The sequence below is a fragment of the Actinoallomurus bryophytorum genome (assembly GCF_006716425.1).
Taxonomy (GTDB): Bacteria; Actinomycetota; Actinomycetes; order Streptosporangiales; family Streptosporangiaceae; genus Actinoallomurus; species Actinoallomurus bryophytorum.
Genome location: NZ_VFOZ01000001.1, coordinates 1,993,759 through 2,051,429, shown reverse-complemented (window position 1 = coordinate 2,051,429; position 57,671 = coordinate 1,993,759). Strand labels below are relative to the sequence as shown.

At 70.6% G+C, this 57,671-nt stretch carries 37 protein-coding genes (2 of these 37 only partly in view); 15 read left to right on the top strand and 22 right to left on the bottom strand.

What is annotated here, in order from left to right; genetic code table 11:
- The 3 genes from FB559_RS09590 to eccCa form a co-directional block, all read right to left on the bottom strand.
- Positions 1-2,269 carry the 5' portion of an ATP-binding protein gene (locus FB559_RS09590; RefSeq protein ID WP_185792119.1) on the bottom strand. Its footprint begins 635 nt before the window's first position, so the window shows 2,269 of its 2,904 coding nt (coding positions 1-2,269); the start codon lies at positions 2,267-2,269; its stop codon lies off the left edge, out of view.
- A 368-nt stretch (positions 2,270-2,637) separates the two neighbouring features.
- Positions 2,638-3,864: a S8 family serine peptidase gene (locus FB559_RS09585; protein WP_141955282.1), complete on the bottom strand. Its 1,227-nt coding sequence runs from the start codon at positions 3,862-3,864 to the stop codon at positions 2,638-2,640.
- The gene (eccCa, locus tag FB559_RS09580; protein ID WP_221639934.1) at positions 3,861-7,856 is read right to left on the bottom strand and encodes a type VII secretion protein EccCa; all 3,996 of its coding nucleotides are present in this window, start codon (positions 7,854-7,856) and stop codon (positions 3,861-3,863) included. Before eccCa ends, FB559_RS09585 begins: the two co-directional genes overlap by 4 nt.
- Before the next feature lie 134 nt (positions 7,857-7,990).
- On the opposite strand from eccCa, the gene eccD reads away from it, so the two are divergent.
- The 11 genes from eccD (at position 7,991) to FB559_RS09525 (ending at position 34,408) form a co-directional block, all read left to right on the top strand.
- Positions 7,991-9,400 carry a type VII secretion integral membrane protein EccD gene (gene eccD / locus FB559_RS09575; protein WP_221639933.1) on the top strand — a complete coding sequence of 470 codons (1,410 nt, stop codon included), beginning with the start codon at positions 7,991-7,993 and terminating at the stop codon, positions 9,398-9,400.
- A 33-nt stretch (positions 9,401-9,433) separates the two neighbouring features.
- A complete protein-coding gene (eccB, locus tag FB559_RS09570; protein WP_141955280.1) occupies positions 9,434-10,855 on the top strand; it encodes a type VII secretion protein EccB in 1,422 nt (473 codons plus the stop codon).
- Between the two features lie 52 nt (positions 10,856-10,907).
- Entirely contained in the window at positions 10,908-11,225 is a 318-nt protein-coding gene (locus FB559_RS09565) for a hypothetical protein (RefSeq protein ID WP_141955279.1), read from the top strand.
- A gap of 33 nt (positions 11,226-11,258) precedes the next feature.
- Positions 11,259-11,549, top strand: coding sequence for a hypothetical protein (locus FB559_RS09560; RefSeq protein WP_141955278.1), 291 nt, complete (start codon positions 11,259-11,261; stop codon positions 11,547-11,549).
- A 128-nt stretch (positions 11,550-11,677) separates the two neighbouring features.
- Positions 11,678-12,067 (top strand): hypothetical protein, encoded by a 390-nt coding sequence (locus FB559_RS09555; protein WP_141955277.1) that lies wholly within the window; start codon positions 11,678-11,680, stop codon positions 12,065-12,067.
- 50 nt (positions 12,068-12,117) lie between these two features.
- Positions 12,118-14,211 (top strand): hypothetical protein, encoded by a 2,094-nt coding sequence (locus tag FB559_RS09550; protein WP_141955276.1) that lies wholly within the window; start codon positions 12,118-12,120, stop codon positions 14,209-14,211.
- Between the two features lie 38 nt (positions 14,212-14,249).
- Complete coding sequence (locus FB559_RS09545; RefSeq protein WP_141955275.1) at positions 14,250-14,669, top strand: YbaB/EbfC family nucleoid-associated protein; 420 nt, start codon at positions 14,250-14,252, stop codon at positions 14,667-14,669.
- On the top strand, positions 14,662-14,994 hold the full coding sequence (locus FB559_RS09540; RefSeq protein ID WP_141955274.1) for a hypothetical protein: 333 nt from the start codon (positions 14,662-14,664) through the stop codon (positions 14,992-14,994). The genes FB559_RS09545 and FB559_RS09540 overlap by 8 nt, the downstream gene beginning before the upstream one ends.
- A 4-nt stretch (positions 14,995-14,998) precedes the next feature.
- Positions 14,999-30,661: a toxin glutamine deamidase domain-containing protein gene (locus tag FB559_RS09535; RefSeq protein ID WP_141955273.1), complete on the top strand. Its 15,663-nt coding sequence runs from the start codon at positions 14,999-15,001 to the stop codon at positions 30,659-30,661.
- A 288-nt stretch (positions 30,662-30,949) separates the two neighbouring features.
- Positions 30,950-31,849 (top strand): RICIN domain-containing protein, encoded by a 900-nt coding sequence (locus tag FB559_RS09530; protein WP_221639932.1) that lies wholly within the window; start codon positions 30,950-30,952, stop codon positions 31,847-31,849.
- A gap of 96 nt (positions 31,850-31,945) precedes the next feature.
- Entirely contained in the window at positions 31,946-34,408 is a 2,463-nt protein-coding gene (locus tag FB559_RS09525; protein ID WP_141955271.1) for a thioesterase domain-containing protein, read from the top strand.
- 118 nt (positions 34,409-34,526) lie between these two features.
- On the opposite strand, the gene FB559_RS45360 is transcribed toward FB559_RS09525, so the two are convergent.
- From FB559_RS45360 to FB559_RS43745, 3 genes are all read right to left on the bottom strand, one after another.
- Positions 34,527-36,035 carry an MFS transporter gene (locus tag FB559_RS45360; RefSeq protein ID WP_141955270.1) on the bottom strand — a complete coding sequence of 503 codons (1,509 nt, stop codon included), beginning with the start codon at positions 36,033-36,035 and terminating at the stop codon, positions 34,527-34,529.
- A gap of 48 nt (positions 36,036-36,083) precedes the next feature.
- On the bottom strand, positions 36,084-36,563 hold the full coding sequence (locus tag FB559_RS09515; RefSeq protein ID WP_141955269.1) for an RrF2 family transcriptional regulator: 480 nt from the start codon (positions 36,561-36,563) through the stop codon (positions 36,084-36,086).
- Positions 36,564-36,656: 93 nt separating this feature from the next.
- Positions 36,657-36,932, bottom strand: coding sequence for a TetR-like C-terminal domain-containing protein (locus tag FB559_RS43745; protein WP_185792118.1), 276 nt, complete (start codon positions 36,930-36,932; stop codon positions 36,657-36,659).
- 120 nt (positions 36,933-37,052) lie between these two features.
- Between FB559_RS43745 and FB559_RS09505 the strand changes: the two genes are divergently transcribed.
- The 3 genes from FB559_RS09505 (at position 37,053) to FB559_RS09495 (ending at position 39,909) form a co-directional block, all read left to right on the top strand.
- Complete coding sequence (locus tag FB559_RS09505) at positions 37,053-38,126, top strand: sulfite oxidase (RefSeq protein ID WP_221639931.1); 1,074 nt, start codon at positions 37,053-37,055, stop codon at positions 38,124-38,126.
- Between the two features lie 84 nt (positions 38,127-38,210).
- Entirely contained in the window at positions 38,211-38,585 is a 375-nt protein-coding gene (locus FB559_RS09500) for an anti-sigma factor antagonist (RefSeq protein ID WP_141955266.1), read from the top strand.
- 88 nt (positions 38,586-38,673) lie between these two features.
- Entirely contained in the window at positions 38,674-39,909 is a 1,236-nt protein-coding gene (locus tag FB559_RS09495; RefSeq protein WP_141955265.1) for a cytochrome P450, read from the top strand.
- 150 nt (positions 39,910-40,059) lie between these two features.
- Here FB559_RS09495 and FB559_RS09490 read toward each other — a convergent pair whose 3' ends face one another.
- The 8 genes from FB559_RS09490 to FB559_RS09455 form a co-directional block, all read right to left on the bottom strand.
- Positions 40,060-40,491, bottom strand: a complete 432-nt coding sequence (locus FB559_RS09490; protein ID WP_141955264.1) for a hypothetical protein — start codon at positions 40,489-40,491, stop codon at positions 40,060-40,062.
- Positions 40,492-40,846: 355 nt separating this feature from the next.
- On the bottom strand, positions 40,847-41,329 hold the full coding sequence (locus tag FB559_RS09485; RefSeq protein ID WP_141955263.1) for a hypothetical protein: 483 nt from the start codon (positions 41,327-41,329) through the stop codon (positions 40,847-40,849).
- Between the two features lie 264 nt (positions 41,330-41,593).
- On the bottom strand, positions 41,594-41,896 hold the full coding sequence (locus FB559_RS09480) for a hypothetical protein (protein WP_141955262.1): 303 nt from the start codon (positions 41,894-41,896) through the stop codon (positions 41,594-41,596).
- A gap of 293 nt (positions 41,897-42,189) precedes the next feature.
- Positions 42,190-42,504, bottom strand: coding sequence for a hypothetical protein (locus tag FB559_RS09475; protein WP_141955261.1), 315 nt, complete (start codon positions 42,502-42,504; stop codon positions 42,190-42,192).
- A 284-nt stretch (positions 42,505-42,788) separates the two neighbouring features.
- The gene (locus tag FB559_RS09470; RefSeq protein ID WP_141955260.1) at positions 42,789-43,052 is read right to left on the bottom strand and encodes a hypothetical protein; all 264 of its coding nucleotides are present in this window, start codon (positions 43,050-43,052) and stop codon (positions 42,789-42,791) included.
- Between the two features lie 278 nt (positions 43,053-43,330).
- On the bottom strand, positions 43,331-43,612 hold the full coding sequence (locus tag FB559_RS09465) for a hypothetical protein (protein WP_141955259.1): 282 nt from the start codon (positions 43,610-43,612) through the stop codon (positions 43,331-43,333).
- A gap of 299 nt (positions 43,613-43,911) precedes the next feature.
- Positions 43,912-44,328: a hypothetical protein gene (locus FB559_RS09460; RefSeq protein WP_141955258.1), complete on the bottom strand. Its 417-nt coding sequence runs from the start codon at positions 44,326-44,328 to the stop codon at positions 43,912-43,914.
- Positions 44,329-44,522: 194 nt separating this feature from the next.
- Entirely contained in the window at positions 44,523-44,828 is a 306-nt protein-coding gene (locus tag FB559_RS09455) for a hypothetical protein (RefSeq protein WP_141955257.1), read from the bottom strand.
- A 1,060-nt stretch (positions 44,829-45,888) separates the two neighbouring features.
- Here FB559_RS09455 and FB559_RS09450 point away from each other — a divergent pair.
- Complete coding sequence (locus tag FB559_RS09450) at positions 45,889-47,436, top strand: acetolactate synthase large subunit (protein ID WP_141955256.1); 1,548 nt, start codon at positions 45,889-45,891, stop codon at positions 47,434-47,436.
- 5 nt (positions 47,437-47,441) lie between these two features.
- Here the strand turns inward: FB559_RS09450 and FB559_RS09445 are convergent, their stop codons facing one another.
- The 8 genes from FB559_RS09445 to FB559_RS09410 all read right to left on the bottom strand — a co-directional run.
- Positions 47,442-47,834 (bottom strand): hypothetical protein, encoded by a 393-nt coding sequence (locus tag FB559_RS09445; protein ID WP_141955255.1) that lies wholly within the window; start codon positions 47,832-47,834, stop codon positions 47,442-47,444.
- Positions 47,834-51,250, bottom strand: coding sequence for a lipopolysaccharide biosynthesis protein (locus FB559_RS09440; RefSeq protein ID WP_141955254.1), 3,417 nt, complete (start codon positions 51,248-51,250; stop codon positions 47,834-47,836). Before FB559_RS09440 ends, FB559_RS09445 begins: the two co-directional genes overlap by 1 nt.
- A 50-nt stretch (positions 51,251-51,300) precedes the next feature.
- The gene (locus FB559_RS09435; RefSeq protein ID WP_246121474.1) at positions 51,301-52,101 is read right to left on the bottom strand and encodes a polysaccharide deacetylase family protein; all 801 of its coding nucleotides are present in this window, start codon (positions 52,099-52,101) and stop codon (positions 51,301-51,303) included.
- Positions 52,098-53,060 (bottom strand): glycosyltransferase family 2 protein, encoded by a 963-nt coding sequence (locus tag FB559_RS09430; RefSeq protein ID WP_141955253.1) that lies wholly within the window; start codon positions 53,058-53,060, stop codon positions 52,098-52,100. The genes FB559_RS09435 and FB559_RS09430 overlap by 4 nt, the downstream gene beginning before the upstream one ends.
- Positions 53,057-54,136 (bottom strand): GNAT family N-acetyltransferase, encoded by a 1,080-nt coding sequence (locus tag FB559_RS09425; protein WP_141955252.1) that lies wholly within the window; start codon positions 54,134-54,136, stop codon positions 53,057-53,059. The genes FB559_RS09430 and FB559_RS09425 overlap by 4 nt, the downstream gene beginning before the upstream one ends.
- Positions 54,136-54,942: a glycosyltransferase family 2 protein gene (locus FB559_RS09420; RefSeq protein WP_246121472.1), complete on the bottom strand. Its 807-nt coding sequence runs from the start codon at positions 54,940-54,942 to the stop codon at positions 54,136-54,138. The genes FB559_RS09425 and FB559_RS09420 overlap by 1 nt, the downstream gene beginning before the upstream one ends.
- A 316-nt stretch (positions 54,943-55,258) precedes the next feature.
- Positions 55,259-56,365 carry a chitinase gene (locus FB559_RS09415; RefSeq protein ID WP_185792117.1) on the bottom strand — a complete coding sequence of 369 codons (1,107 nt, stop codon included), beginning with the start codon at positions 56,363-56,365 and terminating at the stop codon, positions 55,259-55,261.
- Positions 56,366-56,495: 130 nt separating this feature from the next.
- On the bottom strand, positions 56,496-57,671 hold the 3' portion of the coding sequence (locus tag FB559_RS09410; RefSeq protein WP_141955251.1) for a HAMP domain-containing sensor histidine kinase. The gene runs 111 nt beyond the window's last position; only the last 1,176 of its 1,287 coding nucleotides appear in the window; the start codon falls outside the window, past its right edge — the gene reads right to left on this strand; the stop codon is at positions 56,496-56,498.

Here is a 57,671-nt window from a genome sequence, read left to right as displayed (position 1 = left end):
TGGGCAGCCAGATGTGCCGGTGGTAGGCCGGACGGGTGCCCGTACGGTCGAGCAGCCGGGTCAGGATGGCGAGCGCTTCTTCGGTCAGGTCGCGTCGCTCGGCCAGCAGCGCGCGGGCCAGCGGTACGTACTGCGCGCCGGCGTGGCCCGCGCCTGTGGCCGGGACGGCGCCGAGGTGTGCCTCGGCGGACGCCTGGTCGTCGCGGTGAACCGCGATCACCGCGGCCAGGCCGTGCAGCCAACGCCGGTCGGCGGCCGGGATCAGGTCGTCCGCCCCGGCCGCGGCGTCGAGCTGGGCGATTGCCTCGTTCCATCGGCCCGCGTGGTAGTGAACCTCGGCGGCGAGGATCCGGCTGCAGGCGAGCCGCGATGGGGACGCGTCGCGCTCGGCCTCGGCGAGCAGTTCGCGTGCCGCCAGGTCGGCGTCGGCGTGGCGCTCCTGCACGAGCAGGACGTACGCGCGGCTCTGCCGGAGCCGCAGCCGCAGGTCGTGGGTCTCCGGGTCGTCGCACTGCTCGGCGATGGCCAGCGCGCGGCCGAGCCGGTCCGTCGCGGCGTCCAGGTCGCCGCGGTGGACCTGGACGATGCCCGCGGCGTACAGCGCCGCGGCGGCGGCGGGCCGGTCCCCCGACCGGTCGGCCTCGGCCAGCGCGCGTCGTGTGGCGGCGTCGGCCTGGGCGAGGTCGCCATCGGCGACGGCGGAGCGGGCCAGCATCGCGCGCAGGCGCGCGGCCCACACGTCGTCCAGGCCGGGGGCGCGCAGCGCCCGGCTGAGCGTGCGCCGCGCCGCCTCGTGGTGGTGGCCGTCGGTCATCGCCCAGCCGGCGGTCCAGCTCATCTCCGCGGCCCGCGCCGGGTCGCCGGTGGCCGCGAGCACCTTCTCGGCGAGCCTCACGGCCTCGTCGCGGTGGCCGAGCAGCACGAGCGCCGGGGCCAGGATCACCTCGAGCGACTCACGGCGCGGATCGTCCGAGGGCAGGTAGGCGACGGCCAGCCGCAGGAGTTCGGCGGCGTCCTCGGGCGCGCGGGACACCAGTCGCCGGCCCGCCCTGAGCAGCCAGTCGACGGTCCAGCCGTCCACGACCGGTACGGCGCCGGGGCCGCGCAGGGCCGCGAGCAGCTGCTCGGCCACCCGCTCGACGGCGAGCCCGGCGTCGGCGAGCGCGCGTGCGGCCTGGAGGTGCAGCGCCAGCCGCAGCCCGGCCGGCGGCCGCTCGTACAGGGCCTGGCGGATCAGGGGGTGCCGGAACGCCAGCAGCACGTCCGACTCGGTCAGCACCCCGGCCGCGGTGGCCTCCTCCAGGGCCGCGGTCAGCTCCAGCGCGGACCGGCCGACGATCGCACCGAGATCGGTGACGGAGAAGGCCGGGCCCAGAAGCGCCGCCGAGCGCAGCAGGCCGGTCGTGCCCGTGGACAGGAAGCCGAGCCGGTCGGAGATCGCGTCGGTCAGCGTACGGGGAAGGCCGCCTCCGGTCTCCCCGTCGAGCTCCGCGGTGTCCTCCTGCCGCCGCACCTTGTCCTCGCGGACCAGCGCGTCCACCATCTCCCGCAGGTAGGCCGGGTTGCCGCCCGCGAGTTCGGCGGCGCGGCCGAGCCGGTCGCCGAGCAGGCCGGCGCCGGTGAGCTCGGAGGTGAGTTCGGCGGCCAGCCGTGTGACGGCGGCAGGCGGCAGCGACGCGAGGGTGATCACCTCGGCGCCGGAGGACGTCAGGCCGCGCTTCAACGTCACCAGGTCCGGCCGGCACGGCACCGGGCGGCACGCGCCGACGACCAGGAGCGGGCTGCGCTGGGCGAGCCGGCTCAGCCGGTGCAGCAGCAGGATGCTGGACTCATCGGCCCACTGCAGGTCATCGACGGCGACGACCAGGGGCCGGCCCGCGCTGAGGCGGTCGACCAGGCCGAGCAGCCGTTCCGTCGCGGCCGCCACCGGGTCGGCCGGCCGTCCGGCGGGCGCTCCGCACGAGAGCAGGTCCGCGATCTCCCGGAGTTCCGGATCCTTCGCACCCGGCTCGGCGCCGAGACAGTCGAGCATCACGTGCAACGGGATCCGGCGGCCGAACTCCTCCGCGGCGCCGGCACGGATGTGACAGCCGAGGCTCGCCGCCTCGGTCAGGAACGAGTTCAGCAACGCCGACTTGCCGATCCCCGGTTCGCCCTCGATCCACACCGAACGACCCGCACCGTCCATCGCGTCGTGCAGCAGATGGCGCAGCCGGTCCAGTTCGTCGTCTCGGCCGATCGGTGAGCCGGACGGAGGGGAGACAGTCACCTGACGCTCCGTTCGATGTGGTTTTACCAATATTTCGTACCGAACTCCAACACAGCGTACGGGTGGGCGTCGGTGAGTCAAGGGATGTCGTGCGACAAAGTTTTCTCGGTCGTAACGAGTAGGTAGCACGAAACGCCGTCCCGGCCCGCCGGGCGCATGGTGTCGACGCCTGGTACGGCCGAGGCCGGACGGTCGGTTCATCCGGATCAGGGGACGGTCGCGAGCGCGTCATCTCCGCCATGACGTGCGGAAGCCGCCGGCGTCCGTACGGGCGTCGTCGCGCCCGGCCGGGAAGAGAAGGGGGCCGGCCCCCCGCCGATCGCGGGGAGTCCGGCCCGGCTCAAATTGGAGAAGATCCCCGCGCTTCGCTACCGGGATCCAATCCCTGAATAGGGCGAGTCCATATCTCCGCGTCGGTCGGCGTCCTCGGTGCCACCGGGCCGCCAGCCGCGCTGCCGTCCGCGCCGGAGCGCCGCGACGACCAGGGCGCCGAGCGCCGCGCAGCCGGTCACCGCGGCCGAGGTGATGAGCGCGAGGTGTTCGGCGCTGTGGTCCTCCGGCGCCGGCAGGACGATCCGCACCGGCCTGGCCTGCGGCTTCGGCGCGACCTCGCCGGACTCTTCCGGCAGCGCGGTCGTCACGGCCGCGACCGGGTCGACCATCCCGTAGCCGAGCAGTGGGTCGGGGAGCGGTCCCGTCGGATGGTCGGCCGTGGCCTCCAGGCGGTGCCGTACCTCGTCGGCCTTGAGCGTGGGCCGGTAGTCGCGCACCAGCGCCGCCGCACCGGCGACGAACGCGACCGCCACGCCGCTGGCGGACGCGGTGACATTTCCGTTCCCCTGGGGGGCGACGCTCAGTAGACCGGCGCCCGGCGCGGCGAGCGCCGGCCGGCCCCCCGACCCGGCGGTCGAGACCGGCCGCCCGTCCGACTGGATCGACGCGACCGCCAGCACGCCGGGCAGACCGGCCGGGTACGCCGGTCCACTGGAGGAGGCCGCCCCGGTCGTGTCCGTCGAGGCGACGACGACCACGTCGTGGGCGTTCGCGTAGGTGACCGCGGCGCGCAGGGCGGGTGGCGCGGTCGGTGAGCCGAGCGCCACCGCGATCACTCGGGCACCCCCGTCCACGGCGGTCCGGATCCCCGTCGCGAGCTTGCCGGGGTCGACGCCCTGCTGCTCGTCGGCGGCGACCCGTATCGGCAGCACGCGCACACCGGGTGCGATCCCGACCAGGCCGTGTCCCGCCATCGGCCGCGCGGCAAGGAGACCGGCGACGAACGTGCCGTGCCCCCGGCAGTCGGTGTCCGCGGCGCGGTTCGTGCTCACGTCGCGGCCGGGCAGCACGGCCCCGGCCAGCGCCGGCGATGCCCCGCTCACACCCGTGTCGACCACGCCCACGACGAGGCCGCCACCGCGGGTGAGGGCCCACGCCCGGTCCGGGCCCAGGACCCGCTGTGCCCACGGCACGTCGCGGATGACCGTCCTGGCCGGTGTGGCGCATTTTGTCGCGGCCAAGACCGGTGCCCCCGTGAGAAGCGGCGCGCCGGTGAGCGCCGTTCCCGCGAGGACCGCCGCGAGCCGACGCGGCGCGCTCATCGGCCGCTTCCGTTCTGGGTGTCGGCCGGCGGCAGCCAGCCGACCTGGAGCTGCGTCGCGCTCCGGCGCGTCACCACGAGCCCGCGACCGGGCGGGAACTGCCGCGGCCGCATCCCGTTGAGCAGCGGCATCTCGTTCGGCGGGCAGGACAGTGCCAGATCGGGCGTGTTCGACTCCTGCAACCGGCGTACGACCGGGTCCATCGACAGCCGTCCGGAGCCGGCCGCGCTCCGGGCCAGCACGACGTGCAGCCCGATGTCGGCGGCCTGCGGAAGCAGGTCCATCAGCGCGTTGAGCGGTCCGCCCATCGGGCTGGTCAGCAGGTCGTAGTCGTCCACGAAGATGTACACGTCCGGGCCCGCCCACCAGTCGCGCCGGGCGAGCTGCGCCGGCGTCACGTCGGCGCCGGGCATCCGCGCTCGCAGCCGCGTCGCCAACCCGTCGACGATCTCGGCCGCCGCGCTGGCGGAGAACGCGAAGCCGAGACGGTACTCCTCCGGCACGACCTCGAGCAGCGCGCGGCGTGAGTCGATGAGGACGACCTCGGCCTCGCCCGGCTGGTACGTGCGAGCGACCGCCTGGGCGATGAGGCGCAGCACGCCGGTCTTGCCGCTCTCGGTGTCACCGAGCACGGTCAGGTGCGGCTGGGAGTCGAAGTCGTGCCAGACCGGTGCCAGGTCCGACTCGCCCCAGCCGAGCGCGACGCGCATCCGGCCGGCCGGCTCGGGCAGGCGTTCGGCCGGGAGCACCGCGGGCAGCATGCGCACGGGCGGCGCGACCGGCCCGTCCCAGCAGTCGGCCACGCTCTCGGCCATCGCGCGCGTCGCGGTCGCGAGGTCATCGGTGCGCGAGCGGCCGTCGATGCGCGGGATGGCGGCCAGGAAGTTCATCTTGTCCATCGTGAGCCCGCTGCCCGGGGCGCGCGGCACCCGTGCTGCCGCGCGCATGTCGATCACCGAGTCGATCGAGTCGCCGAGCCGCAGCTCCAGACGCGTGCCGAGCTGGTCGCGCAGCGCGCTCGGAATGTCGGACCAGCGGCCCGAGCTGAGCATGAGGTGCACGCCGTACGTCAGGCCGCGGGCGGCGAGCTGCCGGATCGGCCCGTCGTGCTCCTCGAAGTCGGAGCGGAGTGAGGCCCAGCCGTCGATGACGAGGAAGACGTCGCCGTGCGGGTCGTCGGGGAACCGGCCGGCGCGGCGCAGCGCCCGGTACGCGGCCATGTTCTCGATGCCCTCTTCGGCGAAGAGGCGTTCACGCCGGCTCAGCACGCCCTGTACCTCGGCGACCGTCCGGCTGATCCGCTCCGCGTCCATCCGGCCGGCGACGCCGCCGATGTGCGGCAGTTCGCCCAGTGTCGACAGCGTGCCGCCGCCGAGGTCGACGCAGTAGAACTGCACCTCGGCCGGGGTGTGCGTGAGTGTCAGCACCGTGATCAGCGTGCGCAGGAGCGTGCTCTTGCCGGACTGGGTGCCGCCGGCGATTCCGACGTGGCCGCCGACGCCGGACAGGTCGACCATCATCAGGTCGCGTACCTGCAGATAAGGCTTGTCGACCACCGCGACCGGCACGACCAGCCCGCCGCGTCCGGGCCAGGTCGCCGGCGTCAGGCCGAGGACCGGGTCGGGCACGAGAGGGGGGAGCACCTGGTCCAGCGTGGGCGGGTCGGCGAGTGGCGGGAGCCACACCTGGTGGGCCGGCGGCCCGGCGTCGCGCAGGCGGCCGACCGCCACCTGGAGCAAAGTCTCGACGTTCTCCTCGGCCGCGGGCATCCCGGCCGGCGCCGGCGCGACGGGTTCCGGCTCCGGCGCGAGCGCGAGGTCCGGCACCGCCACGTGTGACGCGCTGAACGGTACGACCTGGCGGCGGACCTCCTCCTGCCGCTGCTCGGCGGTACGCCGCCGGTACCGGCCCGAGACGTACGCGGCCTTGAACCGCATCAGCGTCGCCACGTCCGAGCGCATGTAGCCGTTGCCGGGCGCGTTGGGCAGCTGGTACGCGTCCGGCACGCCGATCACCGACCGGCTCTCCATCGCCGAGAACGTCCGCAGTCCGATCCGGTAGGACAGGTGGCTCTCCAGTTTGTGCATGCGCCCGTCGTCGATGCGCTGCGACGCCAGCAGGAGGTGGACGCCGAGTGAGCGGCCGAGGCGGCCGATCATGACGAACAGTTCGGAGAAGTCGGGGTGGGAGGCGAGCAGCTCGCTGAACTCGTCCACGACGACGAACAACGTCGGGAGCGGGTCGAGCAGGGTGCCGTTCACGCGTGCCGCCTCGTACTCGCGTAGCGAGCTGTAGTTGCCCGCGCTCCGGAGCAGCTCCTGGCGGCGCATCATCTCGCCCTGCAGCGCGTCCTGCATGCGCTGCACCAGCGGCGCTTCGTCGGCGAGGTTCGTGATGACCGCCGATGTGTGCGGCAGTTCGTCCAGGCCGAGGAAGGTCGCGCCGCCCTTGAAGTCGACCAGGACGAAGTTGAGCACCTCGGAGGAGTGGGTGAGCGCCATCGCCAGGACCAGCGTGCGCAGCAGCTCGCTCTTGCCCGATCCGGTGGCGCCGATCAGGAGGCCGTGCGGCCCCATCCCGCCCTGCGCGGACTCCTTGATGTCGAGCTCGACCCGGCTGCCGTCCTCGGCGATGCCGATCGGCACGCGCAGCCGGTCCGGGCCGTCGGCGCGCGGCCACACGCGGGTGGGCTCGAGCGTGTCGAGGTCGCCGATCCCCAGCAGCGTGCCGAGGTCGAAGTCGGTGAGCATCGGCTCCGCGATGTCGGCCGTCGCGCCGAGACGGAACGGTGAGATCGTCCGGGCCAGTGCGGTCGCCCTCGGCGCGCTGAGGCGGTCCGGCAGGCCCAGCGAGGTGCGGATCTCCTCGCCGCCGCGGTCGAAGCGGACCATCTCCATCGACTCGGAGGTGACCTCCAGCCGCAGAGTGCCGCGGCCCGGCGCCATCGGCAGCCCGGAGGAGACGTTCAGCACGATGGAGTTCCGGTAGCCGGTGCCGGCGAGCCGCGACTCGGCCGGCACGTCCACGCCGTCCACGATCACGACGACGTACGGCTCGTCCCGGGTCGGTGTCGCCCCGGGCTCGAACCGCCCGCGACTCTCCATCTCGGTGGCGAGCAGGGCGTCGAGAGAGTCGATGCCGTCGGCGTGCAGCCGCGCCTGGCCGGCGCCGTCCTGCTGGGTGCCGTGCTGGTTGTGCGGCAGCCACTTCACCCAGTCCCACTCGGCGGCGTGCTCGGGCGCGGCGCAGACCGCGACCTGTAGCTCGTCGGGGGAGTGGAAGGTGACGAGCTGCGCCAGCATCGCGCGGATCAGCTCACGGCCCGCGGCCTCGTCGCCGCGCAGCCGTACCTGGGCGAAGCCGCGCAGGAACACCGCGGCCGGCAGGTCGGTCACGGTCGTGTACGCGCGGATGAACCGGCGCAGCGCGCGAGCGCACAGTGGTTCGAGGTCCTCGACCGGCTTGGTCTGCATCGGGTTCATCGTCATCGCCAGCCGCTGCGGGCCGGTACCGATGCGCACCTCGGCGAAGTCGGGGTGGGTCGGGCGCCGCTCCCACAGCCGGCTGCTCATGGCCACCGACCACAGCCCGGCCGGGTCGGGGTGCTGCCACGCCAGCGACTCGCGCTGCTCGTTGGCGACGGACCGTACCTTCTTGCGGGTCTGCGCCAGGTAGCGGAGGTAGTCGCGCCGTTCGCCGCGCATCCGCCGCTTGCGTTCGCTGGTGGTGCGCCCGACCTGGCCGAACACCATCGTCATCGAGGTCAGTGCCATGAGCCCTGCGGCCATCAGGCCGAGGCCGGGCTTGGACGGCGAGACGAAGATCAGGATCGTCACGCTCGAGCCGATCGCCATCGGCAGGTACATCAGCAACATGCCCATGTTCCCGGTGGGCGCCTCCGGCAGAACCGGGGGTTCCTGCAGGGACAGCTCTCCGCTGGGCATCGCGGGCGGTGACTGCCGTGGCGGCCGCCGGAACAGCGTCGTACTCACGAGCACGCGTCCTCTCCGGGGCGTCGTGGTGTTCCCCTTTGCTATAAGCCACGGCTCCCGACGTCCGTACGGTTCCGAGACGGTCATGTTTCCGGCGAATGAACTCCCGGCCGACCGGGAGCCGTGCTCTCAGCATGGCGACATCGCAGACACTGGGCTCCGGCGAGATGTGCCGGCTGACGATTTGTGGCCCGGCCTCCCGCATCGAACTGGCCGTGCCGGCACACGTGCCGCTCGCCGACCTGCTCCCGACGTTCCTGGAGCACCTGGGTCCCGAGCTGGCCGCGGCCGGTTCCGGGCATGACGGGTGGGTTTTGCAGCGGCTGGGTGAGCCGCCGCTGGATGAGGATCTGGGTACGGCGGCGCTGGGCCTGTACGACGGTGATGTGTTGCATCTGCGGCCGCGTGCGGATCATCTGCCGCCGGTCGATTTCGATGATCTGGTGGACGGGGTGGCGACCGGGACGGCCGAGCGCGGGGACCGATGGCGGCCGGAGACGACGCGGCGGTTCGTGTTGTCGCTGGTCGCCGCGGCGCTGGGGCTGGGCGTGGCGGTCGCGCCGATGAGCGGTACGGGCGCCATGGCGACGCTGGTGGCGGCGATGGCGAGCGTCGTGTTGTTGCTGGGGGCGGCGGCGGCGTCGCGTGCGCTCGGTGACCGGGCGGCGGGGATCGTGCTGGCGGCGGGGTCGATCGGGTTCACGGTGGTCGCGGGCCTGGCGCTGCCGGCCGGTCAGGCACGGGCGCTGACCCCGGGGAGCCTGGTGAGCGCGCCGGGGTTGCTGGCCGCGGGTGCGTGGGCGGCGACGGTGGCGGTGCTGGCGCGGCCGGCGGTGGGCGGGGTACTGGCGGGTTTCACCGCGGCGGTGTTCGCGGCGGTCCTGACGGGGCTGGGTGGGCTGCTGGTCACGGTCGGGGTGGCGGACGTGGCGGGGGCGGCGGCGATCGTGCTGGCGGGTGTGCTCGCGCTGGGTGCGGCGGTGCCGGTGATCGCTTCGCGGTTCGCGGGGTTGCGGATCCCGCCGTTGCCGACCAGCCCGGATGAGTTCCAGCAGGGTATCGATCCTGAACCCAGCCGGGTGGTGCTGGAGCGGACCGCGCGTGCGCACGAGCACATCGGATCGCTCTATGTCGGTCTGGGTGTGGTCGCCGCCGGCTGCCTCATGGTGATCGGCACGACTCAGGGCATCGCCGCGCGGACCCTGGCGGCGGTCGCGTCGCTCCTGCTGCTCCTGCACGGGCGCGATCTGCTCGGCGTACGGGCCCGGCTCGCGGTGTTCGTGCCCGGAGTGGCCGGGCTGGCGACCGTCCTGATCGACCTGACCCTGGACCAGCCCGCGACCGTACGGCCGGTGGTCGTGGCCGGCCTGATGCTCACGGCCGGGCTGCTGCTGTCGGTCGCGCGGACCCTGCCGGGGCGGCGGCTCCTGCCGCACTGGGGGCGGATCGCGGACCTGATGCACACGACCACCGCGATCGCGGTCATCCCGCTGGTGCTGGCGGTCGTCGGGCTGTACGCGCGGGCGCGGGCGGGATGGGCGTGAGCGAGATGACACGAGTCGGATCGGAGGTGTGTCGTGCACAACCGGCGTGATCAAGTACACGCGCACGGGTTCATGGTCGGCCGGCTGGTCTCGGCGCTGATGCGTGCCGAGCCGGACATGGCGGTCCCGCCCATGCGCCGCTCGTGGAGCGGTCTGATCATCGGTGCGCTCATCGCCGCGCTCGCGGTCGCGGGGTTCGCGGTCTTCGCCATCGTCTCACCGGGCGGTGCGACCGCGTGGCGCAAGCCGGGAACGCTGATCCTCGACAAGCAGACCGGCACCCGCTACGTCCTGGCCGCCGGGCAGTTGCGGCCGGTGCTCAACTACGCCTCCGCGCGGCTGCTGCTCGGCTCGAAGCTGACCGTCGACTCGGTGGCGACCAAGTCGCTCCAGGACGTGCCGCGCGGTGGGCCGGTGGGCATCATCGGCGCGCCCGACGCTCTTCCTCATGGCGGCCGTGAGAGCGCTCCATGGCTCGCGTGCGCCTCCTCGACCGGCGCGAAGCCCGCGCTGACCCTCGCGATCGGCGCCGACCCGGCCGAACAGCCGATGACCCCGAACCAGGCCGTGCTCGTACGGACCACGGACGGGACGACGTACCTGGTGACCGGCGGCCGGCGCCTGCGGGTGACCGCGCCGTGGGTGACGCGTGCGCTGGGGTTCTCCGACGGTGCCGCGATCGGCGTACGGGACGCGTGGATCGACACGCTGCCTGCCGGGCCCGACCTGCCACCGCCCGCGACCCCCGAGGTCGGTAAGAACGCTCCGGACCTGGACGGGCATCCGGCGACGGTCGGCGAGGTCTTCGTCGTACGCGGCGCGGGCACGGACCAGCGCCTCTACCTGCAGACCACCGGCGGGCTCCAGCCGATGACGCAGACCGCGGCCGCGCTCGCCCTCAGCGACCCGAAGACCGCCACGGCCTACCCCGGCGGGACCGTGGGCACCCGCGACCTCAGCCCCGCCGCGGTCGCCGCCTCCCAGATCCTGCCGACGCCCGGCTGGATGGCGCAGCTGCCGCCGGCGCCGCCGACCCTTGACGCCGTCACCGGCGGCCGGATGCCCTGCGTCCGCTCGGTGCCGGGCGCGAACCGCATCGACACCTCGATGGTGACGGTGCCCGCCGTACCCGTCACCGCGGCGAACGCGGTGTCCGCCACGACCGCGGCGGCGGGGACGGCCACCGCCGCCGACCCGGCCGGGAACCGGATCGCCGACCAGGTCGTGATCGCCCCCAAGGCGGGTCTGCTCGCCCGCACTCTTCCCGCGCCCGGCGTGCCGGGCGAGGGGCTGTACCTCGTGACCGAGGACGGGGCGAAGTTCCCCGTCGCGAACGACGCGGCGGCCACCGCTCTCGGCTACTCGACCGCCACGGCCACCGCCGTGCCGGCCGACCTGCTGGCGCTGCTGCCGACCGGACCCGTACTCCGCACGCTCGGTTCGGGAGGTGGCTGACCGCAGACCTCCCCCTCGAAGCGCAATTCTCGAACTCACCTAGGAGAGGCACATGGCCGCAGGCCAGTACGGAAGTTTCGACCCTTCGAGCTACCACTTCAGCGACCAGGATCTGCAGCAGATCATCACGAAGACCGCAAACGCGGTCACCGAGATGAACACCGTCAACAGCACGGTGCAGGCCCACACCGACTCCCTCGTCGACGCGAACAGGTCCGACTCGGGGCAGATCCTGTCCACGCACCTGACCACGTGGACGACGGACTTCAACACCTGCGTGAACAACCTGAACGACCTCAACTCGAAGGCCACGGCGCTGCTGCAGGTCAACCGCAGCACCGGCCTCGACACCACCAGCCAGGCCAGGTAACAGGCCCGTCCCGAGACCAAGGAGAACCCTTCGATGGCAGACCAGTTCACCGTCAACCACGGCAACTACAGCGACGTGAACGCCGGTCTGGTCAACCAGATCGTGCGCATGGACACGATCATGGACGACCTCAACCAGACCCTCACCCGCATCGGCCAGGCCAGCCAGGGCAAGGCGACGCCGCTCTGGGAGGAGCAGCAGTCCACCTGGAACCGCTCCTACACCGAGATGAAGAGCGAGCTCAACGCGCACACCCAGTCCTCGATCAACGTCGCCGAAACGTTCAAGGGCGGCGACGACCAGGGCTACCGGGTGATGTCCTGACCGTCGGCCGGCGCATGGACCGACGTCGATTCCACCTGACCGAGTGATTCTCCTCCCGGGGCCGATGGCGGCCCACCGGCCCCGGGAGCTTCCCCTGCCCGACCCCTGTCTTGGAAATGAGGAGACCCATGGCTGACAACGACGGCCACATCACGTCATTCGACAAGGCGCACTATGACCAACTGATCGCCCATCTGCGGGACGTCGACAACGTCCTCGACACGACTCCGGCGTACCTGGGGCCGTCGGCCGACCTGAAACTCGACACCACGCTGGGCTCCAGGTTCCACCCCGGTTCGCAGGACTGGACGGTGGCGAAGGACTTCGTCACGCAGGCGACCACGTTCGGAAACTCGGTGCACACCCGCCTCACCGGCTACGAGACGGACGTACGGGCCTTCTTCACGGCGCTCAAGAACGCCGAGGACGTCTTCGACGACACCGACGACCTGACGACGTACGACGCCTCGAAGTTCGCGCAGGAATACCCAGACGTCGGCGGCGGCACCCCGACCTGACGCCGTTGTTCGATTTCGGCTGACCGCATGAGCCCGAAGGAGGAAGAGCCATGGCGGATGATTCCGGCGGTGTGAGCATCCCCAGTACCGATAACTGGAGCGAGTGGACGTTCGAGCAGGTTCTCAAGGCGCTCACCGGCGAGGGCGTCGACCTTCATGCGGCAGCCAAGGCGAACTGGTTCACCTTCAACCCCAGCCCCGGCGAGAAGGACGAGCTCCCGTACCACGCCTGGGGCGAGTACTTCTACGGCGCCAACATCAACCACGAAGCGGTCGCCGCATGGACCACGGCGGTCAACACGATCGACGAGATGATGCCGGACGTCGCGCTGGGCAAGCGCGGCAGCATGAACGCGCAGACCCTCAAGGACCTGGAGGGAGCGATCAGGGGGTTCGGCACGTGGGCGCAGACCGTCGGGGACGGCATGACGTCGTGGGCCGACCGGCTGGATTCCGACGATTCAGGTTTTCGCGGCAAGGCCGCGTCTTTGATCCAGTGGCGGCTCAAGGCGAACGGTGACGGGCTGGCCGACACCTACGAACAGGTCAACTCCCGGCACGGGAGGCCGATCGCGGACGTCGTCGGCGAGGCCGCCACCGAGCTCGCCGCCTTCAACGCGACGATGTCGGGGCGCTGGAACACCGCGATCACGCTGAACATCCGCGACTGGGTCACCAACAGCATCGACGGGCTGATGAGTTCGATCATGAACTACCTCATCAAGGTGGGTATCCAGCTGGGCCAGCCCGGTTACGTGCTCAACAGCTTCAACTCGGACGTTGACGCCGGAAAGGCCTACATCCGAAGGGTCCTGGCGGAGTATCCGAAGGGCAACCTGCTCACCGCCGACGGATGGGCGAAGATCAGTCAGGACTTCACCAACGGCCTGTTGTCTCTGCTCAAGACCATCCTCGACGAAACGGCACAGACCGCCATCGCGTCACTCAGCCCGAAGTACGTCCTGGCGACGAGTTCGCTGATCGAGATCACGGCGCCACCGACGGAGACGCCGCCGCACATCCCCACCGACGACGGCAACGGGCCACCGGACGGCAGTGGTGACGGGAACATCCCTCCACCACCGGATGGCAGCGGCGACGGGAACATTCCCCCGCCGGACGGCGGCGGCGATGGCAATATTCCTCCGCCGCCGGACGGCGGCGGTGGCGGCGACATTCCTCCGCCGGATGGCAGCGGCGGGAACGTCCCTCCGCCGGACGGCAGTGGCGGCGGTGACGGCGACCTCAATCTGCCGGCCGACGGCAGTGGCGGCGATGGCGGGCTCAACCCGCCGGGCGGCGGCGACGGTCCTCCGGCCGACGGCGCATTCGTACCCGCGCTGGTGCCTCCGGGCGGAGGTACCGGCGCCGGGGGAGATGGCTCGGGATCGGGAAACGGCGTCGGGCCCGGCGCGGACGGCGCGTTCGACGAGAACGGCCCGGGCGACGGGCTCATCACGCCACCCGACGGCAGCGGCGACGGCGGGGGCGGCTCCTTGCTGCCGCCCGGCTCGGACAAGTCCAGGGCCGCCCTGCCCCCGGGCGGAGACGGGTCGGGCGGCTTCGGCTCCGACCCTGGAAAGGACTTCGACCCGGGAGGCGCGCTGGGCGCCGGGGCGGGTGCCGGAGCAGGCGGCCTCGGCGGGTTCGGCGGGGCCAATGGCGGTCTCGGCGGTGCCGGAAACGGCTTCAACGGTCTCGGTGGCCTCGGGGCGGGCGGTGCCGGGCTCGGAGCCGGGGCCGGGGGCGGACTGAGCGGTCTGGGCGGGCAGTTCACCGGTGGAAGCCCCGGCATGAACGGCGCGGCCGGGGCCTCGGGCGGGTCCTCGGGTGGAGAAGGCGGCGTCCCGTTCTTCCCGCCGATGATGGGCGGTGGCGCCGGCGGAGCCGGCGGCGAGAAGCCGCAGGAGCGGGAGCGGCAGACCTGGCTGTCGGAGGACGAGGAGATCTGGGGCACCCGGGTCGCCGTCGGCTCCGGAGTCGTCGGCCGCTTGGACGAGGAGGAGTTCGACGCCGAGGAGATCCCGCTGACCGGTCCGACCCGCAGGCAGCGGCGAGCGGACGCCCCACGACGCCCGCGCCCCGCCGAGCAGGCCGAGCGCGAGGCCGCGGAGGCCGGCGAGCAGGCTCCCGGTACGGCATAGCCACGAACAGCAGGCAGTCCACAGACAAGGAGAAAGGGATGTCGAATCCCCAGGGTTTCGATCTGGAACACGCCATCGCCGACCTGCGGGCCGAGCAGGCCCGGATCAAGGAAGCCACCGAGCACATGGTGAGCCTCACCGGGTCCGCGATGTCGAAGGACCGGATGATCACGGCGACCGTCGACAGCCGTGGCCGGCTCGTCGACCTCAAGCTCGAGGGCACTCGTTACCGCAAGCTCGCTCCGGCGGAGCTGACCACACGCATCGTCGACGTCGTACGAGAGGCACAGGAGGACGCGGCCCGTACGGCGGCGAACGCGCTCTCGGGCCTGCTGCCCGACGGACTCGGCATGCCGGCCGACGGTGACTTCGACATCGAGGCGATGTTCGACGCCGCGGTCAGCACGGCGCGGGCCACGGCCGAGATCGACACGGAAGGAGCCGGCAGCGATGGCTGAGCAGGACGACACCTTCTCCGTCGACATCGACGCGCTCGAGCGCGGCGGTGTGGACGTCAAGCACCTCGCCACCCTCGCGGCGAGCATCTACGGAGACCTCTTCAACCTCACCGACAAGTACGGCCACACGCTGGGCGGGAACGGAGACGTCGGCAAGTCCTTCGAGACCAACTACTACCCGGGCGCGGACGCGAGCCTGCAGTTCCTCAAGGATCTGAAGGACCTCGTGGACGCACACGGCAGCAAGGTCATCGATCTGGGTGACCTCTTCGGCAACGTCGACGACACGACGATCGACGAGTCTCACGGCGGGCACAGGCACTGACGTCATGGCGATCGAGGTGCCCGAGGGCGTTCAGGGACTGTTCCTCGTACTGACCGGGGAGAAATGGCCGACTGCGAATGAGGACGTTCTGCGGGAGGTCGGGGACGCCTGGGGTACCGCGAGTGATCGCCTGGAGAATGAGCTGGGCCCGTACCTGGTTCATGTCGTTCAGAAGATCAGGTCGGATTTCACGGGAAAGTCGGCGATCAAGTTCGCGGACATGATGGCGCCGTACGCGGCTGACGACCCGCGCTATATCCCGGAGGCGGCGGCGCAGTTCCAGCAGTTGAAGAAGTTCCTGCTGGACGCGTCGACGCAGGTGGAGTACACGAAGATCATCTCCATCGAGGAGCTGGTCTTGCTGATCGCCCAGATCGCATGGGCGATCGCGATGGCGTTCTGGACCGACGGGGCGAGCATGACGTGGCTGGCCGCGCGGATGGCCATTGTCAGGTTCCTGCTGAAGACCTTGTGGGGACGGCTGATCCTGCAGTTCGTCCTGGCCGAGGTGTTCGGGATCGCCTTCCAGCTGGCCCTGGACGTGCTGACCCAGGCGATCCAGTTCGCCAAGCACACCCGCACCGAATGGGACGTCCACGCGACGATCAGCGCGGTCGAGGTCGGCGCGGTCGGCGGCCTGCTGTCGATCCCGTTCTCCGCGATCAGCCACTTCGTCTCTCACCATCTGACCACCGCGCTGTCGCGCGTTCTGAGCCGCGAGATCGACATCTCGGTGCTGAAGCCCGTCGTGGTGCGGGCGGTGAACGACGCCGCCCGCAACCTGGAGAACACGCCGATCACCAAGGTCACCAAGGACATCGCGGACAACCTGCTGAAGACCGCCGACAAGCCGCTGCGTGTACGGATCGCCGAGATCGGCCTGCCGGCGCTCATCCACATGACCGAGGAGGGGCTCCACGAGGCCATCACGGAGGGCACCGTGATGGCGATGAACGGGCAGGGCTTCCAGTTCAACCCCTTCTCGTTCACCTCCGGTGTGGCGGGCAGCATCGCCGGGCAGGTCGGGCACGGCATCGGCCACATCCTGGCCACGCCCAAGCCGGTACGCGAGGGGTACTCCCATCTTGGCGAGAGTGAGGGTGACAGCGAGAACAGATCGCTGCTCGGTGCCGAGGGCCGACACTCCGACGAATCGACGCTGGTCAGCGAGACGCCCGAGTCGCGCGACTCCGTCGACGACCCGTTCGACGACCGGTACGCGGTGTCGCCGACCTCGCTGACCCGATCCTCGAGCACCTTGTCGAACGACTCATCCAGCAGCTCCTCCACCGTTTCGTCGAGAAGCACCTCCAATGGCTCGCCGAACGCCACCTCGAACGGGCGTGAGACCCCACCGCCCGTACCGCCGAAGGACCGGACACCTTCGTCGTCCTCGTCTTCGACCTCCTCGACCAGGACTCCGAGCATGAACGGCGGTTCGCAGCCGAGCGCGTCGTCGAACCACGAACAGACCGCGTCGGCCGGCGCCGAGACCACTCGCAAGGGCACCTCTTCCAACGGCACGAGGGACGAAGGCACCGCACGCCGTCCGGAGCTGGGCAGCAAGAACCCGTTCCGTGAGCCGAGCCGGTCCGTCGAGAATGAGAGCGCCGCGAGCCGTTCGGAGCTGGGCAGCAAGAACCCGTTCCGTGAGGCGAGCCGGTCCTCGACCGCGACCCCGGAGGGCACGAGTTCGAGCCGGTCCGTCGAGGACGAGAGTGCCGCGAGCCGTTCGGAGCGGGACAGCGCGAACCCCTCCCGCGAGGCGAGCCGGTCCTCGGCCGTCACGCCGAAGAGCACCGGCACGAGCCCGTCCCGCGAGGCGGCCGCCGGGAGCAACGAGGCCCGGGTAGGCCAGGAGGGCACGTCTTCGTCGCAGAACGGCCGTCCTCGGGACACGTCATCGTCGGAGCGCACGACGCGTGACAACAACCCCTTCCGCAATCGGAACGAGACGCCCGCGCCCGCGAGCTCGCCCCGCTCCGCCCCGGGTGCGCACACCGAACTGCCGGCCTCGGTGACGCGGGACGCGGCGCTCGTGGACGCCACCCGGCTCGCGTCCGTGACGGCGATGGACCTGCCGTTGTCCCGGCGGCTCGTCGTGGAGGGCGAAGGCACCGTCCCGGTCGAGGCGGCGAGGGAGGCCGCGCAGAGGACCGGTGTCGAGGTCGTGGCGCGGGTCGACCGCGCGAAGGCCGGCCACGGCCGGCGGCAGGGCGTCCGGTGGATGAGCTTCCCACCGGACGGCGGCCGTCCGAGCCTCGTGCGGATGACCCCGGGGGCGATCACCTCGCCCGGCTGGGCGCAGCCCAGGCTCGGCCGTGATGTGGTCCAGCGCGACTACCCCTGGCTGCCGAAGATCAATCCGCTGTCCGTCAAGCGTGGCGACTTCCTGACGAACTGCCTCCTCGCCGCGATCGGCGTCGACCTCACTCTCGAAGAGGCACGCCTCGACCCGACCGAGGATCCCGGCCTGCTGCCCTTCTACCAGGTGCCCCCGGACGCACGGTCGCCGTATGAGTACCTCGCCAACATGGGCAAGGGCGACCCGGTCGACGTCCCCGGCTACCAGGCGATCGTGGAGGCCGTACGCGAGGCCGGGCCGGGCTCGCGCGGAATGGTCCTCGTCGGTAAGCACGGGACCGACGTCGACCACATCTTCAACGTCGTTCACGACGGCAACGGGATCGTCTTCCTCGACGGCCAGAAGGGCGTCCAGGCGGACCTGCCGGCGAGCTTCCGCAGCCTGCAGTTCCTGCCCACGAGCGAGGACTTCCCGCGCCACACCATCGCGGTCAACCCGACGCCGTGGCAGCACGGGCGGTTCATCGGCGCCGAAACCGGCGACAACGGCGGCGACCGGACGGGTGGTCCCTTCCCCGGGCGGGGCGTACGCCTGGGCCAGACCGACGGCCGGGGCGCCGCGATTCCCGGTGTGGACAACGCCGTGCGTAAGGAGTCGGCGGCCCGCAGGGCCGAGGCCGAGGCGAAGGACACGGGCAAGGACACGCGGGGCGGGTGGCGTCCGACGACGCCGCGCCGTCTCGACCCGGTGACCATCGCCGACGTGCTGAGGGGCGACACCGGGCAGGAACCCGCCGCCCGCCCGGAGCCGTTCGGGGGCGAGGGCCGACGGCTCGGTAAGGGCGAGGGCACCGGGCTTCCGGGCCTGAGTGAAAAGGAGCGCAAGGAGGCGAAGGCTCGCCGGGCCGAGGCACAGAAGAAGACGGCGGAGGGGAGCGGGCCCGCCGCCAAGGGCCGGCAGGCCGGCCGCGGCGGAGCGCGCGACGCGGTCACGATCAGCGACCTGCCGCCCGAGACGAAACCGGAACGTTTCCCGGGTACGGGCCACACGCTCGGCAAGGGCGACGGCAAGGGCACCGGCATCCCCGGTCTGAGCAACGAGATACGCGAGAAGTCGGCGGCCGAGCGGCCGCAGCGTTCGCCCCAGGGCGCGAACCCGCCAGGGACGACGACCGAACCGTTCTCCGGCACCGGCCGGACGCTCGCGGACAGCGACGGCACGGGCACCGGGATCCCCGGCCTGACAGAAGAGGAACGCCTGGCGGCGGAGGCCCGCCGGGCGAAGGCCCAGCAGCAGGAGCAGACCGGCGAGGAGGAGCACGAGCGTACGGGCGAGGACCCGATCCGGCCGGAGCGGTTCCCGGGAGAGGGCAAGGCGGTCGGCGAGGGCGACGGCCGAGGCGCCACGATCCCGGGCCTGGACAACGAGACGCGGGAAAAGGCGGCGGCCGAACGCGCGAAGCGACCCGAGAACCGGCCGAAGCGACGCCAGGTGTACACGCCGCCGAAGAAGGTGACGTTCGCCGACCTGCGTGAGGAGGAGACCGCCGGCGACCGGAGGGGAAGCTCCGCCGGCCCCCGCGGCCGCTTCCAGCAGCAACGCGGTGCCGGCACCGTCACGCTGCTCGAAGAACAGGCCACGCCTGCCAAGGACACGGGCTCGGCGGGTACGGGCACCGCGTCCGCCGACCTGAACACCGACGAGTCGGCGACCACGAGTAAGACGACCACGGGCCAGGCCGTCGAGAACGAGGGCGCGGACAATCGCGGGGCGCCCCCGCCGTACTCGGCGGCGTCGAACGGCGAGGGCAAGTCCTCGGCCGCCGAGTCGTCCACGGCCCAGCCTTCGACGGCCCAGCCCGCCTCGACCAGGCCGGACGAGACACCAAGTGAATCCTCCTCACGCTCGTCCAGCCCGCCGCCCCCGTACGCGGCGTCCGAGACGGCCGCGCAGGACAAGGCGGACGACGAGCTCGCCGAGGCACGCGCGACGCTGGCCTCGCTGGACCGCAAGCAACGCGAGACCGTCATCGACCAGGCCAACTTTTTCGTCACTGATCTCAACGGGCAGCCGGCCGCCGCCGACATGGGCCCGAACCCCGCGCCGGTCGACCGGGTCGCGCTTCGCGTCGCGGCCGAGCTCGCCACGTCCGGACGCGAGTCCGCCGAACGCCTCGCCCGTCAACTCGTCCACGCCCTGGCCAAGCCCGCGCCCGTGCCGGCGCGCGTTCCTCGTGTCGCGGTCGACAACGAACGGGTCGACCTCGCGCGTTCGACGCTCAGCCTGCTCCGGAAGATGTCCGAGAAGCAGACCGTGGAGGTCCTCGACGAGGCCAGGGTGATCGTCGAGAGGCTGTCCGGCCGGCGGCTGGCGCTCGGCAAGCGCGGGGCGGCACATCAGCTGACCATGGTGTGGCTGCTGGCGGCGGCCGAGATCCCGTGGACGGGCCACCAGGCCGCCGAGGATCTCGCGGCAGACCTCCTCGGGGTGCCGCGGTCCGCGCCCGGATCTCCGTCCCGGTGGGTGAAGGGGTTCGGCAACGCGGCCAGGAACGACCCTGGACGGGCGCGTGTGACTCTCGGCCTCCGGGCCGACGTGACGGCCGAGGGGATCCTGGCCGAGGCGGACAGGATCCTGCGGGAGACCCAGCCGCTCGGCACGGGCGACGAGCGAGCACGCCGACGGGACCGGCTGATGATCGCCGCCGAGATCGCCCGCTCCGGACCCGACGCGGGCCGGACGCTCGCGACGGAACTTGCCGCGCACGCGGCCGCCTCGGCCGGCCGCGCCGCCAAACCGCGCAAGAAGGTCGCCTGGGCCGACGACGTCACCGACGGCGACGACACCGAGACCAAAGCGGAGAGTAAGGGCGAGACCAAGGCCGATGACCCGGCCCACGTGGTCCGCGACGAGGAGTCGGCGGAGGAGGAGTCAGAAGACGAGGAATGGTCGGACGAGGAGTCGGACGACGAGGACCACGAGGCTGATCTGAAGCCGGGTCACCAGGACCACACCGGCGACCCGGCGGAGTCGATCGCTCCGCACCAGACGGCCAAGACGGCGTTCACGGCTTCGGAACACGTGCCGATCGAAGAGCTGTACAACCAGACCCGTCTGGGCATGGTCGACGGTCGTACGGCCGCGCTCTGGCTGCCCGGCGCCCCCGAGGAGGGCCCGGCGTTCGACGTTGAGACGCTCGAGAAGCTCAGCGAGGTCATTCCCGACGGCACGGTCTTCGTGTTCGGCACCGTCAAGGACGGCAAGGTGGTCGCCGGCGGCCGGGAGATCCCCGTGGAGGCGCTGGCCGCGATCATCGCGGGCCGGGCGCCGGGCACGCGGCCGTTGCTGATGATGTCCGGTGGCGGCGCCGTGGCCGAGCAACTGTCACGCGCGCTGGACGAACCCGTCCTGGCGACTCCCTTCGAGGTGCGGTTCGACCCGGAAGCCGGCACGGTGATGTCCTACCGCTCCGCCGGCGTCGAGAGTGAAGCGAACGAGAAGGCCGAGGCACGGGACACCTGGTTCCGCGTGTACACGCCCGGCGACTCGAAGGGCATGCCCATCTTCGAGGGGCTGAGCACCCCAGAGAAGGTCAAGCAGAGCTCGGACGGCAACAAGGACAAAAAGAGCGGCAAGAAGGATAAGAAAGGGGACAACGGCAGCAAGGGCCGCAAGAAAAAACGAGGACAGCCGGACGACGACGACCCCGGGCCCGAGACGTCGTCCTCCCTGGACCCGGAGCATCAGAAGCGCCCGAAGCGGGAACTGCCGTCAAAGCCGCCCGACTCGGAGGATCCGGGCCAGCCGGCGCTCAAGCCCATCGTGGTCGATCCGATGGTCCCGGCGGTCGGCGTCCCACGCGCCGGCCTGCCGATGATGGCCGAGCTCATCCGGGAGGTCCGGGATCAGCTGGACGCCAGCGGCGCGCGGTACGCCGAGAACGACATCAACCTCCTCGCCCACCGGCTGCTCGCCAACTACCCCTACCTGCTGGGCGAGGGGAAGAAGAACGGCACGGACGGTCTCATGGTGCCGATGGGCAGTGCCGAGCTGCTCTTCACGCTCAACATCGACGAACCGCACGAACTGAGGAATCCGGGCGGCTCGACCCTCGCCCCGTCCGAGCTCCCAGCGGTGGACGACGAGCATCACGCCGTCGACACGATCAACGCGACGTACGCGACCGGCGCGCACGTGCAGACCCAGTCCGGCCAGACCGGTGCGACGCGTGGCGCGCTGTCGCTGTCGTTCGGGGTCGGCGTGACGCCGGGCATCCTGCAGGTCGTGAAGTTCTCCGCGTCCATTTCGGGCACCACCAACCAGTCGAACCGGTCGACCAGCCACATCGCCGATGCCGAGGGCGGTCACGTCGAGGACAACCGGATCGACGCGAACCTCGTGTCCTATACACCGCACTGGTCGTTCAAGATCCGTACCACCCCGAACGCCAAGTGGGAGAAGCAGGCCATCCACCGGATCGAACCCGAGGATGACCCCGGAGGCAAAAGCCCCGAGAAGCTGCTGCTGTGGATCCCCCAGCACTACCTGCAACTGCCCCCGTCGGACCAGGTCGTCGCGGCGGGCAAAGGGGTCCAGTCGAAGCGGTTGCCGGCCTTCTATGTCGCCTCGGGGCTCACGAACATCCCGAAGCTGTTCGACCAGATCGTCGAGGTGCTCGCCGAGCAGGGGCTCGACCTGCCGCTCAACAGCCTGCCCCGCCAGGAACTGCTCCACAAACTGTGGAACCTCAACGCGCACCTGGACGATGCGGTGAACCTGCCGAAGGGCTACCGGATCACGCTGCACAACAAGTACGGCCGTCCGATCGCACGGGTGAAGGTGAAGTCCGAGCGGGTGGCGGAGGTATCCCGGCGAGTCGGAACGACCAGCGACAAGGCGCATATCGAGAACGTACGTACGGCCATCGACGGGTCCAGCGGCGGCCACACCGTGACCAACACCAGCTCCCTGACGTTCCCCAGCGTGGAGTTCGACCTGATACCGAACCCGACCGGCATCAAGGGGCTCGGGCTGGGCGTCAGCACCGGGTTGACCTACACGTCCACGAACGCGGAGGGGGTCTCGACCGGCCGGGTCGGCCTCAACGTGCTCGTCCCCCGCAACACCAGCCACACCACCGCGTACTCCACCAGGTTCGACCACGTCGCGACGGTCAGCGTCCGCGGCAACCGCCCTGACCGCGCGAGGACGACCACCGACCCGGTCCGGGGCACGGCGCTGCTACGGATGCCGGAGGCGGCGGCGTACGACCACGGATTCTCGGTCGACCGCGGGGCGCTGAAAGAGCCGAAGCCCGGTCACAAGAACGAGTGGAAGCAGGACGCGATCCGGGGCACCGGGCGCCGCGACGGCGACGACGAGGTGACAAGGACGCCGCCGAGCTGGGTCAGAAGGGGCCGGGGCGTCGGCATGGGCCTGGTCATGGTCGACGACAAAACGGTCGACCAGCTGGAGAAGGCGCTCAAGGGTGAGCTGATCGACGCGGGCTTCCTGCCCGCCGACGAGAACGACCCGTTCGCCGGCTACTCCCGGACCGGCCACGGCAACAAGACCGACAGCCTGATCGACAACCTGGAACTCGTGGACAAGATGGTCTCCAGCCGGGGCCTGGACTCCCACTACGACCAGATCCACCAGGACGGGATGACTTTCACGCTCCGCAAGCGCACGGGCGGCCTCGGAGTGGACGTCGATGTCGACTCCGCGCGGGTCACGATCAAGGCGAGGCGTAGCAGAGGGCAGCGCCCGAAGTTCGTCCGGACCACGGACGAGTACCACACCGTCAACCTGGCCATGGGGATGGACTCCGCCGGGATGTCGGTCGCCCACAGTCGCAAGATCGCCTGGGGGGTGAAGTTGAAGGGGCTCTTCTTCGACCTGAAGGGCGCCACGATGGGTATGGAGTGGCAGCGGATCGTCGGCGCGACGGACTCGGTCAACATGCTCAACAACCGTCCCGAGCTGCTGGAGTACCCGGGCCTGGTGGACGAGTACGCGCTGACCAGCGACTACACCGTCACCATCGAGTACCAGCACTCCGGCAGGCTCCGGCGCGGAGTCCGCAACGCGGAACCGATCGAGGTCAAGGGGCAGGTCGCCAAGGCGTTCCTGCTGCCGTTGGGAACCACGGAAGGTCCGGAGTCGGCCGGGCCGACGCCGCGCGAGGTGCTCGACCAGGGCGTCGTCTACTTCCTGGACACGACCGGCGCGCGTCAGGAGGCCGGCCGTGCGCTGCGGGACATCACCGGTCCGGCGGGAACGGCCGACCTGGACGTGAGCACCTTCGCGAGCACCATCGAGATGCGTTCGCACATGAAGGAGATCCTGGCCGGCGAGTACACCACCGACCGGCCGTTCGACCCGGGGCTGTTCCGCGACAAGTTCGGCGCCATCGACATCAGCGGAGACATGGGCACGTCGCGGTTCACCGGCGCGACCTCGGACAAGTTCGTGCTGGGCGTCATCAAGCTCTGGCTGACCGAGGGCAAACTGACCGACAGCAACTCGACCGGCTGGACCTGGGACCAGCTCGACATCGCCGTGGGCGGTCCCGCCGGTGCGGCGACGCTGACCGGCGAGGTCGACGTCAACCGGCATTGGCAGCACAACCGCTCCACGAGCAGCGGGCGCTCCGGCGGCAAGGAGCTGATCCAGCTCGACTTCAACCGCGTCTACTCCTACCAGACGACGGTGAACATGCAGGTGAGGGGCCGTCAGGAGAAGCACGCCAAGCTGTGGCCGAGCGGCACTCCCCGCCACCATGACAACGCGATGCCGGGCCGCGTCATGGTGTACCTCCTGCCGGAGCCGGAGGCCCTGTCCCGCTACGCCGACGGGACCCTGCCGGTCTCCAACGCCCAGCTCGCGGACGCCATGGCACGCTGGAAGGCCGGCGAGCTCAAGCTGAGCGGCGATGTCGTCGCCAAGATCATGGCGCGCTGGCTGAACGACGCGCACACCCTGCCCGCCGGCGTGACCGACGATCGGGCCGCCCTGGCAGCCGCCCTGGTGGAACAGCACCAGATCGGCGGCGTCGGCGTGGTGCGCAGCGCCAAGGCCAGGGACGATTTCCACACGGCGTACGTGCGCATCAATCCGACCGCGCAACGGCTGGCGGCGCCGGGCGACCCGTACGACACCCCGCCACTGCCCAAGGCGCTCTCGGACTACTTGGACAACGCCACGCCAGGCGAGATGTCGAACGAGGGTCTGGCCGAGGCGATGCGCGCGTGGTCGACGGGAGAGCTGCCGCTGGGCGGTGACGCGGTGGCGGCGATCCTCTTGCGCTGGGTGAGAGACGTTCCCACGCTGCCGGAGTCACTACAGCACGTCGACCGTGACGGCCTCGCCCAGCGGCTGACCAGGCTGAACGACGCCGGCGGCCTGCCGATCAGGTCCCTGAGCCTACGGGAACAGTTCAACTTCGCGTTCTGGCAGTCGGCGGGCGAGGCGCCGGTTCCGTACCAGCACATGGAGATGCCGGAGTACCTGACCCGTGAGGACCCCAACGGCCGGTTCCTCGGACACTCCGGTGTGCAGGACCTTCTCTATGACAACGGCCGGTCGACCTACGACCTCGTCCGAGCGAAGGTGGAGGCCGTCGCGCCCGGCATGCTCGCCCGCGGCGCGGACGTGTGGACCGGGGACGGCCGCCGGATCGGCAAGATGCAGGGCACCGTCGACGCGCTGCAGTCGATCTTCGCCAGGGGTCGTGACCAGGCCATGTGGGAGGACGTGCTCGCCAAGGGCGGCTACTCGATCTACCTGGTCCACCCGGTCGGGTGGCTGCTGTCCGACGTCGTGGAGATCAACCTTTCCGACGTGCTCACCTCACAGCCGGAGGTGTACGACTTCAAGCCGAACACCGGCCTGGAGAACTACGGGCACGGTTATGAGGGCACATCACGGTCCAAGTCGCGGGACGGCGCGCAGGCCATCGTCGGCAAGTTCGCCCCGGGCGGCCCGAATGAGGGCGGCAACACCAGCCTCAAGGCCGGCGAGGGACACCACCGGGGCACCACCCACGCCGAGAACGCCGTCACCGAGCAGACGGTCTATGACTGGAGCGGGCACTACCGCGTGCGGCTCACGCATCGGCTGACGGTCACCGCGCGTCGGCTGAAGATGCCCGGGCGTCCGCTGAACAACCTGCTCATGAGTGGTTTCCAGCGGTGGACACTCGCGGGCTTGAGCCAGTCGGAGGAATTCGACGGCACACTGAACCTCCAGGTGCCGCGCGCCCTCGCCGAGGCCGGCCAGATCCGCGGTCCCGCGCCGCTGCGCGACCTGCGGCCGGCTCCGAAGCTGCCGCACAACGCCTACGTCACCGGGCTCAACATCGACCTGCTGCCGACCGGACGTTCGCTGCTGGACGAGCTGTTCGGGCCACGCTGGTACGAAAGGATGCTCGGTGCGCGGGCCAACGACGAGAACACCCGCTCCAGCCTGTCGCTGCCGGTGCTGCTGTCGCGTTCACACCTGACGAACCACGTGCGTGAGGCCGTCGGCGGCGGCCGGTACAAGCTGGCCGACAACTTGTTCATCCCCGGCGACTCCACCAGCCGCGCCACGATGTGGCTGGACGGACACCTGTACGACATGCAGGTCGTCGGCCGGATGAAGAGCGGCACCGGCACCGGCCGCTACATCAAGCACCAGAGCGGCACGACCGTGAGCAACTCCACCGACCTGAACCGCCTCACGCCAGGTTACGAGGTCTCGGGCAACGGCAACATCATGGACCACAAACCGGAGACGCAGCAGAACACCTGGAACTTCGCCGACGACGGTACCCGTACGACGTCGATGAACCAGAGCAGCGCCGGAACCGAGAACTACCGGCGGGAACAGCACGCGAAGGAGCAGGGGGCCACACTCCTGTTGCGCATGCGCGGCCAGTTCTGGCTCGAGGCGCAGAAGACCGGCCACCACCTCCACCGCCGCTCGGTGACCACCGACGGCGCGCCCGTGCGCAGCGATCCGGTGACCGGCGACGTGTACGTGGAGATGTTCGAGGCGCAGTACGAGGAACTGCGCGCCGAGATGGCACAACATAGGCGGGAGGCCCAGGCCGAGCTGCAGAACCGGGTGGACCCGGCCCAGTGGAACGGTCTGGACGCCATGGAGGGCATCGACCTGACCTCGCTGCTGGCGGACGCGGCGGCCGAGGGCATCGACGCCTTCCATGCCCACGACTACGTCATGGGGCGGATCCGGGAGGAACACGGCGCCAACCGTCCGCTGGTACTCGAATCCGAACGGACCGAGAGGCGGCGCTTCCACGCGATCGCGCAATGGGCGGTCGCGACGATGACGGCCGACCTGGCGGAGATCCGGAAGACGAACCCGGGCGAGCCGGATCCGGTTCCCCTGGCGGGCTACCGCGGTGCTGCCGCCTTGCAGCCGGACGAGCTCCCCGCCGGTCTTGACGAGGCCGATGTCGACGATGCGATCACCACAATGATCAATGCCGTCAACGATCTGCACGAGCGCCGTCCGGACAACCGGCACGGCGATCCGGCGCGGCTCCCGCTGGAGGCATCGGTGTTGTCGCTCGACCCGGTGTTCCTCGCCCGTGACATCGCGCACGAGCTGGGCGCGCATGTCATGACGCGCGTCCGCCGGCCGGACGGCACGTGGCAGAACCGCTGGGCCGATCCGAGCGGGCGGATCCACGTCTTCGACCCGGCGACGTTCCTCGTGACGCTCAGCCCGAAGGACGCCATGAAGGCCGGCTTGATGTCGGAGAATCTGCGCCGCAACGCCGAGAGCCATGCCCTGGACGACGCGGCCCTGGGCGACGCGTACAACCGCTCCTGGAACCGGCAGCAGACCTTCGAACAAGAGATCAGCGCCGAGATCACCAGGCGCCGTGAGCGGCTGGAGGTGATCCACCCTTCCCTGCCCGGTCTGTTCGACCGGATCACCGAGGTCCTTCCGGACTGGGCCGCGGAGGTCACACGACTTGAGAGGCAAGCGAGTGCGCTGAGCCCATCGGTCGACGAGCGACGCGACGAGGTCGGGCGTCTCGACACCCGGCTCGGCGAGCTGAAGGCGAGGAGGGAAGAGCTGACCGCCGATCCTTCGCAGGCGGACGCCCTGGCCGAGGTCTCGGCCCAGATCGCCGAGGCAGAGAGGGCCAGGCTGCCGGAGCAGCAGCGCCTGCGGGACGTGCGCGCGGCGTTCACAGGTTTCGCGCGGGATCTCGCCAGGGCGAACAGGCAGTTGAAGAGCGCGACGGAGGTCTTGGGCCGGATGCGTGCCGCGATGACCGCGAGTCTGGACCGCTCTCGGAAGGTGTGGACCGAGGGCTACGTGCGGCGAGTCGAGTCGGATACGGGTGAGCTGGAAGCGCTCGCGCAGCAGCGGCGGCTGGAGGCGGCGTACGGGGAGTGGGAGGCCGACACCGCCGACAATGCGTTCACCATGATCGAGAACATGCTGCGAGAGGCAGGTGAGGGGGCGGCCTCGACGGTGGTCAGGACGAATCAGGCCGGTACCGTCCACCGCTTCGCCGCGGTCAACCACAACGGGCGGGTCCGGTGGTTCGAGTTGCCGTCCGGGCTGTCGCTATCGGTGCGGACACCGTTCGACCGTCAGCAGGGCGGTACGGTCGAGTCGTTGGATCTGCGGCCGGACGGTGGGGTGATCGACCCGGAGCACCCGCGGCGGAGGGACGGCGCGACCAGATTCGCGGCCGAGCACGCGTCCTTGCTGGCCCTCGCCACGTCCCATCGGGGGATCGGGGAATCCCCGTCGTCGACCCCGGTGCGGTCCCGGTCCGCCGCCACGATGGCCGAGTTCGCGATGGCGGCGCGCGCGCTGAGGGCCGGTTCGACCGTTCGTTCGCAGCCGGGCAGCAGACCGCGTAGCCCGGAGGCCTCCCGCATCATCGACCTGACCGCGGCGGAGACAGGCCAGCTGCCCGTCGACCCGCACCTGTACGTGCACACCGATGGGCATCACGGCATCGGTCCGGCCGGGCTCGGGAACCTGGACTGGCGACAGGTGAACGCCGTGTCGGCCTACGCTCCGCTCCTCTGGCTCACGCACGAGGATCACGGGAGGCCGATGACGGCCGAGGACGTCGTGCGTACCGATCTGCCCGGCGCCGTGGTGTTCCTGCGCGACACCGCCGACATCGCCGATCGGGCCGCGCTCGCGTTCGTCCGGCTCGGCCGGACCACGCAGAGGACGGGCCAGCTTCCCACCGGACTTCGGGAAGGCACGTGGGTCTGGTACGACGGGCCCTCAGGAACGGGGGCGATGGTGGCCACCGCCGGCGGCTTCCTGCTCTACACGGCCGACGGGGAGGAGATCGCGCCACAGGTCGACGCGGCGGTACGGGCCAGGTTCGCCTTGGGGCTGTACCAGTACGTGATCGCACCGCCGCCCGTGGGCGCTCACACCGGCGGGCCGGGCGATCTGGACGGCGGCGTGCATCAGCCGAACTTCGCGGCGACGGCGAAGAGCACCCTGCTGCCGACGGTGGCGGAGGACGTCCCGCTGCCGGCGGTGGCGGCGTCGCCGCAGACCACGATCGACTTCCCGCGGCCGGTCGACCCGCAGCTGTACATCAACAACCAGGGCGACTACCGCGTCGCGGCGCCCGGTACGGCCGGAGAGTGGCACCACCTCGGCGGCCTGTCGGAGTACGCGCCGATCTCGTGGCTGCTCGGCAGCCGTGAGTCGCGTGGTGTGACGGCCGCGGACGTCGTGCACGACCATGACGAGCTGGAGCAGGCCCAGGTGTTCCTCGACGCGGTCGCGCGGGCGCAGGACGGCACCGAGGCGATCCGGTCGTTCCTGGCGAGGGTCTCCGGCCGCACGGTGGAGGTGGTGCGGGCGCTTCCCGCGGAACTGCCGGGCGACACTTGGATCTACTTCGTCCGCGCGGACCGCCAGGGCATCGCGGCGGTGGTGCTGGCGGACGGCCACATGCAGCGCCTCATCGACGGTACGGTCCACACCTCGACGAGCAGGATGACCGGGGGTATGGCCGGTACGTTCGTCATCGCACGGCCGACGGCCGCCGCGCGGCAGACCGGGCGCGCTCGTTCGGCGTCCGAGCCGCGGCTCGCGGCGCTCAAGCCCAAGTTCACGATCGGCAGGGACCGCAGTGGTTCCTCGGGGCAGAAGCCGGCCGACACCTCGAAGAGGTCGTCCGGAACCACGACTCCCAAGGGAACCACCAAAAAGGCACCCGCCAAGCCCGCCCCGAGCGGCAAGGCACCCGCCAAGAAGTACGTCCCACCGGCGCTCAAGGAGAGCACGGTCGAGGAGCTCGCAAAACTTGCCCTGGAGCAGGAGTGGATGTTCGAGGTCGACGGGGTGCTGGAAAGCACGCTGGCCAGCCGCAACTTGACCGCGGTCGAGGTCCCGCCCGACAACAATTGCTTCTACCACACCTTGATCGCCATCGCCGGGCCGTACCTGGCCGTTCACGTCACCGGGCTGCAGCCGGCACGCCAGGACCAGGTCGGCATACGCGAGAACATCCGTCTGCTGCGGGGCTGGCTGGCGAACCGGCTCGAAGCCGACTTCCGCGTGGGAGCGGCCGGTCTGCCGTCGCGATACGCGGACTTCTTCCACCTGGACGACCGCACACCGGTCGCGAAGCAGCAGGCGGCCCATGTGCAACGGGTCCGGCAGATGGACAGCTGGAACAACGAGGTGGGCGATGCCATCGTGGAGGTGGCCGCGCGGGAGCTCGGCCTGCCGCTAACACTGATCCAGGCGCGATTCGACCGGGACCTGGGACCCGCCGGCCCGGACAGGATCAGCTTCATCCGCACGCCCGGCCACTACCGCGGCGCGCGGCCGACCGGCCCGGCCGCGGCCACGTTCAACACGAGCACGCTGACGCCGGCGCCTGCGCCGACGCCCGCCGACGCAGGGCAGATCCTCGCGACTCGCGCCGGCGAGCAGCGGCAACGGCTCAACGACGCGACCACCCTGCTCAACCAGGTGCTGGTGTCCGTGACGACTCTGCAGGCGAACCTGCCCCACGTGTTCCGCGAGCGCGCCAGGGCCGAGCGTGTGGCCTTCCGCGACGCGGACCGGGGAAATGGTTACGGCACCGTCGCCGCGCACCTACGGGCGGAGAGACGCATCACCGACATGCGCCGGGCCGCCCTGAACGTTGAGGAGCTGATCGTCGAGCTCGCGATCCAGTTCCCGGTGCTCCTGACCCAGCATCCTGAGATCATGCAGCAGTTGCGCAGGCTGCTGGAGGACCACCTCCGCAGATACGCCGCGGCCAACCCCACTTACCTGCAGCGGAATCCCCTGATTCTGCAGCTGTTCCCGAGCCTGGGCGGGGGGCAGTCATCGTCGTCATAGGCGGGCCGCGGTGCCGCCGGGAGGCGAATATGACCGCACGCCGCACTTAATTCATTCTCGTATAACGAGGCCAGGGGTAACGGTCGGCTGTCACGTGCTTCCGGGAAGGTAAGAGATGAAGCGTCGTCTGCCGATATGTATCCGTAAATCGATTCAATAGTGTGGAATCAGTCAGTCGGCGAGCTGGGTCGCTTGGTCGACGACGGGTGTGGGAGGCGAGAAATGTCGACGACCGATGCCACACGGGCCGGCGAACCAGCGGTCCGGCGCGGGATCGTGCTACCCCGAGTGACCACGTCTCCGCCTGACGTGGGGGTTCCGCCGGAGCCGTTCCCGGCCGTCGTGCCGGCGTCAACCGGCTCTTCCCCGAGCCCGGTGGCCGCGGCGCAGACCGAGGTCACGCCGCTCACTCCGCGCGGTGCCTCCCCGCGTGGCCGCTCACGGGCGACGCTGGTGGTCGCCGGCGTCGTGGCGGCGGCCGCCCTCGTCGCCGTTCCGCTGCTCCTGGTGTCCTCGCCGGGCCGGTCCCACCACCAGACGTCGACGATGGCGAACCGCTCGCCCGGTGGCAGCAATCCCGGCGCGCCCGCGCCGAACTGGCCGGGCGCACCGCCCTCCATGTCGCCACCGATGACCGGCAGCCCGACCCCCTCGCCCTCGCCCTCGGCCAGTGCCAAGAGCGGCAAGGACGGCGCTCACGCGGGGAGGTCCGGAACTCCTGCGCGGCACTCCCGCGGCTCGTCCTCCTCAAGCTCTTCCGGCAATGGCGCCTCCGGCGGCTCGGCGAGAAGCGCGGCCGCCGGTTCGGCGCGCCGGATCTCCAGCGCCGACTCGGGCCGCTGCATCAGCGTGAGCGCCCGTAAGGCCAAGGACGGGTCGCCGCTGGAGATCTGGAGCTGCGGAAGCGCGTCGTGGCAGAAGTGGACCTTCAAGTCGGACGGCACCGTACGGTCGATGGGCATGTGCATGGACCTCGCCTGGGGTTCGCCGGACGACGGCACCCAGATCCAGCTCGCGCGCTGCCACGGAGGCTCCGCCCAGCACTTCGACCTCAACAGCGACGGTGACCTGGTGAACACCGGTGCCGGCAAATGCGTCGACGTGAAGGACATGAAGACCGGTAACGGCACGCCGCTCCAGATCTGGGAGTGCGCCGGCACCTCGAACCAGAAATGGAGCGCGGTCTGAGCGCCGTACCGCCGTACGCTGAATGCCGGGTCGGTGTCACCCGATGAGTCGGATCCTCCTTGGCGGACGCCCACGAGGGATGAGGGGAGTCGCTCGATGACCAGGCCATCCGTGCGCCGATCCGGGAAGGCCCGCCGCGGGGCGCGTGCCGATGCCCCCGGGCCCTCGAAGGTGGAGACCGAAGAGATCGGCGGTCACTACCTCCTCCGCCCCGCGGGCGCGCACACGGACGAGGATACGCGGCTGGTCACGGAGGTGGCCGGCGACGACGCGACCGTCGTCGTGGTCGCGGTGGCCGACGACCTCGCGGACGATCTGCGAGCCGGGCTCGGCGAGGTCCTCGGCCACGTACACCGGCATCGGCCGGTCCTCCTCGCGATGTCCGGAGCCGGTGACGAGCCGCCCGAGGGCTCCGGCGACGCGCCCCTCGCCCAGCGGATCGCGGACGCCTATGACCTCACCGTCGTCGCGCCGGTCGGGGACGTGATCGTGGTGCCGGGTGGAAGTCTGTTCGCGTACTCCGCCGACGAGGTGGACCCGGGCTGGCGCTGGTTCGCCCCCGGCGAGGAGTCCAGGCCGCTCGGCCCACGCTGGCCCGTGCCGGAGTGGGGCACTCCGCTCGCGGACACCGCGGCGACGCGCCCGATGACGTCGGCGCCAACGGACCGTGTGGTGTACCGGGGGAAGGCCGCACGAGCGACGCCGGGCGGTTCGCGTGCCGGCATCGCGGTCATGACGGTGCCCGCGGGCCTTCTCCTCCGGCCTGCCGACACCCCGGCCCCGGAGGCCGGGAACCTGCCGTACGCGATCGCCCCCACCGACGAGCGGCCGTCCGTCCTCGTCGCAGGCCAGGTCGCCGTCGGCGACGCGGCGACGATACTGGCCGAGGCGGTGGCGCGCCCCGAGTGGCGCCGGCATCCGCTGCGCCTGGTCCCCACCGACACCGGCGACGTACTTCCGCTCGGCCAGGCCCTGGCACGCGACCTGGGCGTCGCCGTCGAGGTGCTCACCGGACCGCCGGTCCGCCTCGACACCTCCGAGGGGCCGCATGTCGTCGTGCTCGACGAGGAGGGACGTCCGGCCTGGACACCGTTCACGTCGTCCGTGCTCTGCCGTCCACCGGGCGCCGACGGCACGACCTCGCCGCCCGAGCCCCTCGACTGGGAGCCCCCGGCCGCCGGGATGCGGGTCGCCGACGCGACGTACGGTGTGCTGCGCTTCGGCGAGGTCTGGCGTCTGGCCGTCACCCGGGCGGGGCTCTGGGCCTATCCCGCCGACGCCGATCCGGAGCGGTATCCCGCCGAGCTCACGACCGCACAGCCCGTCGTGGCCGAGACGGTACGGATCGACATCGGGCTCCCGGGCCGTACGGTGGACGACGAGGTCTGGCTGCTCCTCGACGAGCTCCTTCGCGGCCTGCCGCACCGGCCGCGCGCTCACCTCCTGTTCTCCGTGCACGGAACGGCCACGGCCGACGCCGAAGAAGCCCTGCGCGTGCTCGCGAGGCGTCACGCAGCTCTCGTCGAGACCGGCGAGACGCGGAAGGTGGAAGAAGAACGGATCCCGGAGGGGCGTGTCCCGGCACCACCGGGCGCTCCGAGTGCCTCACCCGTAGGCAAGGCGGTCACATCGTCGCCACCCGGGCCCCCAAGGGAGGCCGAAGCGGTGCCGGGCTCACCAGCCGGAGCGCCGCCCACGATGCCCGCCGCGAGACCACCGGCCGCGTCCGGCGGACCAGGCCGCGGCCGGCCGTCGTCGTCGGCGGCGGCGAGCGGTGCGGTGGTCGTCTCGCCCGGCCGGCCCAGTACCGACGAGGAGCGTGCGGCGTTCCGCGCCATGGTCGGTCTCGGCTGGGACACGCATGCCGCGCCGGTCCGCCGGACGTTCTCGCGGCTGCCGGCGATCGCGGCGGCCGAACGCGCCGCCGCCGCGGTGGACCTGGTCGCCGTACGGCTGTACCTCACCTCGGCGGAGGACGAGGGGTTCGGGCCGGAGGCCGTTCGAGCGGGCGGGGAGGCGGCCCGGCCGTACCTCGCCTGCCTGGCCTCGGGCCTCGCCCGGCTGCCGACCTACCGGGGCGCGGTCCTGCACGGCGCCGGCACCCGTGCGCGTACGGACCTGGTCGGCACCGTGCTGACGGGGCCGGGCGCGATCGGCGGCGTACCGCTCTCGGCCGAGAGCCGGGCCGGCTGGCCGCCCACCGCGACCGTCTATGTGATCTGGTCGCACACCGCCCGCCGGGTCGCCGCCCTGTTCGACGCCGGCGAGACGCGCCGCAAGGACGTGGTGTTCGGGCCGGGCAGCCGATTCGCGGTGCTCGACGTACGGCGCGGCGACGCGGACACCCCCGACCTCGTGCTGCTGCGTGAGCTGCCGGCGCGCCCTGCCGGGGCGGACGAGGTCCAGCCCTCCGGCCGCCTGGCGCTGACGCGACTGGACGAGGCTCTCAAGTTCGTCGGGCCGGCCGGCGACGAGGAGTGGCCCGCGCATTGCCTGGGCCCGGTCGGTGACCCCGAGCCGCCGCCCGCGGCCGCGTCGGGCCGAACCGCCGAAGGCTGACGGCTCCGTCTCCGGCGACCGCCAGTACGCCATGGACGTCGGCGAGTTCCGTGGTCGACTCGGTGATCGAACGGCTTCCCTGCACGGTCAGTCACACCGAGACGGTATGGGGATCGGCTTAGTGCACTGTATCCGAAAGGGGTGTGGCCGCTACCGCGGCGTGTGGTGTGCCGAAAGTGCCGTGCCGGCGTGTGTGCACCGGGAGTTCGGCCTCCACCGTGAAGCCGCCCTCACAGCGGGGGCCCGTGTGCAGGCGGCCGCCGAGAGCGGTGACGCGCTCGCGCATGCCGGTCAGCCCGATCCCCGGCACCGGTGGCTGGTCGGGCCGCGCCCGTCCGTTGTCGTCGATCCGTACGGTCAGCGCGTCCGGCCGGTAGGAGATCTCCACCTGTGCGGACGCCCCGCCGGAATGCCGGGAGATGTTGGTGAGCGCCTCCTGGACGATCCGGTAGGCCGTGCGGTCGACGTCGGAGGGCAGGTCGCAGCGTTCGCCGCTGATCGTCACCGCGGCGGGCAGCCCGGCCGAGCGGACCCGGTCGACGAGGCCGGACAGGCGGTCCAGGCCGCTGCCGGCCGGCTCGCCGTCAGGATTGCGCAGGACGTTGAGGGTCGCGCGCAGCTCCCGCATCGCGTCGGTGCTGGCCTCCTGGATGGCCAGCAGGCTGTCGGGCACCGCCTCGCCGCGCTCGCGCGCGAGGTGGACGGCGATCCCGGCCTGCACCTTGATCAGGGAGATGTTGTGCGTGAGCGAGTCGTGCAGCTCGCGGGCGATGCGTTCGCGTTCGACCCCGGCCTGCCGGCTCCCGGTCGCGGCGTTGACGAAGATCGCCCCCAGGCCGTACGCGAACAGGATCAGGACGGCGGTGGCGTCGGGGATCCCGATCGCGCTCAGCGCCGGAACACAGTAGACGTACGCGCCGTACCCGGCCACGACGCCGAGCGCACCGATCGCGAGCACGATGGTCACGCTCGGGCGACGCGTCAGGACGTTGCGCGCCCGGTACGGTGAGCGCGGTTTGCCGGGCAGCCACGGCATCGTCAGCACCACTCCGATCCCGGCCACCAGGCAGACCAGCGCGACCGTGCCCAGTGCGGCGCGCCAGCCGAGCCACCGGCCGGCCACCTCGCCCAGGCACAGGCCCAGCGTCGTCGCCACCGCCATGCCGCCGATGACCATGGCCAGGGCCGAGGCCCGGCGACGCGGGCGTACCAGCGCCGTGCAGATGGCGGCGGCGATGGGGGTGTACGCGGCGGCGCCGGCCGCCGAGAGCGCACGGCCGGCGATCAGCACCGGCAGGTTCGGAGCCAAGGCCGAGGCCAGGTTGCCCAGGCCGAGTACGAGCAGCGCGATGATCATCAGCACCCGCCGCGGGACCCGCGCGGTCGTGGCGGCGAGCAGCGGCGCGAGGATCGCGTACGCCACCACGAACACCGTGACCGACGCCTTACCGGCGACCGCGGACACGTGCAGGGCATCCGACATGGAAGGCAGGAAGCCGGCCATGACGAAGGCGTCGGCGCCGACGGCGAAGGTGCCGAGGGCCAGGACGAGCGTGGAGGCCAGGTCCCCCGAGCCGAATGTGGTGCGGCCGGGCGGCCGGGGCAACGATATCGAGATAGTGGACATCAGGATTCTCCTTGCACCTGTGTCACCGGTCGCAAACCCGGAGGGGGGTCAGCCGCCGACGCGCTCGAACCAGTTTCGGGTCCGCTCGGCCGCGGCCTGCGGGGCCGTGGCCATCATGTCGGCGAGCGTCTGGGAGGCGAGTTCGCGCCGCCACGCGAGCTCGGCCTTCCTCATCGCGGTGGTGATCACACACTGTCGTTTGTACTCGTGTGCCGGCCGTTCGGCCCCCGCGCCCCGCTGGCGGATCTCGGTGCAGCGGAAGGCGTTCTCAGGGCCTTCGATCGCCGCCACGACCTCCATGAGCGTGATCTTCTCGGGTGGCCGGGCCAGGCGGAATCCGCCGTGGACTCCCGGCGTCGAAGCCAGGATCCCCGAGCGGACCAGCGCTTGGAGGCGTTTGTTCAGATAGGCCGGTGGCAACTCGAAGGTCGCCGCGAGCTTCGCCGTTGATACCGGCTTGTCACTGTCGAGCCAGCCGAGCGTGAGGCAGCAGTGAAGTGTCCACTCCACCCCTTCGCTCAGTCGCATAATCCGGATATTACACATCCAGGTTTGTTCTGGCGAGCCCGATATGCCCCCTGACCTGCGACGATCATGCCGGAGGCCGCGCTGGCGCTGGGATCAGAGCGCGGAAAGAAAGGTGTCGACGACGCGGTCGGCGAACTCCTCGGTGATCGGCTGACGGGACAGCAGGCGGCGGTAGAAGACCGGCCCGAGGAGCAGCCCGTCGATCAGCTCGGCGTCGCGCCCGGCACGTACCTCAACACGCTCGACGGCGGTGTGCACCGGGCGGCGTCGCTGCGCCGTGAAGTCCGCCAGGAGCCGGGCGATCTCGGGGTCACGCTCGGCGGCGTCGATCAGCGCCGGGGGGAGCGGCCTGCCGTTCGTCGGCAACACCGTGGACGAGATGCGCGCCCAGATCGCCGCCTTCGCCCGGCATGTCCTACCGGCCTTCTCCCGGTAGCAACACCCTCCATCTGGGTATTTCCGCTGGTGACAGCGGGGGGAGTACGGCCGATGGAGTCTTGGGCCAAACGCGACGACATGATCGTGCACGAAACGGAGCCGTACAACGCCGAGACGCCCGGGCCGGCGCTCGCCGGGCGCACGCTCACCCCAGTCGAGACGTTCTACGCGCGCAACCACGGGCCGATCCCCGACATCGACCCGGGGGACTGGCGCGTCGAGCTGGCCGGTCTCCTCGACCGCCCGCTGACCCTGTCCCTGGCACAGCTGCGTGCCGGCTTCGCCCACCGCGAGGTCATCGCGACCGTCCAGTGCGCGGGGAACCGCCGCGCCGGCCTGCTCGCCGTGCGGCCCATCCCCGGAGAGACACCCTGGGGAGCCGGGGCCATCTCGACCGCGCGCTGGACCGGGGTGAGCCTGGCGGACGTCCTCGCCGAGGCCGGGCCGCGGCACGACGCCGCCCACGTGGAGTTCACCGCGCCGGACGTGGCCGCGGACGCGTGCCCGCCGGAGCCGTTCGGAGGCTCGATCCCGCTGGCCAAGGCCGTCGCGGGCGAGGTGATCCTGGCCTGGGCGATGAACGACCGCCCGCTACCGCCCCTGCACGGCGGGCCGGTACGCGTGGTCGTGCCCGGCTACATCGGTGCCCGCAGTGTGAAGTGGGTGACCCGGATCACCGTACGGGACCGCCCGTCGGGCAACTACTTCCAGGCCGTCCGCTACCGGCTGGCGCCCGCGGGCGCGGACCCCGGTGAAGGGTTCCCGCTGGGGCCGGTCGCGATCAACGCCGACATCCTCACCCCCGTCGACGGCGCGGTCCTGGCCGCCGGGCCGGTCTCGGTGAGCGGGTACGCCTTCGGCGGCGAACACCGTGGCGTCGCCCGCGTCGACGTGTCCGCGGACGAGGGGCGCACATGGCGGCAGGCCGACCTCGACCCCACGCCCGGGCCGTGGTCGTGGCGGCTGTGGCGGATCGTGCTCGACCTGCCCGCGGGCGCTGCCACCGTCACCGCGCGGGCCTGGGACACCGCGGCCTGCTGCCAGCCCGAGTACGCCGCGTCGCTGTGGAACCCGGGCGGTTACGCCAACAACGCCTGGCCGCGCGTACGCGTCGACCTCCGCTGATTCTCGTGCGCCGTGACCAGGGGTTGGCAACGGCGTGTGATTGAGCGATGCTGATGAGTCACCGGTGGGGTTGTGAGGTAGCCCATGGACATCGCCCTTGAGATGGCGGTCATCGACTGCCCGCGTTACGCCCTCGCGATACCGCGGGGTGAGATAGACGCCCATACCGAGCCGGCGTTCCGGCGGCAGTTGTTCGACGTCATACGGGCACGCCCGCTGATCATCGATCTGACCGAGGTCTCGTTCTTCGACTGCACGGCGCTGAAGGCCGTCATCGCCGCCGAAAGACGCTGCCGCGACCGCGGCTCCGCGCTCGCGGTGACCGGGCTGCGGGCGGGCGCCGAGCAGGTGTTCCGGCTGGCACGTGCCGGCGAGATCGTGCCGCTGTGTCCCACGATCCAGGAGGCGATCTGGTGCGTCGTGCCGCTGAGCGACGAGGAGATCGCCTCCTGGAGCTGACCGTGGCTGGATCCGGCCGGTGCCGCGCGTGACCGCTCCCGCGCCTACCGGCGTCGAACAGATGACACCCGACAACTGGTGAGGTGCGATGAACGACGATCTCGCCACGCTCGACTTCTGGGCGCGGCCTCCCGAGGACCGGCTGCGGGCGTTCGCGCGGCTGCGGGCGCTGGACCGGCCCGTGTTCTTCAACGAGCAGCGGATCCCCCTCGTACGCGCGGGGCGGGGCTTCCACGCCCTCGTACGCCACGCCGACGTGGTGCACGCGAGCCGCAACGCCAAGGTCTTCAGCAGCGAGCCCGCGGCCACCTCGCCGGAGCCCCCGCCGTGGATCGCCCTGCTGTTCGGCCGGCCGATGGTCAACATGGACGACCCACGCCACGCCCGGCTGCGGCGCGTGGTGTCCCGTGCGTTCACCCCGCGACGGCTCGCCCAGATCGACGAGCACATCGCCAAGACCGCCACCGAGATCGTCGACGACGTCGTCCGCGCCGGGTCCGGCGACTTCGTGGCCGACGTCGCGGCGCGGCTGCCCATCAAGGTCATCTGCGCCATGATGGGGATCCCCGAGCACTCCCACGCGAAGGTCGCCGCCTGCGTGGACGCCATGACCGAATATTCCGGAGTCCGCGGCGACGTGGCGCGCCTTCGTACACTCCGGCTCCTCGGCGGCAACCTCAAGGCCATCGTCGACCTGCACCGGCTGGTCGCTCGCCTCGGCCGGCAACGCCGCGAGACGCCGGCGGACGACCTGATCTCGGCGCTGGTCAACGCCGACGTCGACGGCGAGCGGCTGTCCGTACGCGAGCTCGGCGCCTTCTTCGACCTGCTGCTCGTGGCCGGGAACGAAACGACGCGCAACGCCATCGCGCACGGGCTGACGCTGTTCACCGACCATCCCGACCAGCGGGCGATCCTCCTGGCCGACTTCGACCGCCGGATCGGCGGCGCGATCGAGGAGATCGTCCGGTACGTCTCGCCGATCATCCAGTTCCGGCGGACGCTGACCTGCGACTACGAGATGAACGGCCACGTCTATCGCGAAGGCGAGAAGGTCGTGCTGTTCTACCTTTCGGCCAACCGCGACGAGGACGTCTTCGCCGAGCCGGACAGGTTCGACATCACCCGCAAGCCGAACCCCCACGTCGGATTCGGCGGCCCCGGCCCCCACCTGTGCCTGGGAGCGCACCTGGCCCGTCGCGAGCTGACCGCGATGTTCCGCGAGCTGTTCACCCGTGTACCGAGCATCCGCGCGGCAGGCGAACCCGAACTCCTCCTGTCCAACTTCGACAACGGGGTCAAACGCCTCCCGTACCGCACCTAGCCTCTCCGGCCCGTACAAGCGTGACCGGGTGCCGGGGCCTTCGCCCCCGCACCCGGTCCACTCTGGGCGGCTCAGCGACTCGGCGGCCTTTGCGGCCGTTCCTGACCAGGGTCGCCGTCGCGGCCGTGTACCAGCGCCGCGTCAGCCGTCCTAGTCGCGGTCGCCGGCCGTACGGATGTCGTTGCCGACGATGATGTTGTCACCGCGGTCGTCGTCGTCGCGGTCGCGACCGAACCCGTCGCCGTCGCCGTCGAACCTGTCGAACCGGTTGCAGCCGAAGTGGCAGCGGCGGTGCCGGAACAGACCGAAGTCGTCGTCGTCGCGGTCGCGGTCGCGGAAACCGCCGCCGCGGAAGCCACCGCCGGCCCAGGCCGTGTTGACGTTGCGGTTCACCACGCGTACGACGACGCGGTTGTGGTTGCGATTCCAGTTCGCGTTGCGGTTGTAATTGCGGTGACTCGAATAATGATGATGCCGATGTCCCTGTACGAGCGCACCAGCCTGGGCGGGTGAGCTGGTGATCAACACACCACCCGCGGCTGCGAGGGCCAGACCGGCTAGGGCGTATGTCCTTTTCTGCACGTCGTCTCCTTCTTGCGGAAAATGGTACGAAGGCCACTGATGCCCGATTTGGGCGCCATGGCGTACATTCCCGCTCACTTTCGAGGTGGCGCCACGATGGGGTAAGAGCGCGACAAAGAGTGCAGAAATACGCAGAAACGGGCGTCGGAGCGTTGCTCCGACACCCGTTGTGCGGGGCGGCGTCCTCGCCGCTCCCGGGTGGTGCTGGGCCTGTCTCACCGTCGTACGGCCACGGGACCCCGCAGCGTCGTCCTCAACCGGCCGGACCGGGCCGGGTCCCTGCCCGCCCCCGCGAGGTGTCACCTGGACACCGCTCGACGCGGACAGGACTCATGACACAGGTACTACCTGGCGATCACGGGCTCACGTTGCCGGTCGCGCCCTCGTCGAGGGGCGCCATCGAGGTGGTCGCCGGCGCCGCCGCGGTGCCCTGGTCGGCGGGTGCTCCCACGCTCTGGGGAGCCTGGTTCGTCGACGCCGTGTCCGGGACGGATGCCGCCGGGGCCGCCGGGGTCTGGTCGGCCGCCGTCACGCCTCCGCCGACGCCGCCGCCGATCACGCCGGTGGGCACGAAGGCCCGGTGATGCCGTCTGTGCTCGGGACGTGCGATGGCGATCGCGCGGTTGTTGTTCTTGTTGTAGATGTAGATCCGGATGAAGATCCGCCCGTGGTGCCGGTTCCCGTTCCAGTTGTGGTTCCGGTGGTGTGACCGATGGTGGTACCAGCTGTGCGAGCCTTGGGCGATGCTGTCCAGGGCGTACGCGGGCGAGCTCGTGAGCAGGGCGCCGGCGGCTGTGACGATCACCAGCCCGGTATAGGCGCTTGTCTTCTTCAGCACGTCGGTCTCCTAATTCCCGATCGGCCCCGAGGGCCTCGTGAGAGGGCGCTCGTACGAGGCGCCGAACAGGTCAGGGCGCCACGGATCCAATCGATGTGCTTGGTTCCAGACCGCGCTGGGCGGCCGGCCGTCATCTGGCGTCTCGCGGCAGGCGTGTCGCCGACGAGCGAAGGGCGCCGGAGTCGTCACCCCGGCGCCCGGTGTGAGGTAGGTGGCTTCGCGGCTCTTCCGGCCGCGCTGGAGCCACCCTGCCGTCGGGCCCGATTAAACCGGAGCGCCGATGGTCGGAGCGCCGATCACCGGGAAATGGTGGCTGCGCTCTTCCTCGGTACGCGCCGTCGCGATGTTGTTGTTGCGGTTGTTGAGGTGGAGCCGGATGTGGTTCAGGTTCTCCGACTCGCTCCCATTCCAGTTCCGGTTCCGCGCGTTGTGGAAGAAGCTGCTGTGGGAGCTACTGCAGCAACCGCCCCACCCAGGGACTGCGGCGAACGCGGGCAGGCTTGTGATCATTGCGCCGGCGGTGGTGGCGATCAGAATGCCGCCGGCCACGCACGTCTTCTTAAGCACGTTCGGTCTCCTCTTTATCGGAATGGCGCGATGGCCCTCTCGAGCCAACGCCCTCACGTATTTGCAGAGAGCGTCGCGCTCTCTAGCATTCCCTGCCGTTTTCCGGACAAGACAATCATTGGGTAAGATGACAACAAAGACGATCTGAGTCGATAACGAGAAAGGGCGCCAGAGCAATGGCTCTGACGCCCAGTCCGTCGAGCGGCCGAGGTCGGCGTTCATCGCTTTCCCGGGTCGTGTTTCGAATACGCCTCATTGGGACGGCGTGTTCGGTCGTTCTTTGATCGAGATGATCAGGCGACGCCGCCGGTACCGGGCGCACCGATGCCGAGGCCGAGGCCGTCATCGCCGCGGTCACGGCCCGTACGGGCGACGGCGATGTTGTTGTTGCGGTTACGAATGTGGAGCCGGATGTGGTTGTAGCCCTCGTTCTCGTTACCGTTCCAGCTCCTGTTGTGCGAGAAGTGGCCGAAGCGGCTGCTCGAGCCGCTGCAGCAGCCGCCGCCGCCCCAGGCGGGCACGCCGGCGAACGCGGGCAGGCTGGTGAGGATGGCGCCGGCGGCCGTGGCGATCAGCATGCCGCTGGCGACGCACGTCTTCTTGAGCACGATGGTCTCCTTGCTATCGAAATGGCGCGATGGCCTTCACAGGCCGACGCTCCTACTTATTTAATAGAGCGCCGCATTTTGAAGCATTCCCTGGGTTTTTCGCGGCAATACAGTAGACAGGTAAGGTATCTTCAAAATGGGGCCATAAATTGAAAGGCGCCGGAGCAATGGCTCCGACGCCCTTCGCCGCGTTTACTCAGTGGTCGGCATGGCGTTCTTCCGCAAGAAGTTCTGCGACCGAGCTTCGGCGGCCTGCGATGTGACGTTCGAACCCGCTGGCCGTGTTATCGGCGCTCTTCGGGGTCGACGCGCGCGACCGCGATGTTGTTGTTGCGGTTGTTGAGGTGCAACCGGATGTGGTTCAGGTTCTCGTTCTCGTTGCCGCTCCAGTTCCGGTTACGGTGTGACTGGTAGAAGGCGTTGTGGGAGCTGGAGCAGCAGCCGCCTCCCCACATCGGGGTCTGCGCCGAAGCGGTCCCGCTGGTGACGGCGGCGCCGGCTGCGGCGGCGGCCAGGATTCCGCCGGCGGCGATCATCTGCTTGAGCACGATAGGTCTCCTTCATGATTCGGAATGGCGCGATGGCTCTCACGAACGGGCACTCTCGTTCTTTCCGAGAACGCCTCGTTCTGTAATGTTCCCTCGTGTCATCGCGTCAACATACGTAACGGGTAACGTGGCAACAAAAGCGCCTGGCTGGAAAATTTAAGGGCGCCGGAGTGTGTGCTCCGGCGCCCGGCTGTTCGAATAACCGCCTGTTATCGCGGCCACCGGACAGGTATTTCGGTGGTCAGGACGGAGGCGTCCGTTCCGGCAGGACGAATGTGTCAGCCGACGACCGGCGGCGTAAGCACCGGCGGCGTAATCACCGGTGTCTGGATGAAGTCGCGCCGACGCTGCGGCGTACGCGCGACCGCGATGTTGTTGTTGCGGTTACGGAGGTGGAGCCGGATGTGGTTGTAGCTCTCGTTCTCGCTCCCATTCCAGTTTCTGGTGTGGTCCGAGACCAGGTGGGTGGGTGCGGCGAACGCGGGTGAGCAGGTGGTCACTAGGGCACCGGCGGCTGCGGCGATCAGCAGGCCACCAGTGACGGCCGTCTTCTTCAGCACGGTCGGTCTCCTTCTTTGTCGGAATGGCGCGATGGCTCTCACGAACCCGGCGCTACGCTCTAATCCGAAGCGCCGCACTTTCTAGCATTCCCTGGTGCTTTCCTGGCAAGATAATCGCCAGGTAAGATGACCACAAAGAGCCTACGTATCATTAAATATGAGGGCGCCGGAGTATTTACCCCGGCGCCCGATATGCGGGGCGGGCCTGCGACTCGGCGGCCTGGACGGCCGTCCCTGAAAGAGTCGTTTCCTTCGATTGCCGGCTTGCGGCTTCGGCCGCCCCTGGGGCGTGGCCCGGATCAAGCCACCGGGACCGTGCCGGTGGTTCCCGCGCCGATGGTTCCCGTGGCGGGAACGCCTCGATTGGTGCGCGCCACGCCTTGCTGGGTCAGGCCTGCGCCGCCGGTGCCTCCGAGGAACGGACCGTCTTCCCCCAGGAACGATGTGGGGCGAGCCTCTCGGCGCTCTGGGCGTGCGATGGCGACCGCGTGGTTGTTGTTCTTGTTGTAGATGTAGATCCGGATGAAGATCCGCCCGTGGTGCCGGTTCCCGTTCCAGTTGTGGTTCCGGTGATGCGAGCGGTGACTGCTGTAGTGGTGGTGACCGTGCCAGCCCCGTAGCTGGTTCGCGTGGGCGTACGCGGGTGAGCTCGTGAGCGGGGCAGCGGCGGCGGCTGCGATGACCAACCCGATAGAGGCGCTCGTCTTTTTGAGCACGTCTGCCTCCTAATTGCCGAATTCGGCCTTTTTGTGGTGCTCGCGGTAGCGAGCGAGGGGCGCCGGAGTCGTCACCCCGGCGCCCGCGGTGAACGGGCGGCTTGGCGACTCAGCGGCTCATCCGGCCGTTCCTTGCGGAGAGTCGGGGACGCGACCGGGTCGCGGTGGCGTCCACCATCGTGGTGTAGCTGTGATCAGTCGTCGTCGCCGCCGAGGCCCAGACCGCCGATGCCGAGGCCGTCCTCGCCGCGACCCGTACGGGCGACGGCGATGTTGTTGTTGCGGTTGTTGAGGTGCAGCCTGATGTGGTTCAGGTTCGAGTTCTCGTTTCCGTTCCAGTTGCGGTTGTGGTGCCGCGAGTAGTTACGGAAGGAGCTGTGGGAGCCGCAGCAACCGCCGCCCCACGTCGGAACCTGCGCGGACACGGGCGAGCTTGTGAACAGAGCGCCTGCGGCGGCGGCGAGGAGCAGTCCGCCGGTGGCACACGTCTTCTTCAGCACGTCGGTCTCCTTTTGTGTCGAAATGGCCCGATGGCCCTCACGAACCGGCACTCCCCGAATGTCCAGGAAGGGTGCCGTGCTTTCTAGCATTCCCCGGCCCTTTCTCGGCAAGATAATCACAAGGTAAGATGACAACAAAGAGCAGCGAATTCCTGAAATGGGAGATCTCGGCTTTTATTGTATGAGCTAGTGTGCAATGACCGGTATGGGTGGTATGGGAATCATGGGGCTTAGATAAGCCGTAGTCGCGATAATGGCCTTTCGGGGAAATGTCGGGGGATAGGCACCGGCTCTTCTGGCTGCGGTGTGGCGCCGGAGGAGGGCCCGTTGGGGTCGGGTGGCGCGGGGATCCCATGCAGGGAACCGCCACCTGCCATGTCCACCTAGGGCCGGTTCTGCGGGTTATGGGTGATACGGGCGACATGAGCGTCAGTGACGCCCGAGGGCGTCGGGCGGGTCAGCCCGCCGTAATGCGAATGGGTACCCGGACAGTGGAGCAGGTGGTGCTGGGCGCCCGCCGATCTGGCCGCCTAACGCGAGATCGGGATAGAGGAGCTGTGCGATTGGGGCAGAAGACTGTACGGGTCGTGCTGGACGACCTGCCGGGCATGCGGCCTTGTGTCAGCACCGCAAGTACCGCTGGCACCACCTGCCGCCCGCAGCCCTCAGGCACGTTCAGCCCCACTCGCACCACTGGCAATAGTGATTGGGGCACCGCCCCCCCCCCGGACGCCGCACCACCCACCCGCGTAGCCGCACCACCCACCGCCACCGATCCACCGCCACCGACCCGCCGCCGGCGGCGAGACCACCCCGACCACACCGCAGATGGACCTCGACCACAGCGCGACGGAGGGCGGGAAGGGCGGCGGCGGGACAAGCCCGCCGTCAGCACCCGCACCAGCTCACGGAGCACCAACCGTTCGCGGGCGCCGGCGTGCCGGCGTGGCTTGCAGGCCGAGGCGTCGTTCTGGGGGGTCTCGCTTGAAGTGCCTGGTCGGCGGGTTGCATCCTGATTTCACGGGGCCTCGTACAGACCTGATCGGGGGATTCGAGAGCAATGAACGGTGCGCAGTCTGTTATGCAAACCTTGCTCGACAGCGGGGTAGAGGTCTGTTTCGCGAACCCAGGGACATCGGAGATGCACTTCGTCGCCGCGCTGGACACGGTTCCGCGGATGCGGGGCGTGCTCGGGCTGTTCGAAGGCGTGGTGACGGGGGCCGCCGACGGCTACGCGCGCGTAGCCGGGAAGCCCGCGGTGGCTCTGCTGCATCTCGGGCCGGGGCTGGCGAACGGGTACGCGAACCTGCACAACGCGCGGCGGGCGGCCACTCCGGTCGTCGACCTGGTCGGTGATCACGCGACCTACCACCAGCGGTACGACACGCCCCTGAACACTGACATCCGGTCCATCGCCGGCACGCTCCGCGGTTGGGTCCGGTGCTCCCAGAGCTCCGCCGGTGCCGGGGCCGACGCGGCCGCGGCGACGGCCGCGGCACAGGATCCGCCCGGCCGGGTCGCGACGCTCATCCTGCCCGCCGATGTCTCCTGGAACGAAGGGGGACGGGTCGCGGAGCCGGTGCCGCTCTCGTCCCCCTCGCCGGTCGGCGACGCGACGGTGGCCGAGATCGCCTCGGTCCTGCGCGGCGGCGAACCCGCCCTGCTCCTCATCGGTGGCGCCGCCTGTCACGAGGCGGGTCTGCGCGCCGTCGGCAGGATCACCGCCGCCACCGGCGTACGGGTGCTCCTTGAGACCTGGCCCGCGCGCCTGGAGGCCGGTGCCGGTCTGCCCGCCTTCGAACGGCTCGCCTACGCGAACGAGAAGGCGGTCCGGCAGCTCGCCGGCATCTCCCACCTGGTCCTGGCCGGTGCGAAGGCGCCCGTCTCGTTCTTCGCCTATCCCGGCATCCGGAGCGAGCAGGCACCGGAGAACGCCGAGACGCACGTACTCGCGGACACCGCGAACGACGTCGTCGCGGCGCTGGAGGCGCTCGCCGAGATCGTGGCTCCCCGGGGCGGCCCCGCGCTGACGGAGACGGCCGGACGTGAGCTCCCGTCCGGGCGGCTGACCGGCCGGAACTGGGCCGAGGTCATCGGGGCACTCCTGCCGGAGGGCGCGATCGTCTCCGACGAGTCGATGACGTCCGGATTCTTCAACCTCCAGGGGGTTCTCGCGGCCGCTCCACGCCACGACCTGCTCACGCTCACCGGCGGTGCCATCGGGCAGGGCCTGCCCGTGGCGGTCGGGGCGGCCATCGGCGCGCCGGACCGTCCGGTGGTCGGCCTCCAGGCCGACGGCGCCGCCATGTACACGATCCAGGCCCTGTGGACCCAGGCGCGGGAGAGCCTCGACGTGACGACGGTGCTGCTCAACAACCGCGCCTACGCGGTCCTGCGGTGGGAGCTGGAGAACGTGGGCGCGCGTACGTCCGGGTCCCGTGCGGGCCGGCTCTTCGACCTGTCAGAACCCGACCTGGACTTCGTCAGGATCTCCGAGGGGCTCGGCGTGCCGGCCGCCCGCGCCACGACGGCCGAGGAGCTCGCGCGGGAGTTCGCCCGGGCCGTCGCCGAGCCCGGGCCGCATCTGATCGAGGCCGTCCTGTCCTGACGCCGTCAGCCGGCCCGGCCGTCTCCGACGACCGGGATCGGGATCGTCTCGTCGTCCGCCGCAGGCGGGCGGGGGCGAAGGACGAGAGCGGCGATTGCGAGTCCCACGCAGGCGATCATGATGGCGATGAGACCGCCACGGGGGGACCAGCTAGACGTGACGAGCATGACCTCGGCGACCGAGGCCGCCAGCGCCACCGAGGCCGCTCCGGCCACGATCGCACGGGCCAGAAGGTCCAGGCCGGTCATGAGCATGGCCACGCCCAGCGCCGGTGTGAACAGCACGAACAGCAGGGTCAGTGACCCGGTCGCCGGGGACTCGACGCCGGCCAGCGTCAGGGCGGCGCCGGTCAGGCCCGCGAGGACGAGAGTGCCGAGCAGCAGAAGGGCACGCATCACTACCCCAATGTCAGGAAACGTTCGACGATGACGACGGCGAGGACGATGACCAGGAACGTCGACCAGACGGTCAGTGGCTGCAACCGCCAGGTCTCGCCCGGCCGCAGCCGTACCCGGAGCACCTCGCGGGCGACCAGGACGACGATCAGCAGCGGAATGGCGCACAGCCCGATCGGCGTCCACGTCGTGTGCCCGATGCCGAAGTTCGGATAGCGGGTGGCCCGCGGCGCGTCGCCACCCGGGGGGTTCGCCAGTGTGTAGACCGACGCGTCGTCGTTGGCGGTCACGAGCCGCAGCTGCGGCGAGGCCGCCAGCGCGGCCCGCATCCGGTCGCCGTACGACGCGGACAGGCCGTAGTTGTAGTGGTTGTACGCCTCGTTGCCACGCGTGGTGACGAAGTAGCCGCCCGGACGGTCCAGAAGCGCCTTGACGATGCCCGTCACATCCGCGGGGTTCGCCGGCGCGCGTACGGCCGTGTAGTCGAAGTGCTCCATGTCGCGGGCGCCCCACGGCATCATCGGGAAGTAACCGGCGTCGTCCTGGGGGTCCGCCAGCCACACCACGTTGATCTCGTTGTTCGGGCTCTGGTCCAGCATCGCGTCGAACGCGCTCACGTCGCCGGGCCGTACCTGCTCGAAGTTCTCGTTGCCGAAGCGGACGAACAGGAAGCCGCCGGCGATCATCAACCCGCAGACCGTCGCGGTGAGCACGGCGAGCGTGCGGCGCGGGGCCGTGAACGTCGTCGGGAAGAACAGGTACGCCGCCAGGATGCACGCGCCCGGGATCACGAAGAGGTAGACCCGCAGCGCGATCTCGCCGCCGTAACTCTGCAGGCCCGCCGCGAGGAACGGCACCACCAGGAGTACGAGCGCCACCCGGTCATCGATCCGGCGCAGCCGCCTGCGGAGCAGGCCGAGCGCGGCGACGAGCATGACGGTGGCGGCGATCAGGATCCGTCCCGTCTGGACCGTGGCCAGGCTCTCGCTGCCCTTGCTGACCCGTCCGGCCACGCCGCCGGTGAGGTTGGACAGCAGCGCGCCGGCACCCGAGAACAGGTCGTTCACGTGCCCGACCCAGTACGCCGTGGTCATGAAGCTGATCCAGCTCGCCACCATGACGCCCAGAAGGATCGGCAGGCCGCGCGCGGTGTTGCGCTTGACCAGCACGAGCGCCGCGGAGACGAACAGGATCAAGAACGGGGTCAGCTGGTGGCTCGCGGTCGTGACCGCGAAGAGCACGACCAGGACGAACATCAGCACCGTACGCTCGCCCACCGTCGTCACGGGCGGCGGGCGCTCGCCGGAGGCGAACGGGCCGCGGACGAACGCGCGGAGCCGGCCGGTGCTGGTGCCCCAAGCGGTGAGCCGTGCCTGCGGCCGGAACCAGTTGAGCAGGATGCCGATGAACAGCAGGTACAGCAGGTAGCCGAAGCCCTGCGGGGAGAAGTAGTCCTGGCCCACCCAGTCGGCCGCGGCGAAGAGCCAGGCCGCCAGCCACTGCGCGCGCCAGTTCGCCCGCATGGTCCGCAGGATGAGGTACATCGGCGCGAGGTACAGCAGCTGGCTGGCCACCGGCGCCCAGTGCAGCAGGGGTTCGAGGTTGTTCACCCCGGCGAGCCGCGTCACGAACGCGATCAGTGCGAAGAAGCCCGGCCAGCTGAAACGCGCGTCCAGGACGTAGTCCGCGCCGCCGGTACGCGTGATGTACTCCACGAACCCGTTGTGCTGCCACGCCGTCTCCGGCCGCGCGTACTGCTCCAGGGCCGGCGCCAGCCCGTGCAGCGACACGATGATCGCGACCAGCTGCAGCAGCAACAGCGCGCGGTACGGGCGGCGCAGCCACAGCGTGAACATGAACGCCACCACGAGCAGCCCGCCGCCCACGAGTGTGGCGACCGGCAGCACCGAGACCAGGCCGTACCCGTCCATGCGGTTCAGGTCGACGTTGCGCAGCGGCAGCCAGTACAGCGCGAGCCCGGACAGGAACAGGACCCAGGCCAGCGCGGCCCCCACCGGACGGCGGCCCGGAGGGTCGGTGTCCGGCGGCTCTCCCGGCTCGAAGGGCTCCTCACGCATGATGCTGACGGAGGAGTCCGTGTCGAACGAACCGATCGGCGACGGGCCCGTCGCCGCTTCGCCCAGGTCGGCCGGCGCGGTGTCCATGGGGATCGGGCGTGCGGCGCGCAGCAGGCCGGGGAGTACGACGGCGGCGATGGCGATGGTGACCGCCAGCACGGCGTATCCGGGCCCGGTGATCTCGGAGTTGCGGCCCAGTATCAGGACGAACGCCAGGACGGCGGCGAAGCGTACGGCCTGCAGCAACGCGATCACCCGTGTGCGGCGCTGCACCCGCAGAACCCCGATGTAGAGCTCGATCAGCGCCTTGGGGAGTGCGGCGAGGGCCAGCAGGCGCAGCAGCGGTGCGCCCTTCTCGGCGTAGCCGGGACCGAAGACCGCCAGCCCGGCCTGGGCGCCGAAGAAGATGACCGCGGTGATCGGGACGAGGATCAGGGCCATCCGGCGCATCGCGGACCGGCAGGCGACGGCCAGGCCGTCGACGTCGAAGGCGCCCTCGACCGTGAGTGACATCCCCATGTTCACGGCGAGCACGTCCACTGTGGCGCCGAGCACCCAGGCCATGTAGAAGTACGCGTTGTCGCTGGCCGAGAGCGTGGTCGCGACCACGACCGGGACGAGGTTGCACAGGGCGTAGTAGAAGAGCGTGCCGGTGTAGTCGCCGGCGAAGTAGCGGCCGATCTGCCCGCCGGAGGGGATCGGCCGGTCGCTTGTGGTCTCCACGACGTGGCGGGGGATGAGCCGGCTCTGGACGAGCAGCTCGACCGGCAGGAGCAGCGCGACCGCGGCCAGCACCCAGGACGCGGTGATGCCGTCGGCCGGCAGTTCGGTGGCCAGCGCCACCAGCAGCACGACCTTGAGGCAGGCGAACAGGGTGTTCTTGCCCAGCACCCAGGTGGCGCGGCGCAGCCCGGTGAGCACGCCGTCCTGCGCCGTGAACAGGCTCCACGACACGACCGCCAGCACGAAGAAGGCGCCGTGGGCCGGTCCGGACAGGTGGGCGAACGGTGATCCCCACCACCGCAGCGTGAGCAGGAACCCCACCGCGAGCGTCCCCGCCGCCAGCGCTCCGGCGAGGTAGGTCCGCAGTGTCAGCGCCCGTGTACGCGGGCCCATCTCCGGGATGAACCGGATGAGGATGAAGTTCAGCGCGGTGAGCCCGCCGAGGAACATCATCGCCTGGTTCTGCGCGGACTGGCGGCCGACCTCGGCCGGATCGTAGATCCGCGCGGCGAGCAGCCAGTAGCCGAGCCCCAGGACGCCGGTGAGCCCGCCGTTGATCATCAATGCGTACGCGTTGCGGAACAGCGGGTTGGACAGCTCACCTCGGAGCGCCATCATGCGCTTCAGTTTCGCGTCTTCCCGCGAACGCGCAAGCACGCGCGGCCGCGTCACGCGACTCCCCGCAGCCGTCGTGCCGCGTACCGGGACCGGCGCAGGACCGCGTATCCCTTGGTCAGCACGTGGTCGGTGCCGAACCCCCGGCCGTCGAGGGCTCGGTCGAATCCGTGGAGAGAAGTGGCCGCGCGTACGGTCAGCCGTGGCACGGCGAATGGATCGTGGCGGTCGTCCATCACGGCGTTGGCCACCGCGCAGGCCGCGGTGTATCCGCAGGCGCGCACCTCACGGCGCACCCGGGCACTGGAGTAACCGTACGGATAGGCCATCGCGGCGATGCGGCGTCCGAGCCGCTCCTCGAGCAGCCCGCGGCTGCGGCGCAGCTCCTCGGCCAGGGCCGGGGCGGCGAGCTGGTCGAGCTGGGCGTGGCTGTGACTGTGCGCGCCGATCTCCACTCCGGTGGCGGCGATCTCCTCGGTCTGCCGCCAGCTGAGCATCCGGCCCAGCGGGCGCCCCGCGGCACAGGGCCCGGCGTCACGCAGCCAGCCGGTGGTCACGAACACCGTCGCGGCGAACCCGTAGCGGTCCAGCACCGGCAGCGCGTGCTCGTGGAAGTCGGCGTACCCGTCATCGAAGGTGATCACCACGGGCCGCTCGGCCGGCCGCGCTCGGCCGGAGAACGGCAGCGGGGTGAAGCCGTTGTCCTTCAGGTAGGCCATCTGGTCGGCGAACGCCTCGGGCCGTACCGCCAGCCGGTCGGACCCGCCGATCGAGTGGTACATCAGGACCGGCACCGGGCCTTGGTCGTAGGGCCGGCGCTCACCGGCCGTACGCACCGATCTCTCACCGCTCACTGTGCCTCCTGTTCGCTGCGGCGTGTGCTCACCGCCGGACGGTGAACCTCGCTCGCCCGGATGGAGCCGGCGGCATAGCCGGCGGTCGTGAACGCCAGCCCGGCGACGATCGAGGCGGCGCGGCCGAGACCGTACGGGTCACCGGTGACGGCGGCCCGCAGTCCGTGCGCGACGCCGCGCGGGAGCGCCACCAGCGCGTGCCGGCGTTCGCTGGCCAGGCCGTCGCCCATCCCGACGCTCCGCGTGACCATCGCCTTGGAGAGCCCTTCGGCGTAGCAACGGCTGCGGAAGTAGGCGAAGCGTGCGCGTTCGGCCGGCACCCGGTGCCAGATCACCGCTCTGTCCTCGAACAGCAGCACCGTCTCGGGCGCGGCCTGCCGTAGCCGGATGCAGAACTCCGTCTCCTCACAGCCCAGCGGCCTCCCGCCGGCCGCGCGGCCGATACCGCTGCGGAAGCCGCCGGCCACGTCGAACGCCTCACGCCGGAAGGACGCGTTACCGCCCATCAGGTTGCGGATCGGCCCCGCGGCCATGCCGCGGTAGGTGCAGCCGACGACCCAGGCGAACTCGTCGGGGAACCACCGGGGGACCGCGGTGTCCCAGCGCGGCAGCGTCAGGCCGCCGACCCCGGCGACGTTCGCGACGTCGTAGCCGCCGGCCATCGCCGCCAGCCAATCCGCCTCGGCGGTCGCGTCGTCGTCGAGGAAGGCGACGACGTCGCCGCGGGCCGCCGCGACACCGGTGTTCTTGCCGCCGGAGAGTCCGCGCCGGCCGGAGTTGGGGATGACCTTCACGTCCGTCAGCGCCAGGCGCAGCCGGCCCAGCAGCGCCGGGTTGTGGTCGACCACGAGGATGATCTCGTGCGCGGGCAGGCTCTGGGAGCGCACCGACCCGACCGCGGCCAGGACGTCGTCCCACCGCTCCTCGGTGTACGCGCAGATGACGACCGAGATCTTCACGCCGCGTCCCCGGTGTGACGGCGCAGGCGGGCGTAGGTCTTGAGTACCCGGTCCGCCCGCGCGTACAGGGCGGGATGGGCGAGCACGGCGCTGCGCGCCCGGCGCACCGGGGCGTCTTTGACCCAGTGCAGCCCGGCGGCCGCCGACGCACGGGCCACCCGGCCCTCGGCGATCGGGAACTCCCCGTTCTTCAGCCAGTCCTTGTACTCCCGGCCGCCACGGCCCATGGCGATCTGCGTGATGCCGGCGCCGGCCGCCGCCTCGGCCATCCGCAGATGACCGACCATGCCGGGGGAGTATCTGCTGAACTCCATGTCGTACGCGGGGAACCACCCGGCCATCACCGTGCCCGAGCGCAGGCCGAGGTGGGCCGAGATGGGACGGCCGCCGGCACGCAGGACGCTGAGCACGCCGGTGCCGGTCGCGTGCAGGTGTTCGACGAGGGCGACGATCCAGGACTCGGCGAACCGGTCGGTGCGGCCGGTGCGGCGGTACTGGGCCGACTTCCAGGCCATCAGGCGGTGGAGCTCGCCCGTGCCGCGCTCGCTGAAGATGTAGGTGACCTCGCCGGCCTCACGTCCGAGCTTGCGTTCCTTGTACCGGACCGTCTTGATCGTCTTGGGCGCCCGCTGCCGCGCGCCCTCGGCGTACGCCGTGAAGCCCTCGCTCAGATCCATGACCGGCTCGACACGCGTCTCCGCGTGGTAGGGCGCGAAGGCGGTCTGGTCGGCGAGCAGGTGGTCGAACTCCCAGACCGACAGGCGGCAGGCGCGCAGCAGGGCACGTACGTCGAGCTCGATGCCGGGCGGCGCGACGAGCCCCTGGCAGTCGGTCAGCCCGGCGCCGATGGGACGGCCGATGCCCAGGGTGTGGCGTTCGTGCGGGAAGAACCCGGCGATGCCGGACTCGTCACCGAGCACCGCCACACGTGCGCCGGGACGGAACCGGCCCACCGCGAGGGTGAACTCCGGGGACAGAAAGGGGTTGGCAAGGGTGGGGGTGGAGGCCTGGAGGGCACGCCATCGGCGCACCTCGGCTTCGCCGAGCTCCTTGGGATGAACGACCTCGATCTTCATCAACCCGCCTCCTCGAAGCCGGGCTCGTAGCGGGGCAGGACCGCACGTGGGGGTGTGCGCCGGTTTCGCATCATCGTGCGCAGGACCCGCAGGCCGTCGCGGCGGGCGTTCAGCTTCGACTCGCCTGAGCGGCGGTCGAGCTCGTGGCTGGGGACTTCCGCGACGCGGAGGCCGGCCGTGATCGCGTTGACGCAGAGCTCGGTCTCGATCTCGAAGCCGTCGGCCGCCAGGCCGAGCCGGTCGACGACCGAACGGCGCAGGGCGATGTAGCCGTAGCAAAGGTCGGTCCAGCGCACGCCGTACAGCACGTTGGCGAGCCTGGTGAGCCAGAGGTTGCCGGCCCGGCGGATGAGGGTCAGGTCGTCGGAGCCGCCGCCGACGCAGTAGCGGGAACCCTTCACGACGTCGAACCCGCAGCAGATCAGCGCGACGAACGCGTCGATCTCCTTAGGATCCATGCTTCCGTCGGCGTCGATGGAGACGATCACGTCGCTGGTGGCGGCCTGGAACCCGGCTCGCATCGCGGCGCCCTTGCCGATGGGGGGTTGCTCGATGACGACCGCGTCCGGGCGAAGCTTGCGTACGAGGTCGATGGTGCCGTCATCGGATTCGCCGTCGACGATGATGATCTCGTCCACCCCGGAGAGACGGGGCAGGAGCCATCGGAGATTCTCGGCTTCGTTGAGCGTTGGGATGACGGCGGAGACGGTCGGCCAGGAAGCGCGGTAGCGTGCGGCATCAAGGTGGTGCAGGACCGCGCCGGATTGCATGCCGTCGGTGAGTTGGACAGAGTCCGGCTCGTGCATTTGGGTGCCCCCGTTTGGCAGATCGATGCTCGGAGAAACCTGGTCTCCAGCCGAGGCTCGTGCGGGCTGACACCATCGATCGTCGGATGCGGGGTCGCGAAAACCCTCCCCAGACTGACGCAACCGCTCTACGTCAGCCGGATGGTTCCACTGGGTTATCGCCCCGTTACAACTTGTTATCGTCCGTTCGCTGAGCTGTGCGAACGGTGTCGACTGTGAGTTCGGACGATAAGTCGACTAACCGGCAAAGTGCACGAAAAAGGGGCGGGCCGTGCGTGGGTCGGCGCACGGCCCGCCCCCGGGCGGGGTATCCGAGTTAGCTTGTGGAGGCCTCAGAGAAGGCATCGGTGAAGGCGAGATCGTCCTGCGCGACACTGCTGCAGGTCGGATCGGCGCTGTTCTTCGGACCACCCGGGCAGGGCTTGTCGCGTGTGGCGGACCACATCGACAGCCAGGCGAGCTTCTTCGTCCGCGCGAAGGCGGCGAGCTTGGTGGCGTCGGCGACGGTGAAGACCTCGGTGCTCGTGTCGTTGACGCCGATCATCGGGGTGACCGCGATCCTGCCGAAGGCGTCCTGGACACCGAGCGCCTTCCTCACCTGCGCCTCGGTCGAGGTCGCCGCCTGGATCGCGTAGTCGCCCATCCGGCCGCCCGGCTGCGGGGCCGCGCCGTCGCCGTAGTCCATCGCCATGATGTTCACGGCGGAGACATCGACACCCTTGTTCGCGGCGTCGGTCACGAGCCCGAGGCCCTCGCCGGTGAGCCCGGAGGGCAGGACCGGCAGCGTGAGCGACACGTCGAGGCCGTCGACCTGCTTCTGCAGCTGGGCGATCGCCTCGTCCCGCCGTGCGTTGGCGGCGGTGTCGGCGATCGCCGCGCCTTCGACGTCGAAGTCGACCTTGGTCAGCTTGAAGGTGTCGATCACCTTCTTGTACGCCGCGGCGAGCTGCGCGGAACTCCCGCAGGCCTGGGCGAGCTCGGTGCCGGCCTGGCCGCCGAAGGAGACCCGCACGTCACCGCCAAACTCCCGCAGCGCGCCGATCTGCTGGGCGACCGCGTTGTCCTCGAGCGCCTGGGAGCCGCCCCACTTCGGTTCGCATCCGCCGCCGGAGACGACGAACGCGAGGTTGAACGTCCGTACGCCGGCCTTGGCGGCGGTTCCGGTCAGATCGAAGGCCGGGTAGAGGCCGACGTCGACATAGGGCGAGAAACCGGCCGCGGGCTCGACGGCCCTGGAGATCCGCGCGGAGTTCGCGGGGGCCTTGCGCCCGGCCGCCCGGTGCGTGGGCCGCGTGCCGGTGACGGCCGCCCGTTCCGCCGCGGGCCTCGCGCCGCTCCCACCGGGAGCGAGCATGACGGTCCCGACGGCGGCCGCGGCGATGCCGCCGGCCAGCAGGATGGCCTTGCCTCGTGGGGACCTCATCGCCGGTGTACCTCCGTCGTGGGCGACCGTGGTGCGGGTACGCCCATGACGTTAGGGGCGGCGGCGCCCCCGGTCCGCCCGCTTAAGCTCCGTTTAAGGGGGAGCTAAGCGACCCATAGTCGTTGCGGGCTCACAGTCGCCGGGCGCGCGCGGCCGGTAGCCAGATCTGGATCTGCGCGCCGCCGAGGGTCGACCGGTCGATCCGTACGTCTCCGCCCGCCGCCGTGGCCATCCGGTGGGCGATGTCGAGCCCCAGCCCGGTCGAACCGCCCCCGCTCGCACCACGGCGCAGCGCCGCGTCGGAGTCGGTGATCCCCGGACCCGCGTCGGCGACGAGGATGACCACACGGCCGACGCCCTGGTACAGCGTCACCATGAACGCCGTGCCCTCCGGCGTGTGCCGGAACACGTTGCCCAGCAGCGAGTCCAGTACGGCGCGCAGCTCACCGCGTACGACGGGCACGGCCACGGGCCGTTCGGCGCCGACCAGCTCGCAGGAGCGGCCCTGGTCCTCGGCCAGGGCCGACCAGAAGGCCATCCGGTCGCGCAGGACCTCGGCGGCATCGCAGAGCGCACGCCCCTTCGGCTTGCGCGCCGCCCCGATGATCTGGTCGACCTCCTCCTCGAGGCGCGTGACCGCGAGGCGGGTCTGCTCGGCCGCGGGTTCGGAGCCGAGCGCGGCGGCGTTCAGCCGCATCGCGGTGAGCGGCGTGCGCAGGCGATGGGACAGGTCGGCGACCATCTCGCGTTCGGCGGACAGCAGCGCCTCGACGTGGTCGGCCATGGTGTTGAAGGCACGGCCCGCCTCGCGCAGCTCCGGTGGTCCCTGCGGGTCGATCCGGGTCCGCAGGTCACCGCCGCCCAGGATCGTGGCGGCCTTGGCGAGGGTGCGCGCGGAGCCGACGACCCGCGCGGCGAGGCGGTCCGCCACCACGACGGAGCCGACGACGAGGACCGCGGCCACCCCGGTCAGCACGATCCACGCCGACCGCACCCCGCGGGTCAGGTCCTGCTTGGGGAGATAGACCTCCACCACCGTCGTACGGCCCTCGTCCATCGCGACCGGCTGCAGGAGCACGTACCCGCCCGGCACGCCCGCCGAGAACGACCGGCCCTGCACCTGGGCGGTCTGCAGGTCCTCCAGCCGGGCGTGCGAGGCGCCGATCGCGGCGCGGCCGGGCAGATGCACGGACACCCGGCCCGCCTCGCCGGCCTGGGTGCTGGCGACCGCGCGCTCGATCGCGGCGCGGTCCGTCGAGATGGCCAGCGCCGGCGCGAGCGAGCCCGCCTGCCGTTCGGCGTCGGC

Coding starts and splice junctions, on each gene's coding strand:
- FB559_RS09550 (WP_141955276.1), top strand. CDS start 12,118: ATGGCGGATGATTCCGGCGGTGTGAGCATCCCCAGTACCGATAACTGG.
- FB559_RS45360 (WP_141955270.1), bottom strand. CDS start 36,035: ATGTCCACTATCTCGATATCGTTGCCCCGGCCGCCCGGCCGCACCACA.
- FB559_RS09440 (WP_141955254.1), bottom strand. CDS start 51,250: ATGATGGCGCTCCGAGGTGAGCTGTCCAACCCGCTGTTCCGCAACGCG.
- FB559_RS09450 (WP_141955256.1), top strand. CDS start 45,889: ATGAACGGTGCGCAGTCTGTTATGCAAACCTTGCTCGACAGCGGGGTA.
- FB559_RS09585 (WP_141955282.1), bottom strand. CDS start 3,864: ATGAGCGCGCCGCGTCGGCTCGCGGCGGTCCTCGCGGGAACGGCGCTC.
- FB559_RS09555 (WP_141955277.1), top strand. CDS start 11,678: ATGGCTGACAACGACGGCCACATCACGTCATTCGACAAGGCGCACTAT.
- FB559_RS09540 (WP_141955274.1), top strand. CDS start 14,662: ATGGCTGAGCAGGACGACACCTTCTCCGTCGACATCGACGCGCTCGAG.
- FB559_RS09545 (WP_141955275.1), top strand. CDS start 14,250: ATGTCGAATCCCCAGGGTTTCGATCTGGAACACGCCATCGCCGACCTG.
- FB559_RS09560 (WP_141955278.1), top strand. CDS start 11,259: ATGGCAGACCAGTTCACCGTCAACCACGGCAACTACAGCGACGTGAAC.
- FB559_RS09505 (WP_221639931.1), top strand. CDS start 37,053: ATGGAGTCTTGGGCCAAACGCGACGACATGATCGTGCACGAAACGGAG.
- FB559_RS09420 (WP_246121472.1), bottom strand. CDS start 54,942: ATGCACGAGCCGGACTCTGTCCAACTCACCGACGGCATGCAATCCGGC.
- FB559_RS09565 (WP_141955279.1), top strand. CDS start 10,908: ATGGCCGCAGGCCAGTACGGAAGTTTCGACCCTTCGAGCTACCACTTC.
- FB559_RS09500 (WP_141955266.1), top strand. CDS start 38,211: ATGGACATCGCCCTTGAGATGGCGGTCATCGACTGCCCGCGTTACGCC.
- FB559_RS09415 (WP_185792117.1), bottom strand. CDS start 56,365: ATGAGGTCCCCACGAGGCAAGGCCATCCTGCTGGCCGGCGGCATCGCC.
- FB559_RS09535 (WP_141955273.1), top strand. CDS start 14,999: ATGGCGATCGAGGTGCCCGAGGGCGTTCAGGGACTGTTCCTCGTACTG.
- eccD (WP_221639933.1), top strand. CDS start 7,991: ATGGCGACATCGCAGACACTGGGCTCCGGCGAGATGTGCCGGCTGACG.
- FB559_RS09495 (WP_141955265.1), top strand. CDS start 38,674: ATGAACGACGATCTCGCCACGCTCGACTTCTGGGCGCGGCCTCCCGAG.
- FB559_RS09425 (WP_141955252.1), bottom strand. CDS start 54,136: ATGAAGATCGAGGTCGTTCATCCCAAGGAGCTCGGCGAAGCCGAGGTG.
- FB559_RS09515 (WP_141955269.1), bottom strand. CDS start 36,563: ATGCGACTGAGCGAAGGGGTGGAGTGGACACTTCACTGCTGCCTCACG.
- FB559_RS09525 (WP_141955271.1), top strand. CDS start 31,946: ATGACCAGGCCATCCGTGCGCCGATCCGGGAAGGCCCGCCGCGGGGCG.